Here is a 55,771-nt window from a genome sequence, read left to right as displayed (position 1 = left end):
CCTCATCATCCCGGCGTTCGCGCTCGAGCGGACGCAGGAGCTGCTTCTCGACCTCGCCCGCCTCGCCGAGGCGAACCGCATCCCGAACATTCCCATCTTCGTCGACTCGCCCCTTGCGAGCCAAGCAACGACAGTCTTCGCGGCGCACGCGGCCGAGCTCGAGGATGTCGCGGGCAGTGACGTCTTCCGTCATCCCTCGATCCGCTATGTCGAGGACGTCGCCGAATCGATCCGTCTCAACAGCGTGTCGGGCGCCATCATCCTCGCTGCCTCGGGCATGTGCGAGGGCGGGCGCGTCCGCCACCATCTCGAGCATAATCTGCACCGGCGCCAGTCGACGATCTTGTTCGTCGGATTCCAGGCGCGCGGATCGCTCGGGCGGGTCATCCTCGATGGGGCCGAGCGCGTGCGGCTTTCGGGCAAGGACATCAACGTTCGTGCCGCCATCCGGCGCATCGAAAGCTATTCGGCGCATGCCGATCGGGACGAGCTTGCGGCCTGGATTCGCGAACGTCGTCCAATCCGCGGCGGACTTTTTCTGGACCATGGCGAGAGCGAAGCGATCGAAGCGCTTCGCTCGCTCGTCCAATCCGAAACGCCGGGCCTTGCCGTCGTCGCTCCTGCGATCGGCGAGAGCTTCGCGCTCGCCCCCGGCGTGCCGCCCAAGCGAATCCAGACCGGACGCATCGATCTTGCCCAGCTCGCGGGCGAAGACTGGCAGAATGACTATGCCGATTTCGCCGCCAATCTGAAGCACAACCTCGAGCATATCCGCAGCGAGAGAGGTCGGCGCAACGCGCTCGACGAGATGCGGCGGGTTCTCGCCAGCTATGAGGCGGCGCGCACCGAACAGAAACGGCGCCGCCGTGCGGCAAATGCAGAAACCTCGCATCCCGCGGTGCCGACACGATCGAGCCGCCAAGGCAACGGTCCAGACGCCCCTCCCCTCATGAAAGGAGGTTTCGCATGAAAGCCCTAGTCTATAACGGCCCTGGCCTGAAGGCTGTAGAGGAGCGGCCGGTCCCCCAGGTGCGGGATGCGGGCGACGCGATCGTCCGCATCACCAAGACGACCATTTGCGGCACCGACCTCCACATATTGAAAGGCGATGTCCCCAGCTGCGCGCCGGGCCGCATCCTCGGGCATGAGGGGGTCGGCATCGTCGATAGCATCGGGACGGGCGTAACGGCTTTCGCGCCCGGCGATCATGTTCTGATCAGCTGTATCACCGCGTGCGGGCGCTGCGAATATTGCCGCCGGGGCATGCAGTCGCATTGCGCGACGGGGGGCTGGATCCTCGGCAATATGATCGACGGCACCCAGGCCGAATATGTTCGCATCCCGCATGCCGACACGAGCCTCTACGCCATCCCCGAGCAGGCGGACGAGGATGCGCTGGTCCTGCTCAGCGACATCCTCCCGACCGGTTTCGAATGCGGCGTGCTCAATGGCAAGGTCGCCCCGGGATCGACCCTCGCAATCGTCGGCGCGGGACCGATCGGTCTCGCCGCGCTGCTCACCGCGCAGCTCTTCTCGCCCGCGCGGATCATCATGATCGATCTGGACAACAGCCGTCTCGCTGTTGCGCGCCGGTTCGGCGCCAGCGACACGATCAACAGCGGCACGCGCGACGCCGCAGCGGCGCTGATGGAGATGACGCGTGGGCGCGGTGCCGATACGGTGATCGAGGCGGTTGGCGTCGCCGCGACCTTCGAACTCTGCCAGCTGCTCGTCGCAGCCGGAGGAACGATTGCGAACGTCGGGGTGCATGGCGCCAAGGCCGACCTGCATCTCGAGCGTCTGTGGTCCCACAATATCACAATCACGACGCGATTGGTTGACACCGTCTCGACGCCGCAGCTGCTGCGGATGGTAGAGGCGAAACAATTGGATCCCGAACAGCTTGTCACCCACCATTTTGCAATGGCCGACATGATGGACGCTTATGACGTCTTCTCCAGGGCAGCCGAGACGCAGGCGCTTAAGGTCATCATCGAAGCGGCCGATCCCGCTGCGGCGAGGTCCGTCTCGTAGCCCAGCGCATGCAAGGGATCGCGCGGACCATCGTCGTCGGCAGGCCGAACTCAATCGCGAGATCGAACCTCGGCGCAGCGCGCTGGGGGTGCGCGTTCATGACCAGCTTGTCGAATTTGAGCGCGGCATCCTGAGCGAACAACGGAAGCTCAAGACGAGCGTTCGCGCATTTCTGGCCCGCCTCGTCGCGGCACGCGGACGCGCAGCAACGAAGGTCCGTAGAATCCCGCAATGCGGCGCTTCCAGCATCGCGTTATGCCTGCCCCCACCGCCATTTTCCGCAAGGGAGACGATTGATGATTGTGACCGATGCGCCCGGCCGCCCGGTGCAGAGCAGCCTCTGGAAAGAAATCTCGGTCCTCGAAATTGGCGTGGCGGTATGCCTCCTCATCCTGTTCATTTTATCGCGCACCTTCCTGGAGACCATCGCGGCGCTTTACATGCTGGTGGCCGCGTTGCTGTTCGCCGCGCTCGTCCAGGCCCGCATGGCGGCGACCTGCGCCGATCGGCTGGATCGTCGGCTTTGGCTCGCCAGCGCGCTCGTCTGCCTGATTCAGGCGATCATCCTGTTCGTCGATCCGCTGCTTGGCGGTTATCACGGTGCAATGGCGATGGCGGGGGTTCTCGCGGTGGGAGCAGCGGCGCGGCTGACGCTCGCGCTCGCACGTAACCATGCGGGCCGCGGCTGGCTCTATCTCTCGGGCACGGTCAGCCTGATGGTGTCGCTCGCGATCGGGTTCGCGTGGCCATTCGCCTCGATCCTCCCCGCGGCGCAGAGCCTCACGCTCGACCTGCTCGCCGTTGCTGCGATGCTGGCGAGCGTCACCGGAAAGGCCCCGTCATGTTCGAAATGATCGACACGAAGGACGATGTGCTCGCCGTCCGTATCGACGGCAAAATCACGGGAGAGGATCTGGCCTCGATCATGGACCGGCTCGACACCGCGATGGCGGCGAACGAGACTGTGGATGTTTATGCCGAAACGCGGTCGATCGACGGTATCGAGATCAGCGGGCTGGCCGCGCATATCGCCCGGGCCGCACCGCTTTTCGCCAAGCTCGGCCGGTTCGGACGCGTCGCGGTCGTCGCCGATCAAGTCTGGATCCGGGCGCTCACACGGATCGAAAGCGCACTTCTGCCGCATATCAGCTATCGGGTGTTCAAGCCGGAGGATCGCGGCGCGGCCCTGATGTGGGTCGAAGGGCGCAACTGATTACGATCACCGTCCTGCCCGGTCCTTGGCCGTCCCCGCGCGACAATGATCGCGAAGCCCGTCTCGTATCGCGGACGGGCTGACAGCAGGCATCGATGCTCGGGACGAACGACGGGATCGTGTCGACGGCCACGCGGCGTCCCAGTCGATGCCTTATCGGCCATGATCGGTATCGAAACTGCGTTCGAGGAGTTTCATACGATCGACGATCGAGAAGAAGAAGGCCGTTGACCAGCCGATCAGGATGATCCCGCTCGCGCCCTCGATCGCGCCAAGGATCCGCAGCCCCGGGGGCAGGACGATGTCGCCATAGCCTATGGTGACGTAGGTCGATGTCGAGAAATACAAGGCATGTTCGAAGTCGATGAAAGCGCCGAGAAGCTGGTAGATCCCTGCCCAGATCCAGATTTCGGCCGAGTGCAGCGCGAACAGCCCGAATGCGGCGACAAGAATCGCCCCCCCGTTGAGAAGAATGACAAGATAGCGTCGCGATGCACGCCGGTAGCGGCGAAGGATCGCAAGCAGCAGCGCAAGTCCCGCGAGGTGCACGACGACCGTGAGCCCGACGACGAGAGTGGCGAGACCGAGCTGGTGGGCGAGCGTCACGATCCGCTCCCGGCGGCCGCCTGTATGATGGCGGGCCTATGCCCCTGGCCGGCCTCGCGGCGCGGCCGCGCCATCAGGCCGCAATTTCCGCGTCGGTGCGGGCCGACCACCCCGAGCGCTCACCGTCATAGACGAACTCCGCTCCGCGCAGGTCGATCTTCGGGAAGGCGTCCTTCTCCGCCCAATAGTCCTGATTGTGGCGCCATTCGGGTTTGTCGCCGCGCCGCGGCATCGCGTCGAGGCCGCGCATAAGATAGCCCGGATTAAAGTTGTCTTCCTCGATCCACGGCAGGATCTGCATGCCCTCATCCTCGGGCCTGAGCGCGACCTCGACCCTTCTCGCGCCGATGTCGTCCATATGGTTGAGGAGGTTGCAGACGAAGTCGCCCATCATGTCGACCCTGAGCGTCCAGCTGGCCCGAAAATAGCCCATAACCCAGGCGAGGTTGGGGACGCCGGTCATCATCATCCCGCGATAGGTGATCGTCTTCGACCAATCGACCGGTGCGCCGTCGATATCGAACGGGATCCCACCCATGACCGATAAATTGAACCCGGTCGCGGCGACGATGATGTCGGCCTCGATCTCCTCGCCACTCGCGGTGCGGACACCTGTCGCAGTGAAGCAGTCGATCGTGTCGGTCACGACGGTCAATTTGCCCTGCACCGCCGCCCTGAAAATGTCGCCTTCGGGGCAGAACGCGAGCCGTTGCTGCCACGGCCGGTATTTCGGCGTGAAATGCGGCTCGAACGCGAAGTCGGGATCGCCCGAATAAGCCCGGATCAGCGCTTTCAGATCCTCGAACACCGCATCGGGCTCCGAATGGCACCGCCGCGTCATCAGATCCTGGTCGTGCATGATCTGAGCCCGCACGACGCGGTGGACTGTCGGCTCGTCGATCCCGACCTCTCGCAGCCGGTCGGCAAGTTCGTTCCTGTTCTCGCTGCAATAGAAATAGGTCGGCGAACGCTGAAGCATCGTCACATGCGCTGCTTTCTCGGCAAAGGCCGGGACGATGGTCGCAGCGGTAGCGCCCGAGCCGATGACGAGTACGCGCTTGCCTCCATAATCGATCGTCGGACCCCAGAGCTGGGCGTGAATGAACTGCCCTCTAAAATCCTCAAGACCCGGCCAATCGGGAATGTAGGGCTTGTCATGATCATAATAGCCCTGGCACATCCACAGGAAGCTGGCCGTGAAGGTGACCGCCGCGCCATCCGACGCGCGCACTGCCTCGATCGTCCAGCGATTGGCGGCGCTCGACCAGTGGCAGGCGGTGATGCGATGGCCATAGTGAATATGGACGCCGATCTCGTTCTCCTCGATTACCTCGCCCATATATTTGAGGATTTCGGCGCCACTGGCGATTGGCGCGCCGACCCAGGGCTTGAAGCGATAGCCGAAGGTGTAGAGGTCCGAGTCCGACCGTACGCCGGGATATTTGTGAGTCTCCCACGTCCCGCCGAAGGTCGGTTTCGCCTCGAGTATCGCGTAACTCTTGCCCGGGCACTGCTGCTGAAGATGATAGGCCGAGCCGATGCCCGAGATACCGGCGCCAACGATCAGCACATCGACATGAAGGGGCCGGACCCGACCTCCCGCCCCTTGAGCTTCGGCTCGTGACATCTTCCTCTTCCTCCTCTTTGGTACGGTTCGAATATCGCCGGCGGGCGCGCTGCAGACATTGATCCTGGTCAACCAGAGATCGGACAGGAAACCGGCGTAGGGGGGCCCGCAAGTTAGCGGCGCTTCGGCTGCCGGACCGCGAAGCGACGTCCGCCAGGATTGATAAAGGTTCGACGTGTCAGAGACGGAAGAGCATGAACCAGATGCTTCCCAATATCGCAAAGGCGATAAACGCGATCCAAAATCGGATGGCCGCCGATCGCTCGCGATCACGTTCGAACGGGTCGTCGATCTCCGACGGACTCATCGTCATGATCCGCGCCGCGCGACCGTCCGCGCAGCGAGAAATCCTGCGGCGAGAAGCGGAATAAGCGCCGCCGCAGCCCGCATTTTGGGGGAGCGCGATATGCGACCGATTCTCTTGCGCGTACGGCGGGGCACGCCGAGCTTGGCGAGCGATGTGTCGACGTTGGGGATATCCATCTCAGCCTCCATAGCCAGGGTATGGAGCGAGAGTGAGCGACGCGCGCCATACAGGAAATACGCAAATTCCCGCATGTCACGCAAAGCTTGGAGCTGCATTATGCGCTTTAGTCTGGCCTTGAAGGTAGCAAGCCGCGCCCTGTGCGCCAGCGCAGCCAGTCGATGGATTTGAGGAGAGGCGGCCAATGGAAACCGATCGTCGCCGTCATCGCACGTTGTGACCGGCGAGAGCGCCGGAATCTTGTTGTATCGCCGGTCAGCCGGAGCGCTACAGGTCTTGCTTGTCCATCCCGGCGGTCCCTTGTGGCGCCGGCGCGACCGCGGCGCCTGGCAGATTCCCAAGGGGCTGATCGCGCCCGGAGAAAGCGCGGAAGACGCCGCACGCCGCGAAGCCCGAGAGGAACTTGGCGTCGCGCTTGAGGGCCCGCTTGCTGCTCTGGGGCAGCTTCGGCAGGCAGGCGGAAAGATGGTTCATGCCTTTGCGCTGGGACAGGATATCGAGGCGGCCGCGATTGTAAGCAATTGCTTCGAACTGGAGTGGCCGCCCAAAAGTGGCCGGCGCCAGTCGTTTCCCGAGGTCGATGCCGCACGGTGGTTCACGATGGCCGAGGCCGACACGATGATGCTGCCCAGTCAGCGGCCATTTCTAGATCGGCTGAGCGAATTTTTGGCGAAAGGGGGCTGACGCGCAGGGGCGCAGCGGCCGCCCCGGTTCCGGGACGGCCACCAACGCGATCTCGCCAGTCGCGCCGGTCAAAGCGCGATGATGATATTATCCTCGACCCGGGTGACCCCCGGCGCGGACCATGCGGCCCTCTCGGCGACTCCGCGCTCGGCCCACGCCTTGACCTTGCCGCCGAGCTTCACGGTGCCGCCCTCGGTCGACACGGTCACCCCGGCGGCGTCGAGATCGGCCTGACGTTTGAAGGCCGAGACGATCCGTTCCTTCACGTCGGCGGGCGCCGGGTGCTGCTTGACCTCGATCAGGTTGCTCACACCCGCGACGCCCGTGACCCGGCTCGCAGCGCGGAAGGCTTCCTTGCGTTGATAATCCCAGTCGACCGTGCCGCTCAGCGTCACCCAGCCATGCTCGACCTTGACCTTCACCTTCTCGGTCGGAATCGACACGGTCCAGGCCATCATGTCGAGCAGGCGCTTGGCGATCTCATGATCGGCCATCTTGGGCTCGGACGCGAAATGAACCTTGATCTCTTCGGCGATCGCGCGGACGCCGGCGACGCGCCGCGTCGCCTTCTCGGCGGCGATCTTCTCGGGATAGGTTTTCACATAACCCGACAGGGTGACGACGCCATCGGTCACGGCAACGCCGATATCGGCGTGATCGACGCTCGGCTCCCATTCGAGCTCGTCCATCACGTCGCGCTGCAACTGCCCGTCTGTTTTCTTCAACATTATCTGTCTCCTCTTCGTCTGAAGGGTTGCCGCCCGGCAGCAGGCCGGCAGAACCCGATGGTTTCGGTTCGGAGATTTTCACCTGGCCCGCGCTTCAGCCCTATTCGCAAACATCCGTAAGTGTAGCGCCTGCAGCCAATGGCGTCGCAGGTCAGCGAAGTGTCGGTCGGCCTAGAGGCGCCGGTGGCGAGAAGCGGATTTCGCCGCTGCTTTACATCCGTAGCCCTTGCTGATCGAAAGCATGGTACCCGCGCACGCCCGACCCCAATGATGCCCGCCGGCAAAGTCAGACGTTAGACCTCAAATTGGGCCGGGGAAGTGCGCGCTTTTCAAGGAGCGCTCCTCCGATCGTTCACAATTTCGGATTGAGATGTTCGCCGCACGCCCTTCGTACCAACTATCTCGACGACCTCCGGTCGCTGGTCGATAACTTGACCGCTTCCGATCACGATATGATCGCGCACCTGCCGACTCGTAAATACGTCCCCGTGCCGGGCTGAGCGCATTGGCTACCGCCTGCCAAAGCCTATCAAGGCTGGAGAGGCGAACACTCGCACCACCAACGTTTCAATTTGGCGCTACGCTGCCTTCCGCCGGCCAGCCGCTATCTCCGACGCGCCGCAATTCCATGCGAAAGAAGGGCACGGGCGGCTTCGTATCGACCAGCCTCTCGCCGATCTCGGTCCACACGCCATCGTGCAGCGTGGCCGTATAACGGATCGTCATCGGACCTGCCGGGATCTGCCAGACATATCCCGTCGCATTCGGAGCGATTGCGAAACTTCCGTATCGACCGTCAGCATGGCTGGTCATCCGATAAGTCTTGGCTATCGGGTCGAAGCTGAGCATCGCCAAGGCGTTGAATCCGGTCGAGCCATCGGCGCGATAGCTACGCCCCTCAACCAATCTGATTGACCCGCCAAGCAACGGTCCTATCCGTTCGGTGTGCGTCACGCGGTGTTCGCCGCCGGGAATCTGAGTGACCGCAATGCCACGCCACTCGCCATCCATCCAGGCAAAGGCCTGCATCGCCTCGCGCTCGGCGGCGAGCAAAGCCCCGGGGTCCTGCTGGACCGGCTGCGCCGAAGACGGCACGGTCACGGCCAGAAGTATCGCACCTGACAAACCGGTCGCTATTCTCATCTTGTTCCTCCTGATGCGCAGTGCCATCAGTTCGCCATGGACAATCGCGCTTCGGCTTCGGAAGGACAGGCGAGCCCGGATCGCAAAGCTTTTTTCGCGAACCGCGTCCTTGCCTTCGCCAACCGCGTCCGGAACCTGCCCGGGCTTGCCATCTATTTCGTTGGCGGAGGAGCGGCGATCCTCCTGATGACGACGGCGGGCGCGTTCGGCACGCTGGCTATTCCGCTCGCAACCCGGCTTGCTTTCTGGTCGCTTCTCATCGGCTCCAACGTGCTGCTGTGGGTTTTGTGGTTCGCGTGGCGCGTGCGCGGGCCCACCGACTGGTGGCGCGCGGCGCTGCTCGGGATGGTCGTCATCAACTTGCCGCTGCCTGCCGAGATCGGTCTGTACGGCCAGCTTCTCGGACTCCCGATGCCGGTCGACTGGACGAGAAGCTGGGCGAGCGCCGCTGCCATCAGCCTCGCGCTTCTGCTTGTGCTCGTCGTTGCGATACGCCCGGCGCCCGCGACCACACGCCCCGACTTCTCGAAAGGGCTGCTCTGGCGCGGGGGGTTCCGGGATGCGGACGCGATCGCCGCAATTGCGGCAGAGGATCATTATTGCCGTATCTGGCGAAGCGACGGTTCGAGCAGCTTGCTTCATGCGCGGTTCGGGGATCTGGTCTCCGAACTTGAGACGAACGACGGAGCCGTCATCCGGCGCGGCCATTGGGTCGCGGCATCGTCGGTGGAGACGATCGAGCGGCGCGGTCGCCAATGGCATGTTTCGCTGAAGGATGGCCGATCGATCGGGGTCAGTCCTTCAGCGGCCGCCGACCTTCGAGCCCGCGGATGGTTGTAGCGAATGTCGCTTGCCTCCAGCTGGAACGACTAGCTGATTTTGCAACCTTTTAGTCTGATGACGCGGCCACAACATGACTGCGGCCACCGGACGGCGCGTCCGAATAACCGATCCAGCCCCAGCCACTCCGGCCCCCCCCCCATCAAATATAGGTAGAGACAATCAGCCCGACGGCGAGAAGTGCCGCCGACTGCGTTCCCGTCATTCCAACGATCCGGCCGACATCGTCGCTCGCGCTGAGCGACACACCGATGCCGTGGGCAAGACGGCCAAGCAGCAGCAGGACACAGGCAGCATGGACGCCAAGCACCGAGGCTCCGCGGCTTTCGGCGATCAGCAGGAGAAGCAGGATGAGCGGAACATATTCGGCAAAATTTCCATGGACGCGGATCCGGCGTTCGAGTTCAAGATCGCCAGCGCTTCCAAAGGCGATCCGTTCGCGGCGCCGGTAGGCGATCACGCGCACCGAGAGGCCGAGGAAGAGGACGGCGAGCGCGGCTGCGTATAGCGGAACGATCGGTATGGTATGCGAAAGCATCATGGTCCTCCAGGGTCGGGCAAAGTCGATCGAGGATGCTCGATCATGATGATATCAGCGCCGCGACCACGGCGGCTGGCGCCAGAAATGCGGCAGTGAGCGAAATCGGTAGATTCCGGTCGCGGACAATATTCTGCACAACGATGCCGGCCAGCGCCCAAGCGATCGCGCCGGCGTAAACGGGCGATCCCGACAACCAGGCGACCATCGATCCCAGCGCGCCGGCGCCGAGCAGCAGCACGATCTGCCACGCGGTGCGAACCGGGACGCCGCTCCATTTGAGGGTCGAGCCCAAATTCACCCAGACAGCGGCCGATATCCATCCGGAGAGGAGCTGGATCGGCGCGATGCCGAGCCAGAAGGACAGCCCGCGTTCCGAAGGCGCGCGGCCGATCGTCGCCATCGCGGCGAGCAGGACCGCGAGCGCCGCCGCAATCAGGACGAGGCTTGTCCAGTCGATGTCGCGGCGCGGGACATGCCATTCCCAAGCGGCATTGAGCGTCCAGGCGGCAACCGCGAGCCAGCCGAGCATACGCAACAAGGGATCGTCGAGATTGGCGGGCAGAGCGTGCCAGATCGCAAAGCCGAAGCTTGCGAGGAAGATGACGCCCCAGATTGCGAAAAAGGGCGGCCAAGGGACGATCGGGAGATGCAGGCGCGCCGAGCGTTCGGGAACGCTATGCTCCCATCGGCGCCATTGCGGCCAGCTTCCCACGACCGCTTGGGCAATAGCGGCGACAATGACCAGCGCCGCCCGCAAGATGTCGATCGCGGTCACAGCCAGATCCGTATCAGGATGAGCGGCCAGAGAAGGATGATCGGAATGAAAACGAGGGCCGGACCCCACGGAACAGGCTCCGACGCGCGGATCGTGGGCAGGACAAAAGTCAGCAGCCAGCCGGTCTTGTAGAGAATCTGGAGCAGCAATATGCCCATCATCGGCCGCGGCCACGCAAGCCCGATGACCGAGCAAAGCAGGATCGCGCCCCAGAGCGCGGCGACGAGCAGCCGCAGTCCCGCCGATTCCGGCACGCCGGGGCCGAACACCGCCGCCGTGCCCGACCATAGGAGCGCGGTGACGACCGGCAGGAGGATCAGGATGTTGGCGCCGTACGCGAGGCGGAGAAGCATATCGTCGGTCATGGGAAGCGCCGCATTTCGATAGTCCCGTTTTCCGTAGAGCCCCACGCGGCCCGGTGTTAGGATGGATCGAATGATACAATGCACGAAATTATAGATTGGTTCAAGTGATACATGGCACGCCATTCGGGAACCCCTAACCGCTCGACTGCCGAGCGGCGCGCCGAACTGCTGGCGAAGATGCGCGCGCGCCTGCGCAGCCGCAGCGAAGGGCCACCGTCCTGGCGCGACCTCGCGGCGGCCGCAGGCGTAAGCCTGTCGTCGCTGACGCATCATTTCGGACGGCGTGAGGATATCATTCGCGCGGTCATGGAAGACGAACGCGCGCATGGGGCGACGCCGATGGCGATTATGGCCGAGCCGAGCGGCGCGTTCGATACTTCGGTTCGCGACGCGGTGGAGCATCTCGCGGCCGGGCTCGTGAACGCCGACCTCGACCGGATGATCGCCGCGGGGCTTGCCGAAGGCCTTGGCCATCCGGTCCTTGGCCCGGCTTTCATCGGCAATTTGCTCGAACCGATGTTGCAGGCAGTCGAAGCCCGGCTCGAGCATCATGTGCGCGCTGGCGAGATGCGGGCGGGAGAAACACGCCTCGCTGCCGTCCAGCTGGCCGCGCCGATCATCGTCGCGGTGCTGCACCAGCGCCCGCTCGGCGGCGCCGCGGTGCGCCCGCTCGACCTCGATACGCTGCTGGTCGCGCACGCCGAGGCGTTTATCCGCGCCTGGCGCGCCTGAGCGCCCGGCGCCTGCCATCAGCCGCGGATCGTTGTTCCCGGTTGCAGCCTCTCCGTCGCGGCCCGGTCCGGTACTGCGGTTTTGTCGACAAAAAAACCGATGAGCGACCATCTGTTTCTGGCCGAAACGGGATATTCAACAGGGGCGGACTCTGGGCAAAATTGGCCATGGGCGGCCAGTCAGATCTTGGCGCCGAAGCGACAGGAGCTGCCATTGTCTTTGCACATTTGGTGCGTGGACCCAGCCACCCAGGGCAGGGCAATCCGCGCGATCACCAAAAGCGTTTGGTGTCGAACAGCTCGCCATACGCACGTTCCGCGCGCTCGAGCATTTCCTTCTTGTCCATTTCACTGGAAAGAAGCGCAGTTGCTCCATCTTGATCGGAGATTCCAAGTTTATTCAGCAGGACCGGGGCAGCAGCGAGGTCGTTAAGCTTGCCAAGACAATCCTGCAGCCCTTCTAGCGCCGCGACAAAACGCCCGTGCCTCCGCTGCTCGCGCTTTCGATCGAACAGGGAAGCGAAAAACTCACTCGCGTAGCGTAGCTTCTTCGCATCCTTGCGGAGCTCGTGACGTGTCTCGTCGGTGGCGGATGCAAGCCCCCTACCCCGGTGTTTGACTTTGCGCCGGAGGCGCGCGAGCGCGTTTTCAGCAAGGGCGCGAGCCGGATCGTTTCCATCGACCTCTCCGCCCTTGCCGTCAGCCCAGCGGCCCTCTTCCAGCCAGTGCGCGACGTTCAACATCACGATGCGGGCCCGGCGATCCGCCAGCGTCTCGATCAAATGGTCATAGGATTTCTCGCGAGCGATGGCGATGCAATCGCGCAAGGCTTCCGACGACGCCCGTTGGAGAAGCACGTCGAGGTCGCGGGCCTCCCCAAAGCTGGCGGCGAGCCATTTAAGCTCCCCGCGCAGGCCCGCGCCATCGCCCCCGGTCATCGGTTTGAAAACCGAAAAGGCCGAGCGCATCCGGCGGATTGCTACACGCGCCTGGTGCAGCGCGTCGGCGCTGCGGCTTGAAAGGAGCAGGTCTTCATTGAGCCGGAAGTGGCGAATGCCTGATCGAACGATCCGCTTGAACGCCTCTGTGGTGCTTATATCGGCTCCCAGTAAAATAGGCTCGGCCTTGACGCTCGCCCGATCGGGCTCTGCCAGCCGGTAACCGCGTTCCGATTTGGTCAGCACGCCGAGGCGTATCGGAACGATAGCGTCGATCGTGCGCGCAAGACCGAAAAGCGCCGCCGAGTCACCCAACTTCAGCTCGAGCTCGATCTCGCAGACGGGGTCCGACCGGTCGCCTGCCTTGACATCGCCGCGGTCGAGAACGACCTCGATTGTCGTCCCGTCCTCTTCGACAAGCCATTTGCACCGCTCGACCTTCACGATGAAACGAGGCATAACCTTGTCGGCGTTGTCGCCGATGACGGCCGGCAGCGGGGTCGCATAGTCGAGCACGGGGGCGTCATCGTCCACCGCACGCTCCCATTCGGTGCGGGCAAAGAGTCCGGCCGAAGTTCCTCCACTGGCTTTGATCGTCTGAACGCGCGTATTGCCGGTGCGCCGAATGCGAAGTGAAAAGCCGGCCTTGGCCAGCGCATTTTCATCGGTATCGAAATAGGTCGAAACCTGTTCTACGACCTTGACCTTGTCACCGAACAGCTTTGACGCAACGATTCGATCCGCGTCGGCAGGGGACAAGTCAAGTTTCAGTTCGATTTCGTCGCCCATGGAACTTCGGTCCCGTTGCGTAAAGCGGTTCTCGGCAAGATATCCGTCAATAGGATGAACCTTCCTACCGTCGATCTAGCACGAACCGTCGCCGAAAAGAAAACGGCGGCTCCGACGAGCCCAAAGGTTTGGAGCAACTCTTTGCAAGTGGGTCGCAACTGCCCCGCCGCTCCAAGCCCGCAACCGAACTATGACGTCTGCTTCTGGCCGGTTGCTGTCGGTCGGCTTTTGACGACCAAACAAAGAGAGGTCGACGGCGTGGGTTGCGGCCTTCCCTTCTGCCCGACGGGCGGCGACTACCGGCTCGACGCGAGCCAGCATACGCAGGGCACGCTCGTGCTGGATCTGATCGACGCCGACACGGGTCGGCTGGCGTGGCGCGCCACGTCGAAAAAGCGCGTCACCGGTAAGGACGTGACCGAGGCAAAGCTCACCCGGCTGCTCCGCGACATGACCAAGGCACTGCCTGCCCAATAGGCCGGTGCCGGCGAGCGAGGTGTGGCGCCGCCCCTCTGCCCCCTCGCTCGCCTTCCCCTCTTCTGCCATCGTTCCCGGTGTTCGGACGCACAGCAGGCAAATCGACTGCGACAGGGCGACCAATGAACGCAAAGAGCGACGACAAGCGCCATCAGATTGCCACTGCCGCGGCCGAGCTATTCGCCGAGCGCGGCTTCGACGCAACGTCGATCGACGACGTCGCCGCGCCTTATGTCACTGCCTGGAGGCCCGCCTGCTCTCCGTAACAACGCATCCGAAGCTGCGGTTCGCCAGATAGTCTCGATTTTAAATTGATGGCAAAGACTGACTTACGAATCCCCACCCCTTGAGGTCGGGAGCAGCGGCGCGCTGAAGCAATTCTTCTGCATCCCTGATCGTCCACGCGCTTGCTTTCCCGACTTCGGGAAGAGAAGCCCAGCTGACCGGTACGGCCACCGGCGCCTGCTCCCGAGCGCGGACGGACCAAGGCACGATCGCGGTGCTGCCGCGCTGGTTGCGCAGCCAGTCGATGAAGATCTTGCCCTTGCGCTTCGCCTTGCTCATCGTCGCGACATAAAGGTCGGGCTCGGCGAGGCTCAACGCCTCTGCGAAGCGTTTGGCAAAATCCTTGTGCGTTTCCCAACTATGGCCGGGATCGACCGGCACGACGACGTGCACGCCCTTGCCGCCCGACAGCATCGCAAAGCTGACGAGGCCGATGTCGGCGAGCTGGCGGCGGATGTCGAGCGCTGCTTTTTTGACCTCGGCGAAACCCAGCCCTTCGTCGGGGTCGAGGTCGAAAATCAGGCGGTCGGGCCGTTCGATGGCGTCGACATGGCTCGCCCAGCCGTGAAATTCGATCGTTCCCATCTGGACGCAGGCGAGGATGCCGTCGGCGTCATCGACATAGAGATAATCTTCGTACCCGCCGTCCTTCTCGCGGATCGGGACATGGTGGACATGCGCGCCGAAGCTGCCCGAATCATGTTTCTGGAAAAAGCATTTCTTGGCGCGCCCTTGCGGACAGCGGACGAGGCTGAGCGGGCGGCGCGCCATGTGCGGGAGCATCAGCGGGGCGATGGCGGCGTAATAGTCGGCGAGGTCGCCCTTGGTGGCTTTGGCTTCGGGAAAGATCACGCGGTCGCGGTTGCTGATCGTGACGTCGCTGGCGGGGGGCGGCGCGGGTTGTTGGTTTTCGGGGGTCACATCCATTGCCTCCTTGTCGCTGCGCAGGCCGAGAAAACTTGCGTGGCGGACCGATCCGCTAGCGGTGAATTCGGCGAAGGCGATTTCGGCGACGAGATCGGGGCGGAGCCAGTGCGCCTTGCGCGCCGTGGCGGCGTCGACCTCGAGCGGGGCGGTCTTGCGTTCGAGCCGCGCGAATTTCTTCGCAAGGTCGGCCATCGACGCGGCGTCGAAACCGGTGCCGACATTGCCCTTGTAGACGAGTTCGCCCTTCTCGCGCTGCGCGAGGAGGAGCGAGGCGAAGGGGCGGCCCCTTGCCGCGGAGGGGTTCCAGCCGACGATGATAAATTCTTGGCGACGGGTGCATTTGACCTTGACCCAATTGCGGCTGCGGCGGCCGGTGTAGGCGGCGTCGGCGCGTTTCGAGATGATGCCTTCCTGCCCCGCGCCGCACATCGCGGCGTAAAGCTGCTCGCCCGCGCCGATGACATGGTCGGCGACCGCGATCGGCGGTGCGGCATCGCGCAGAAGCGCTTCGAGCCGCTCCTTGCGTTCGAGATTGCCGAGCTTCGTCAGCGATTTGCCGCCGAGCTCGATGAGGTCGAAGGCGAAGAAATGGAGGTCGGTGTCGTCGTCCTGCGCGCCATGGCCGCGCTTCATCACCGCCTGGAGCGCAGAAAAGTCGGGATTACCGTCCTTGCCATAGGCGACGATCTCGCCGTCGATCAGGCAGGGCGGCAGATCGAGCGCGGCGATGTGGCGGGCGAGCGGGGCGAATTTGTCGGTCCAGTCGAGGCCGCTGCGCGTATAGACGCGGACATCGTCGCCCGCGGCGGCGACCTCGGCGCGGTAGCCGTCATATTTGATCTCGTGGAACCAGCCATTGCCGGCGGGCACCGCATCGACAAGCGTCGCGAGCTGGAGCGGGCGAAATTCGGGCGGCTTGCCTTTGGCTTTGGGCTTCGCGGCCTGCCGGTTGTGCGCGGCGGCGGCGGCCATCTTTTTCGTGAAGGCGGCGCCCTTTGCGCCCGTCAGCGATTGTTCGCCGCCTTCGTCGCCCGCAATCTCGGCCATCGTCCGATCGGTCAGGATGCTGGTCAAATGCCGGCCGACCAGATCGTCGGAACCCCCGGCATAAGCGTCGTCGACCTTGCGGAGCAGCCAGTTTTCGCGCTTTTCGCCCGCGCGGGGTTTCATGCGGACGAGCAGCCATTCACCCTTCATCCTTGACCCTTCGAGGATGAAGTGGAGATGGCCCTTGTCGAGGTCCTTCGCGCTCTTGCCCGCAACGGGCTTCCACGTCCCGCGATCCCACAGCATCACGCTGCCGCCGCCATATTCGCCCTTGGGGATCACGCCTTCGAAATCGGCGTAGCTCATCGGATGGTCCTCGGTGCGCACCGCGAGCCGCTTGTCGGCGGGGTCGGCGCTCGGTCCTTTGGTCACCGCCCAGCTTTTGAGCACGCCGTCGACCTCGAGCCGGAAGTCGTAGTGAAGCCGCGTCGCGTCGTGCTTCTGGACGATGAAGCGTCCGCCGCCGGTCGTCGCGCCCTTTTCGACCTTGCCCGCGGGTTCGGGGGTCAGCTTGAAGTCGCGCTTGGCGTTATATTGGGCGAGCGGGTCAGCGCGGCCGGGCATCGCTGTCCTCCGGCGCGGGCAGGCGGCGCTCGACGAACCGGAGCAGAACGAGCAGAACCAGCGCCAGCCCCGCCGCGATAATCACCAGCGCGAAATAGCCCGCGCCGCTGGCAATGCCGATCGCTGCGGTCAGCCAGATGTGCGCCGCGGTGGTGAGATTGCGGACCTCGCCCCCTTTGACGATGATCAGCCCCGCGGCGATGATGCCGATCGCCGCTGCCATGCCTTCGATCACGCGCAGCGGGTCGATCGACGATTCGGCACCGCCCAGCTGGTGATAAAGCGCGACCGCGACGACGGTCATCAAGGATGCGCTGAGCGCGACGAGTCCGTGCGTGCGCAGCCCGGCGTCATAGCCCTTTAGCTCGCGGTCGAGTCCCAGCAGCAGGCCGGCGAGCGTCGCAACCCCGAGGCGCAGCAGCACTTCGCCGCTGAGCGCGTCCCACCAGAGCGCGTCGTTGAGCAGCATCAGGCGCGCTTCCGTGCGGCTGTCTTTTTCGCGGGCGCCTTTTTGGCGGCGGGCTTTTTCGCCGCGGCGGCGGGCGGCTTTTTCTTCCCGTCGACCGAGGCTTTCAGCGCCGCCATCAGATCGATGACGTTCGACCCGCGGCCGGTATCGGCAGGCTCCTCGACATCCTCGAGCACACGCTTGCCTTTTGCTTTCGCCTTTTTGGCGACGAGCCGCTCGATCGCATCGACATAATGGTTGCGAAAATCGCCGGCGTCGAACGCGCCGCTTTTCTTTTCGATCAGCGTTTCGGCGAGGTCGAGCAGGTCGGCGTCGGGTTTGGCGTTGCCGACGTCGCGGAAATAATTGGCCGCCTTGTTGACTTCGTCGGCATAGCGCAGCGCCTCGAGCACGAGGCCCTTGCCGCAGGGACGCAGCGCGACCAGCTGTTCCTGCCCGCGCAGTGAAAGCTGGCCGAGCCCGACCTTTTTCGTGCGGCGGAGCGCTTCGCGGAGCACGATATAGGCTTCTTCGGCCAGTTCGTCGGCGGGGACGACATAATAAGGCTTGGCGTAATAGAGGACGTCGATGTCGCCGGCGTCGACGAACTGGACCAGCTCGAGCGTGCGCTTGCTCTCCAGCTTGACCGCCTCGATCTCCTCATCGTCGAGCAGGACATAATTGCCCTTCGACAGTTCGAAGCCCTTGACGATGTCGTCATGATCGACCGCGCCAATGCCGGGCACGGTCTTTTCATATTTGACCGGCTTGCCGCTCGGTTCGTGAATCTGGCGGAAACTGACCGCGGCGCCCGATTTGGTCGCGGAATAGATTTCGACGGGGATCGACACGAGAGCGAGGCGGATCTGTCCCTTCCAATAGGCGCGTGCAGGCATGACCTTTTCTCACTTTCCTCCAAGAAAATGCTCAAGACCAATTGGCGTTCCACTTGCCGACGGCGCGATGATCCTTGGCGAAAATATGGGTGGCGTCGGGGCCGGGCGTCCCATTCCGGCTTCCGTCCAATGCTGCCCGCCCCCAATCTCTTCCAGAACGAGAATGCCGGGCCGACGTTTCCGCCGTGCCGCACGCTTCACACTCACACCGGCTCGGCGCGATCCTGTTGCGGCGTCGGCCCGTCGTCCATGGCGATGAAGCTGATCTTGCCCTGTGGCTCTAGGATTGCCCATGCCACCTCCGACAGGCGACCGATGCCGGCGAGCCGCATCTCGGAGAGGACTTCGTCGCGCGTGAGCCGGTCGCGGCGCATATTTTCCTCGATCAACTCGCCATCGCGAACGATCACCCGCGGCGTGCCGTCGAGCAGATCCTTGGCCTTCGGAAAAAGATAAGTCGTCCAGCTGAGCACGAGCGCCCAGAAAGCAAAGGTAGAAATGGCAAGCAGGCCGCCGGTAAGGCTGAAATCATTGTGGGTCACGCCCTGCTGAATGAGGTCGCCCATCACGATGAGGAGAACCAGTTCGAACGGCGTCATCTGGCCGAGTTCCCGTTTCCCGAGCAACCGGATGAGGATGTACAGGAAGGCGAACATCGCCGTCGCGCGCAGGACGATGTCCATCAGGGCAAAACCTTGATGCGGAGCGGCTGGCGTCCGATGAGCCGTTTGCCGTCGTAGATGGCGATGCCGCCGCGCGTCCCGGCGAACAAGGGCGGATTGATCTGGCCGTCGATCTTGACGCGGAGCGCCTCGCCCGCCTTGAGAGGACCGTAGGAGAACCGGAATGAGTGATCCCTGAATTCTTCGTCGGCGGGCGCTGGAATCATGGTGTTGATCGTCATGTCGCGCCATAGCCCTGCGTCGACTGCGAGCACCGCTTCGTCGATCGGCGCGGCGGCACGAACAATGATATCGGTCTCGAAGAATTCGCCATTGCGGATGATCGTCGGCGTCTTGATGCTGAGCGCAGCGCCGCCGAAGTCGCTCTCGTTGCGCGGGCTTGGCTGACCGCCGGCGAAACCTGCGAAGGCCAGCGCGAGGACCGTCCCGAGCATCAGCAAGGCAATCGGGCTCGCGTGGCGCTGCCAAAGCCCGCGATGGACAATCGGCTCGCCCACTCCGTCGGGCCGCTCGGTCGGTTCGTCGGCATCGCATTCCATCGCCAGATAACGTCGCACGCGAAGTCTGGTTGCCTTGCCCGTCCGCCCGTCGCCTTCGCCCCGCCGCACGCACGGCCCGGGCAAATCGGCCTCCTATCCATTCGGAACATCGGTCGCCAGCCAGGGAAAACATAAGCGAAGGGCGATGGTCATGGTAGCGCGCGCGTTGGCGTACCAACAATCGAGCATTGGATACCCACAACCTGACAACAATCGGTCTGGGCTGCAAGAGGAGCCAAGTGGGACGTCATGGGACGACCCGCTCACTGCAACCACTGTCATTATTGAATTTTCCGGGACACGTTGGTCCCTGCTGGGTCCCCCTGGGACCCCGGCCTGGCAGGGGCAGCAGGATTCGAACCCGCGACCCTCGGTTTTGGAGACCGATGCTCTACCAGCTGAGCTATACCCCTAGGCCGGAGTGCGCCCCTAGCCCGATTGCAGGATGGTAGCAAGGGGTATGACGGGTTGCGCATCCAGGCTTGGCTGATATGCGCAATGTCGCATGACCGCTGCTTCCTCTTCCGGCCCGCCGCAGCATTATCTGGGCGGCATAGCCTTGCGCCTGCTCGCGATGGCAAGCCTGTCGTTCATGTTCGTACTCGTCAAATATATCGATCAGGCGGGCATTCACCTTGCCGAGAGTCTGTTCTGGCGGCAGGCGCTGGTCCTGCCCGTCCTGCTCGTCTGGATTCGCGCAACGACCGGCGGCTTCGCCTCGCTGAAGACGGAGCGCATCGGCGCGCACGCGCGGCGCGCGATGATGGGGCTCACCGGCATGGCGTGCAACTTCGGCGGCATGATCTTCCTGCCGATGGCCGAGGCGACGACGATCAACCTGTCGGTGCCGATCTTCGCGGTGATCTTTGCCGCCATCCTGCTCGGCGAGCAAACCGGCTGGCAGCGCTGGAGCGCGGTGATCGTCGGCTTCGTCGGCGTCCTTGTCGTGCTCAACCCCGGCGCGAGCTTCGCGGGCGGCTTCGGCGGCGCGCATGGCATGGGAACCTTGATCGCGCTCGCGGGCGCGGTGATGACTGCGCTGATCACCATTGCCGTGCGCGACCTCGGCCGCACCGAGCCCGCGGCGACGATCGTCTTCTGGTTCAGTCTGCTCTCGATGATCCCGCTCGGGATCGCCCTGCCCTTTGTCTATACGCCGCACAGCGCGCACGAATGGCTGCTGCTTGTCGGGCTCGGCTTTTCGGGCGCGGTGGTGCAGCTGTCGCTGACCGGCGCCCTGCGACTTGCGCCAGTCGCGGTCGTCATCCCGATGGATTATTCGGCGCTGCTCTGGTCGATCGCGTGCGGCTGGTGGTTCTTCGGCACCTTGCCCGCCGACACGACCTGGGTCGGTGCGCCGCTGATCGTCGCGAGCGGGCTGTTCATCGCCTGGCGCGAGCATCGCCGCCACATCGACCGCCCGAAGGAAGTCGCTGCATGACGCTACCCATTCTCTATCACTGCGCCGATGCGCGTTCGCTGCGCTGCCTGTGGGCGGTCGAGGAGACCGGCATCGAGGTCGACCTCCGCCTCCTCAAATTCCCCCCGCGCGCGTTCGAGCCCGACTACCGCGCGGTCAACCCGCTGATGACGATCCCCGGCTGGGTCGAGGACGGGCGGCTGATGACCGAATCGGCGGCGATCTGCGAACGCATCGCGGAGGGCACACCGCTGGAGGTGCGCCGCGACGAGCCGGACTATTGGGATGCGCGCAACTGGCTCCATCGCAGCGACGCGACGCTGACCTTCCCGCTCGCGATCATGATCCGCTACACGCGCGTCGAGCCCGAGGAACGCCGGCTCGCACAGGCTGTCGAAGACTACAAGGCCTTTTTCGGCGGCCGCGCAAAGAGCATCGAGGCGGCGCTGGCCGACGGGCGAGAATGGCTGGTAGCGGGACGCTTCACCATCGCCGACATTGTGATCGGCTATGCGGCGTTTCTGGCGACGACGCTCGGCGCGGACGATGTGCTGGGCGATGCGACGAAGGCGTGGCTGGAGCGATGCATGGCGCGCGACGGATTCAAGCGGGCACGCGAGCGACAGAAGGCTTAGATCTCTGGGCTGTTTTGAGGGTGGGAGCGGTCAGTCTTGAGCGGAAATTATCTGTACCAGCCGATTTTGAAGTTCACTTCGGGAAGTGTTCGCCAGCATCGATGAAATAAAGAGCGGCGAAGAGGGCCGACTTTTTCGAGGAATAAAGAGCCCCCGTCGACCCATGCTCATTTTTTCGATCTGAAGATCTTCCAATGGGATAACGCGTCGACGATGGACCACAAGGTTTTCATCCAGAATGCCGAGGTAGCATGGCAACCCTAAGATGCAGTCCGCCGTCCAATACAGCAGAGCAATGAGGCTCGCTACGATGATGGGAATTCCCGTGATCGGATTGTAGCGAATACCGTGACCATCGAGCCAATAGTCCAAAGTGAAGACTGCCGGGCCATTCACAATGTATCCGCCGATTGCGAGTGCAAGAACAAGCAACCATAGCGGCAAGATAGCTGCAATCCGTGTTTCGACTACACAGGCATTTGGCGAGGGTCGCCGGAAAAATGGGTAGTTTCTGCTCATTAAGGGGATATCACCTATCCCCGCTAAGCAGGCAACTCATTATCCCGCATTTAACGATGACGGTTATCGGTCGCTAACCGCCACTCAATTCACCATCCGCTCATAGCCCTCCCAATAGGGCGCGCGCAGGTCTTTCCGCAAAATCTTCCCCGAGGCGTTACGCGGCAGCGCCTTGATCACGTCGACGCTGCGCGGGGCCTTGAACGCCGCGATGCGTTCGCGGGCCCAGGCGATGATGTCGGCTTCCTCGACGCTCATGCCCGGTTTGGGCACGACGACCGCCTTCACCGTCTCGCCCCATTTCTGGTCGGGAATGCCGATCACCGCGACCTCCTGCACCGCGGGATGGCCGAAGATCGCGCTCTCGACCTCGGCTGGATAGACATTCTCGCCGCCCGAGATGATCATGTCCTTCATCCGGTCGTGGATGAAGAGATAGCCGTCTTCGTCGAGATAGCCGGCGTCGCCGGTGTGGATCCAGCCGTCGGCGGTCATCGTCTTCGCGGTCGCCTCGGGCAGGTTCCAGTAACCGATCATATTGTTCGACGAGCGGGTGACGACCTCGCCCACCTCGCCGGTCGGGACGCTCTGGCCGTCGGGACCGAGGATGCGGATCTCGACGCCGGGCAGCGCCTTGCCCGCCGAGCGCATCCGCGCGTTGCCCTCCGGATCATGATCCTCGGGCGGCAACATGCAGATCGTGCCAGTGGTTTCGGTCATGCCATAGGCCTGGATGAAGTCGGCGCCGAACATCTTGATGCACTGGCGCAGCAGCTCGAGCGGGATCGGCGCCGCGCCGTAGAGGATATATTTGAGGCGGCTGTAGTCGACGCTGGCGCAGCGCGGATGCATCAGCAGCATCTGCAGCGCCGCGGGGACGATGAAGAAGCGCGTGACGCCATGATGCTCGACCGCGTCGAACACCCCGTCGGGGTTGAATTCGGCGAGGATGATGCCTGGAAGCCCCGCAGCGAGCGCCATGATGCCGAGCCCGGTGCCGCCGATGTGCGCGCAGGGCATCGCGACGAGCACGGCCTCGTCATCCTCCCACTTGGTGTAGGGCATGTCGGCTTCGTTCGAATGTTTGCGCAGCGCGAAGAGGTTGCGGTTCGACAGCACCGCACCCTTGGGATTGCCGGTGGTGCCCGAGGTATAGAGCTGAAGCACCGCATCGTCCTGCCGCGAGGGGGTGAACGGCGCGCGGGCGGTGTTCGCGATCAACGCGCGCGCCTCGGCGGCGCCGATGATCCGCGGGGCGTGCTCGAGTTTGCCGGCAAGCTGGTCGGGCACCGCCTCGAACCCCGGCCCCGTAAAGACGATCTTCGCCTTGGTGTCGTTGACGACATAAGCCCATTCGGTGGGCGACAGGCGCCAGCCGATCGGGGCCATCACGATCCCCGCGCGCGCCGCGCCGTAAAAGAGGGTGAAATAGAGGTCGCTGTTCTTGCCGATCCACGCGACGCGGTCGCCCTTTTGCAGGCCGGCGGCGAGCAGGGCGGTGGCGACCCGCGCGGTCCGCTCCTCGACCTCGGCATAGGTGAAAAGCCGGTCCTCCTCGCGCATCGCCAGCCGGTCGGGCCGGTCCTCGGCCCAATGGGTCAGGAATTCGTCGAAGGTAAAAAGCTCCGAAACATCGCGGGCCATCCATCTCTCTCCATCGAATCGCGTCGTTTTGCGCGGTTTCGAAGAGGCTAACGGCTCGGGCGGCGACGTAAAGCCGCGATTGACCGACCCGCCACGGCGGCCAGTCAGCCGTAGCGGAACAGCAGCATCAGATTGTTGGCAGGCATCGCGCGGCGTTCGGTGAGCGCAAAGCCGGCTGCGGTGGCCGCTGCCTTGACATCGGCGGTGTCGCGCAGGCCCCATTCGGGATTACGGGCGCGGAGGCTGGCGTCGAACGCAAGGTTGCTCTCGGCCGTAGGGACATCGGCCTCGACATAGGGACCATAGAGGATCAACGACGCCCCGGCAGGAAGCAGCCGCGCAGCGCCCGCGAACAGGCCGGGCGTTGCGGCCCAGGGGCTGATGTGGACCATGTTGATGCACAGCAGCGCATCGGCGCTCGCCGGCGGCCAATCGGGCGAAGCCGCGTCGAGCATCAGCGGCGGGGCGAGGTTGGCCAGCCCGGCCTCGGCGCTCCAGGCCGCTATCGACGTCAGGGCGTCGGGATCGGGATCGCTCGGCTGCCAGTCCAGATGCGGAAAGGCGGCGGCGAAATGGACGATATGCTCGCCCGACCCGCTCGCGACCTCCAGCACGGTGCCAGCGGGCGGCAGCCAATCGGCCAGCACCGCCACGATGGCGTCCCGGTTGCGCAGCGTCGCGGGCGCGTGGCGCTTGGCTTCGTTCCCGCCGTCGCCCAGTGTCCAGGGCGCCGATGTCACGCCTTCGCCTGCGCCCGCGCGCGGCGCTCGCGCACGATCAGCCACAGGAACAGGCCTACCGGCCCGACCATCAGGGTCAGGAACAGGAACGGAAATTGCGCGATGCGGCCGAAGCCCTTGGCATCGGCATCGCGCGCGATCCACATGCCGGTGAAGAGGTCGAAGGCGAGATAATGCACCCACCCCATCGTCGTGCCGCCGGGCGTGTCGAACAATTTCATCACCCCCGCGAGCGACGAGAAATCGCCGCCGCTTCCCTGCCCGCCCGGATCGATCCCGCCCGACAGGAAGCCGGCGATCAGGACGATATAGAGAAGGCAGAGCAGGAACACCCCGGCATACATGACGAACGACAGGATACGCGGACTGCGCGGCGCGAAGGCGAGCAACGCCCACCCCGCGAACGCCCAGTAGTTTGCCAGCAGATAGATGGTGTTCCAGCTCATCACGTCCCCCTTTTTTCTAGAACAAGCCGCCAAGACCGAAGAGCAGGATGCCCACGAACAGCGCAACCAGACCGACGGTCACAATCAGCAGAGTCAGGCGCGCCGCGGGCAGACGCCGCGTCGCGACGAACGCCGCGGCGGTGCCGAGGCCGAACGCGATCAGCGGGGCATAGAGGAATGCCCAGTCATAGCCGAACTCGCGGCGGACCTTCACCATCTCCCATTGTTCGACGACGAGGCCGTACACCGTGATCGCGGCAAGCCACACCGCGACGAAAACGACCGCGAACAGCGCGCCGGCGGCAAGGCAGCCTCCGACGCTGCGGCGGGTCTCGCTGTCGATCGGATCGGACCCCGCCATAGATGCTCCCTATTCGGCGATAAAACGCCACGGACTGGCCGGCGTATCACGATGCCAGATCGTAAAAAAGGGCGATGCCGGGATCGGCGCGTCGGCCGCAAGGCCGGGCGGGCGCTGCTTCGGGACGATCCGGCCGAAGCTGACGCCAAGGTCGCCTGACGCCGATACAATGCCGAAGTCGGGCCCCCAGTCGATCGACTGTCCCGGCACCGGCTCGGGATCGGAACCTGCGGCGATCGCCGCGGCGCTTTCGGTATAGCCCGCGCCCGCGCCCATGTTGATCGCGTCGGCGCGGCCATATTCGGCGAAGGCCGGGCCGACGCCGATCACCTGCGCTTTGGCCGCGAAGGCGCGCTCGGCGGCGAGCAGCGTATCCAGCGCGTCGTGCTGCGTGGTGCTGCGCCAAGCCGCAGCGTCGGGCAAGCCGAGGGCGCGGAAAACGTTGTCCACTTCGCCCTCGGGCCGCGGCGCGCGTTTGTAGGCTAGCGCTCGCCAACCGTCGGCGGTGCGGCCCCAATAGGTCATATATTTGCCCGGCTGCTTGGTACCGTCGGGCTGGGTGATCGTCAGATAGCCGGCGGTGAAGCCCTGCTTCCCGTCGGCCGAAACCCCGCCGCGTGCCGGCACCCATTCGGCGCGGGCCGACGCTGCCGCGGGATTGGCCTTGAGATAGGCGACGATCTCCTCGCGCGAGCGCAGGAACGGCTTTGCACCGCGCGCCGGCATGACGGCATCGGGCGCGAGCATTGCGCCGATTGCGTCAGGAAACGGCAGCTCGCGCGCCCTTTCGGCGAAGGCCTTGTCGGCTGCGACCAGCTCGGCGAGCTGCACTGCCGGGGTTGGTGCGACGGCAGCAGCGGGCTCCGCGGCCTGCACGACGCCCGGAACCGCCGCGACAAGGATCGACCAGAACAGAACAGGCGACATGGACATTCCTTCCTTTGGCGGAGCGCCGATGGAGGAAAGCCCCGGTCAGCCCCCCCCGACTTCGCTTGCGACCGGCACGCCCGGCGCAGCCGCCGGTTCGCTCCACGCCAGCACCGGGTTACGCGCGGCCTTCGTCTCGTCGAGCCGCGCGCGCGGGGCGAAATGCGGGGCGGTCTTCAGCGCCGGGTCGCCGTTCTTCGCGCGCAGCGCGATGCTGCGCAGCGCTCCGATAAACTGGTCTAGCACCGCCTTCGACTCGGTCTCGGTCGGTTCGACCAACATCGCGCCGTGGACGACGAGCGGGAAATAGACTGTCATCGGGTGATAACCCTCGTCGATCAACCCCTTGGCGACATCGAGCGTCGAGAAGCCCTCGGCGAGGCCTTTGTCGCTGAACAGCGCCTCGTGCATGCACGGCCCCGAGAAGCCGAACGGCGCATCCAGCACGTCTTCGAGATTGCGCAGGATATAGTTGGCGTTGAGCACCGCATCCTCGGCGACCTGCTTGAGGCCGTCGGCACCGTGGCTGAGGATATAGGTCAGCGCGCGGGTGAACATGCCCATCTGGCCGTGGAAGGCGGTCATGCGGCCGAAGGTCTCGGGATGATCCTCGCCCGCGTTTTCCTCCTCGATCAGGCGGAAGCCGCCATCGGCCTGCTTCGCGACGAAGGGCAGCGGCGCGAAGGGCGCGAGCGCTTCGGACAGCACGACCGGGCCCGAACCGGGGCCGCCGCCGCCGTGCGGGGTCGAGAAGGTCTTGTGCAGGTTGATGTGCATCGCATCGACGCCGAGGTCGCCGGGGCGCACGCGGCCGACGATCGCGTTGAAATTCGCGCCGTCGCAATAGACATAGCCGCCCGCCGCATGCACCGCGTCCGAGATCGCCTTCATGTCGCGCTCGAACAGGCCGCAAGTGTTGGGGTTGGTGACCATCACCCCCGCGACATCGGGGCCGAGGCGCGCTTTCAGCGCCGCGAGATCGACGCGGCCTTCGGCGGTCGCCGGAATATCCTCGACGGAAAAGCCCGCGAAGGCCGCGGTCGCGGGATTGGTGCCGTGTGCGCTTTCGGGGACGAGCAGCACGCGGCGGTCCTCGCCGCGCGCCTCGAGCGCGGCCTTGATGCAGAGGATGCCGCAAAGCTCGCCATGCGCGCCCGCCTTGGGCGACATCGCGACGCTGTGCATCCCGGTGAGCGTCACCAGCCATTCGGCGAGCTCGTGGATCACCGCATAGGCGCCCTGCACCGTCTCTTGCGGCTGCAGCGGATGCGCGTCGGCGAAGCCCGGCATCCGCGCGACCTTTTCGTTGAGGCGCGGGTTGTGCTTCATCGTGCAGCTGCCGAGCGGGAACAGGCCAAGGTCGATGGCATAATTCTGGCGCGACAGCCGGGTGTAGTGCCGCACGGTTTCGGACTCGCTGAGCCCCGGCAGGCCGATCGGCGTCGAGCGCGCGAGATTGCCGAGATCGGCGACAGGGGTTTCCTCGTCGAAATCGACGCCCGTGGTTTCGCTCGAGCCGATCTCGAAGATCAGCGGCTCTTCGAGCATCAGCGCGCGGTTGCCGGTGAAGGTGACAGTGTCGTCGGCACCGCCGGCGGTCATTTCGGGGCGCCAGCCGGCGCGGTTGAGCGCGGTCATGCCAGCACCTCCTTCAGCGCCGCGGCAAAGGCGGCGATATCATCCTCGGTCACGGTTTCGGTCACCGCGACGACGAGCCCGTTAGCCAGTCCATCATTGTCGGGGTAAAGGCGGCCGAGCGACACGCCGCCGAGCACGCCCTTCTCCGCCAGCTTGTGAACGACCGGCCGCGCCGCCGTCGGCAGCAGCAGCGTAAACTCGTTGAAGAAGCTGCGGTTCATGACCGATACGCCGGGCACCTTGGCCAATTCGGCGGCAGCCAGCTTCGCGCGGCCATGGTTGATCGCGGCGAGCTGACGCAGGCCCGCTTCGCCGAGCAGCGTCATGTGAATGCTGAAAGCCAGCGCGCAAAGCCCCGAGTTCGTGCAGATATTGCTCGTCGCCTTCTCGCGGCGGATATGCTGCTCGCGCGTCGAGAGCGTCAGCACGAAGCCGCGCTTGCCATTGGCATCGACCGTCTCGCCGCACAGGCGCCCCGGCATCTGGCGGACATATTTCGCCTTGCACGCGAAGAGGCCGACATACGGCCCGCCGAACTGGAGGCCGACGCCGAGCGATTGGCCCTCGCCGACGACGATGTCCGCGCCCATCTCGCCGGGCGCCTTGATCGCGCCGAGCGCTACGGGCTCGGTCACGACCGCGATCAGCAACGCGCCGGCCGACTGGCACGCGCTCGCGAGTGCCGTCATGTCGTCGATACGGCCGAGGATGTCGGGATATTGAACGACGACGCAGCTCGTTTCCTTGTCGATCGCTTGCGCCAGCGCCGCCCAGTCGGTGCCAGCTTCGAGGCGGGGGTCGCCATCAACGAGCACGTCGCCGGTATATTTCGCCATCGTCCGCGCGACGCTGCGATAATGAGGATGGAGGCCGGTCGAGAGCAAAGCCTTGCCGCGCTTGGTGATGCGCCGCGCCATCACGATCGCTTCCCAACACGCCGTCGAGCCGTCGTACATCGACGCATTGGCGACGTCGGTGCCCAGCAGCCGCGCGACCTGGCTCTGGAATTCGAACAGCATCTGCAGCGTGCCCTGCGCGATCTCGGGCTGGTAGGGCGTGTAGGCGGTCAGGAACTCGCCGCGCTGGATCAGATGGTCGACGCTCGACGGCACATGGTGGCGGTAGGCGCCGGCGCCGAGGAAGAAGGGCCCGTCGCCCGCCGCGCGATTCTGCCGCGCCAGCGCTGCCATATGGCGTTCGACCGCGAGCTCGCTCGCCTGATTCGGCAGGCCGGGGATCGGGCCGTCGAGCCGCGCTTCGGCGGGAACGTCGACGAACAGATCGTCGATCGACGAGGCGCCGACGGCGGCGAGCATCGCCGACCGGTCGCCGCTGGTGAGAGGCAGATAGCGCATGAACTACTCCGGAGAAGAAGCGGGTTTTGTTGAAAAAAGGCGGGCGGTATCGGCAAGCGTCCCCGAAAAGACGGCGGGGCCGGTGTGGGTCGTGCGAATCCAGGGGGCGAGCCAGATCCGGAAGCCCGCGTCGCGAACGCGGCGGCAAAAGGCATAATCGTCCGACAGCAGCGCCCGGGTCTCGGGATCGATGAGCGGGGAGAAGAAGGACGGTTCGGTTTCGCCGATCCCATGCGCCTGGCGCTCGCCGGGGTCGGGACGAAACACGAGGTCGGGCAGCGCGCCGCGCATTGCTTCGAGCACCGCGCGGCGGATCAGCATCATCGCGGTGCCGAGCCGCGACAGCTCGACAAGCTCGTTGAGCTTGAAGCTCTCCCCTTCATTCAGGAAGTGCAGCGCGAAATCGCCCGCATAGCGCGCAAGATCGGCGGGGTCGTCCTTCGCCAGCCCCGCCTCGACCGCGCGCGCGACATTCTGCCAGTTGATCATCCGGCGCGGACAGGCGCCGCCGATCACGCCCACGTCGGGGTTCGCCCCCATCGCGCGGATCAGCGAAAAGACATCGTCCGGCGAGAAATCAAGGTCCGCGTCGACGAACAGCAGGTGCGTGCAATCGCTGGCCAGAAACATGGCGGTGAGCAAGTCGCGCGCGCGGCCGATCGCCGGCTGGTAGAGGATGAATTCGAAGCGCACCGCGATGCCCGCCGCCTGCGCACGCAGCGCAAGATCGAGCGCCGCGCGGACATAGCTGCCCTGCGCGCCGTCATAGATCGGCGTCGCCACCATCAGGCGGCAGTCGGCAAGCGCGGCGTCACTACTCACACATCCTCCACCCTCCTCCGCGGGAGGGGTCATGGCGTCACAGATCGGCGATGAAGGCCTTGTACGCCTCGGCGTTCATCAATCCGTCGAGCTGGCTCTTGTCGCTCAGTGTCATGCGGAAGAACCAGCCCTCGCCTTCAGGGTCACTGTTCACCAGCGCGGGGTCTTCCTCAAGCTGGCCATTGCCCTCGGTCACGGTGCCGTCGACCGGCGCATAGACGTCGCTCGCCGCCTTCACCGATTCGACGACCGCGGCGTCGCCGCCTGCGCTCAACTCCGCGCCGGTATCGGGAACCTCGACGAAGACGATGTCGCCGAGTTGGCCCTGCGCGAAGTCGGTGATTCCGACCGTCGCCACGTCGCCGTCGACGTCGATCCATTCATGCTCTTCGGTATAGTAACGCGGCATCGGTCAGCCTCCCTGTTTGCGGACATAGCGGTGTGGAATGAAGGGCATTGCGGCGACGGTGCAATGCACGCGCTTGCCGCGAACCTCGGCGGCGATCGCGGTCCCCGGCACGGCGTGGTCGCGCGGCACATAGCCCATCGCGATGGGCGCGCCGACGCTGGGGGCGAAGCCGCCCGACGTCACGACGCCGATTTCGGTGTTGCCGTCGAACAGCTTCGCGCCCTCGCGGACGGGCAGCTTGCCATCGACGAGCAGGCCGACGCGCTTGCGCGGCGCGCCGCCCTCCAGATGGCCGAGTATGCGCGCCGCGCCGGGGAAGCCGCCTTCCTCGCGGCGGCGCTTGCTGATCGCGAAGGCGAGGTCGCCTTCGACCGGATCGATCTCTTCATCGAGGTCGTGGCCGTAGAGCGGAAGCCCGGCTTCGAGGCGCAGCGAGTCGCGCGCGCCGAGGCCGATCGGCTTTACTTCGTCCATCGCGCACAGCGCGTTGGCAAAGGCGGCCAGCGCTTCGTTCGGGAGCGAGATTTCGAAGCCGTCCTCGCCGGTGTAGCCCGACCGGCTGATGCCGATCGCATGGCCGTTCCATGCTGCACGCATGTACTGCATGAACAAAAGCCCCGCCGCCTCGGGCACCAGCCGCGCGAGCGCATCGACCGCCTTTGGCCCCTGCAAGGCGAGCAGGCCGTGATCGTCCTTGTGGTTGAGCGTGATATCGTCGGGAAGATATTCGCGCAGATGCCCGATATCCTCCCACTTCACCGCGCCGTTGACGACGATGCCGAGCTGGTCGCCCTCGTTGGTGACCATCAGGTCGTCGAGGATACCGCCCTCTTCGTTCAGCAGCAGCGAATAGCGCATCCGGCCGGGCTTCAGGGCCGAGATATCGCCGGGCACCAGCGCTTCGAGCGCTTCGGCGGCTCCGTCACCGCTCACCGCGAGCTGACCCATGTGGCTGACGTCGAACAGACCCGCATTCTCGCGCGTCCACAGATGCTCGGCCATGATGCCTTCATACTGGATCGGCATCCAATAGCCGGCGAATTCGACCATGCGGCCACCCTTCGCGCGGTGCCAGCTGTCGAGCGGCAGGGTTTCGGTCCCGACCGCTTCCTCGCCCGCCTGTTCGGTTTCGCTCATAACAGTCTCCCGCGGTTGACATGGCGAGGCGCGGCCCGGTGCCGTCCTGTCGCCATGCCCCCTCTGTCACGGGAACCTGAGAGTTTTCCTCCATCGGACGATGGAGTTACCCCTTCGGTGGTTCCGATCGTCACCCGATTGGGCGGCCGGAACGCTTTCCAGAGTGTCCGTTCCAGCCTGCGCGGTCCGTTTGACCTGAGAGTTTCCGGGGCGGTTGCTCCTTCGGTGGCGGATCAGGTTGCCCTGCCCCGCGCTCTCCCGCGCGGCCGGTCGAATCCCTTTGCGGGCTTCGACAGACAGGTCAGCCTTGGCGCTGGCCTTTTAAGGAGTCAATCGGCGAGCACACGGATTACATCGTTTTCGTGGATATGCACGCCGGAATCGCTCCGCCCGGCGAGCGCGACGATCGCGCGCGCGACCGTTTCGCCCGGAATCGAGCGGTAGCGGCGCAAGGATCCATGCAGCAGCGCGTTGGTCAGCGGTGCCGCGAGCATCGCGATCCCCTCACCGACCCGCGCCGGTCCCTGCCGCTCGCCCGTGAGCAGCCCGGGGCGCAGAATATCGAGCCTTTCGAAGCCGAGCGCACGCAGGCCATCCTCGGTCTCGCCCTTCGTGCGCAGATAGAAATTGCCCGCCTTCGCCGATGCGCCGACCGAACTGACGACGATCGCCTGCTGCGCGCCGCCCTCTTTCGCGCCGCGCGCCGCCGCTAGGACGAGGTCGTGGTCGACGGCGCGGAACGCCGCCTGCGAGCCGGCCTGCCGAATCGTCGTGCCAAGGCAGGAGATGAAGATCGCCGGTCGTTCGGCAGCGATAATCTCGCCCCACTGTTCGGGCGGCGCCACCAGCAGCTTGTGCTGCGGCAGGAGTCCGGCCGTTTCGCGCCGCGCGAGAATCGTCAACCGAAGCGCGTCGGCGTTGGCGATCACCGCACCGCCGACCATCCCGGTGGCGCCGACGAGCAGCGCGTCAGACATGCGCCAGCGCGTCGGGCACTGCGTCGCGCCCGAAAATCGCGGCGTAACGGTCGATAGCGAAGCGGTCGGTCATGCCCGCAATATAGTCGCCGATATGGCGGATTGTCGCGCATTCTTCGCGGGGCAGGCGCGACGACCAATCATCACCCATCAGCGAAGGGTCATTCGCATAGGCCTCGAACAGCCGCGCGATCACCTGTTTCGCGCCCGCCGCCGCCGCGAGTTGCGATGGATGGTGATAAAGGTTGGCGTACATGAAACGCTTGAGGTCGCGCTCCTGCCGCGCCAGATCGGGCGAGAAACCGCCCAGCATACGGCCCGCCGCGCGCACCTCGTCGACATTCTCCACCCCTGCCGCTGCGACATTGGCTGCGGTCGCGGCGATCACGTCGTTGACCATGACGCCGATCTGGTCGCGCACCAGTTCGCGGAGCAGCCGGTCGCGCGGCGCACCGGGAAAACGCCCCTCGACCGCCCGGAAATTGGCGGCGACGAACGGCTGCTCCATGAGCTGGTCGAGGTCGAGAAGCCCGGCGCGCAGCCCGTCGTCGATATCGTGATTGTCATAGGCAATATCGTCGGCGACCGCCGCGATCTGTGCCTCGAGGCTTGCGTGGCTGGCAAGGTCGAGCGGAAACGCGCCGTCGATGTCGGCGAGCGCCCAGCCCGGATGGCGGACCGGGCCGTTGTGCTTCGCAAGCCCCTCCAGCGTTTCCCACGTCAGGTTGATCCCGTCGAACAGCGGATAGGGGGATTCGAGCCGCGCCAGCGTCCGCAGCGTGTGGCCGTTGTGGTCGAAGCCGCCATAATCGAGCATCGCCGCCTTCAGCGCATCCTCTCCGGCGTGGCCGAAGGGCGGATGCCCGATGTCATGCGCGAGGCACAGCGCCTCGGTCAGATCTTCGTTGAGGCCGAGCGCGCGGGCGATACCGCGGCCGATCTGCGCGACCTCGATACTGTGCGTCAGGCGCACGCGATAATGATCGCCGTCGGGCGCGATAAAGACCTGCGTCTTGTGTCGCAAACGGCGAAAGGCGATCGAATGGATGATGCGGTCGCGGTCGCGCTGGAACATATCGCGCGGCCCGCGCACGACGCGGCCCGGTTCGTCATGCCATCGCCCGCGACTTCGCGCCGGGTCGCTGGCGCAGGCGGCAACGCTCATTTGATCGGATCGACGTCTTGGCCGGCTTCGCTGTTGAAGAGGAAGCCGTCGCCGCCCGCCTTCTTGTAGCTCGCCAGCCAGTCCTGCGCGGCCTTCTTGTCCTTGAACGGGCCGACGAGCAGGCGGCGCGTCTTGCCCCATTCGGTCGTCGCGCCCGCCTTGCCCTTGAACAGATCGGGGCTCTTCTTCGCGAATTTGCCGAAGTCGGTCGCCAGCGCCTTCGGATTGGCACCGGTCGCGATCTGGACCCAGAGGCGTGCGGGATTGGCTTTCTTTTCCGCCGCTTCGGCCTTGGCCTTCGCATCGGCTTCCGCCTTTGCCTTCGCCGCGGCCTCGTCCTTCTCGCGCTTCGCCGCCTCGGCGGCATCGGCGCGCCTTTTCTCTTCGCGCAACTTCGCGAGCGTGTCGGCGCCGATCGCATTGTCGGCCTGCGCAAGCTCCTCGGTCGGAATCTCGATCGAACTGGCGATCGCCGCCAGCGAAGCCAGCGGCGCGGGATCGACGCTTGCCTCGGGGGATGGAGGCGGCGCGGGCGGCGGCATGGCGGCCGCCGTCTCGGGCGCGGACGACGCGCCTACAGCGGCAACGGGTGCCGCGTCTGCCGGCCTGCCGAGATCGTTGATCGAGAATCCCGGGCCGACCGGAGGCTTGGCCGGCGCGGCGTCGACGGACGTTGGCGTCGTCGCACTCGCGGACGCCGGCAGTGAATTCGCAGGCGGCGACGCAGGGGCCGTAGCCGGACCGGCCGGCGGCACGGACGTCGCCGGCCGGATCGTCGGCCGGAATGACGACTGCAGTTCGGGCGGACCCGAGGCGGCGGCACCAGATGTCGGCGTTGGCGTGATCGCCGCAGCAGCCGGGCGCGTACCGGTAAGCGCAGGGGCGGGAGCCGGTTTCGGCGTCGGCGAAAAGCCCGGCGGTAATTGTTCAGTACCGGCGGGAGCCGGCGCGCGAGCGGCCGCCGGTTTCGGCGTCGGCGAAAAACCAGGCGGGTACTGCTCGGCGCTCGCAAGAGCTGGCTGACGAGCGGTTGCCGGCGCCGGCGTCGGTTTCACGGCAGCTTTGGGCGTCGCCGCGGGCGGCTTGCTGCGCTTGCCGGTCGCCACCGGCGCGGGAGCGGGCGGCGGGGTTGCGGCCGCAATCTGGACCGGCTTGCGCGGCGGACCGAGCTGGCCGCTCGGGAAGCGCCCGAAATGCGCCGCCGCCGCCTGCTGCGCGGGGTTGAGGCGGTCGAGCTTGACGAGGTAGGGAATGATATTCTGCGCAAGGGCGGCGGGCATCGTCGCATTGACGATCTCGGTCGCTTCGTCGTTGCGACCGTTGATCGCGAGGATCATCGCGCGCAGGCGCCACGCGGCGCGATCCTGCGCCTTGAGCTGCGGCGTCAAGAACTGGACCGCGCGGTCGGGCTCACCGCTGATTGCCAGCGACAGCGCATAACGGCGGACGGTTTCTTCGTTCGGGGTGATCGACAGGGCGAGCTGGTAATCGCGCTGCGCCGCGTCCTGTTGCCCCAGCAAGTCGCGCGCGAGCCCGCGGTCGGCGAGGAATAGCCGCTCGGGTGCGCCTAGAAGCTGGGCTTCACCGAAATAGTCGAGCGCGCGCGTCGGCGTTTCCATATGGACCATCGCCGAACCGAGCGCTGCCTTGATCGCGCCGTCGCGCGGGCTGGCCTGTTCGGCGCGGGTCAGAAAGGTGATCGCGGCGCGATAATCCTCGAGCTCGATCGAGGCGCGCCCGGCGTCGAGGAGCGCCGATGTGTCGTTGGCGTTGGTAGCCAGACGACTGACCGCCGAGGACAACATCGTCCGCGCCGCGGTACGCTTTTCAAGCGCGGCGCGCGTCGCCGCGTCGGGCGCCGCCGCCTGCATCGCCGCGACCGGGGCCGCGATACAGGTGCCAAGCAAAAGGGCCCCGACCATGGCGGCGAAACGCCGCGTCCGCCGGGGCCCGATCGTCAGTGTCTTGTGCCGCAGGGGCAAATCAGATCATCCCGATTGTCGGCCTGCCTTGCCCTGAGGGGCGGCCGATCATTGCCCTGTTACTGGTTGTTTTGACGGCCGAGGAAACGCGGGAGATCGACCCCGTCGTCCTTGTCCTCGTCCCGTTCGGCCGCGCCGCCGCCACGCGACAGGCGCGACATGCGTTCGAACAGGGTACCGCCGCCAAGCGAGCGCGCCGGCGCCTCTTCGGCAGCAACCGTCGATTCCGGGCCGGCATCGCCAGCCGGCGCCTCGGGTTCGCTGAGCACCAGCTCGTCGGTGGTGTCGTCATAGGTCGCCGCGACCTGCGACAATTCCATCGGCTCCTCCTCTGCCACCTCGGCAGCGCGAGCCTCGGGCGCTTCGCCGAGCGAGAAGCCGGGCGCAGGATCGCTGGCGAATTCCCCGGCGGCCGCCTCGACCGGCGTTTCTTCGGCCTCGGGTTCGACGAGCATTTCCTCGGCGACCGGCGCGGGCGCCGCGGCGCGCGCGGGCTGGAACGAGAAACCACGCGTCATCGCCGCCGCGGGGGCTGCGACCTCGCCGGTGCCGTCGATGCCGGTCGCAACGACCGACACGCGAATCTTGCCCTCAAGCCCCTCGTTAAAGGCGCTGCCCCAGATGATGTTGGCATCGGGGTCGACCAGCTCGCGGATGTGGTTCGCCGCCTCGTCGACCTCCATCAGGCGCATGTCCTCGCCGCCGGTGATCGAGATGATGACGCCCTTCGCGCCCGCCATCGACACGCCGTCGAGCAGCGGGTTGGCAATCGCCTTTTGCGCCGCCTCGAGCGCGCGGCCGTCGCCTTCGGCCTCGCCGGTGCCCATCATCGCCTTGCCCATTTCGCGCATCACGCTGCGCACGTCGGCGAAGTCGAGGTTGATGAGGCCGGGCATGACCATCAGGTCGGTGATGCCGCGAACGCCTTGCTGGAGCACTTCGTCGGCCATCGTGAACGCTTCCTTGAAGGTCGTGTTCGGGTTGGCGACGAGGAAGAGGTTCTGGTTCGGAATGACGATCAGCGTGTCGACATGATCCTGCAACTCGGCGATGCCGGCCTCGGCCGAGCGCATCCGGCGATTACCCTCGAAGGTGAAGGGCTTGGTCACGACGCCGACAGTCAGGATGCCGCGGTCGCGCGCCGCCTTGGCGATCACCGGTGCCGCGCCGGTGCCGGTGCCGCCGCCCATGCCCGCGGCGATGAAGCACATATGCGCGCCGTTCAGCGCCTCTTCGACCTGCGCGATGCTTTCCTCGGCGGCCGCGCGGCCGACCTCGGGCCGCGAACCCGCGCCCAGACCCTGGGTGATCTGCGTCCCCAGCTGGATACGGCGTTCGGCCGGCGATGCGTTCAGCGCCTGCGCGTCGGTGTTGGCGACGACGAAATCGACGCCCTCGACGCGCGAGGCGATCATGTTGGCGATGGCATTGCCCCCGGCGCCGCCAACCCCGATAACCGCGATGCGCGGTTTCAGTTCATCGACCTGCGGCGGGCCAATATTGATGCTCATCCACTAATCTCCCTGCAGCGGCGGACCTGCGCCGCTTCCCTCACCTTGCGACCCATCCGGACGTCAGTCCCACCGTCCGGCATTCTGGTATTGCATTGCACTATTGTGACCTCGGAATCACCCAAAAAATTAACCTTTTCGCCCCCTGGACATCAAAAACTGCTCTTGAGAGCGGCCATCAAACGGTTGATGATCCCGGTGCTCTTCGGCCGGTACACATCCTGCGCCATCATCGGCAGGTCGCGAAGGTCCACCGGGTCCGACGCGGCGTAGAGAACCAGTCCCGCGAGCGTCGCGAAAGCGGGGCCCGAATGCGCGTCGGGCAGGCCGTGCAGACCGCGCGGTCGGCCGATGCGCGCGGCGCGGCCGAGCGCGCTCTGGGTATAATCGGCGATCCCTTTCAGGTCGGCGCCGCCACCGACGAGCACGACCTGGCGGCCGACCGGGCCGACAAAATGCAGGTCTTTCAGCGTCCTCCCGACGTCTCCCATCATCGCGTCGAGGCGCTGGCGGATGACTGCAACGAGCTGCGCACGCGTGATGCGCGGCGAATCCGACCCGGCGGGCGCGGAAGGGTCAAGCTCGATGATCTCGTTATTGTCGCGCGGACTGGCCGAGGCCGAGCCATAGAAGCTCTGCAGCCGCTGCGCCTGGCTGCGGCGGATACCGAAGGCCGAAGCGATATCGTCCGTGATGTCGCTGGCGCCGAAGGGCAGCGACGCCATTTCGACCAGCATCCCCCCCGCGTAGAGCGAGACGGTGGTGACCGCCGCGCCAAGCTCGACGAGCGCGACGCCGAGGTCGCGCTCCTCGTCCGACAGGCAGGCGAGCCCTGCAGCGATCGGCGACGCCACGACCGCGTTGACGTCGAGATGCGCCTGCCGCACCGCAGCCTCAAGGTTCCGCACCGGCGCGCCATCGGCCATGATGATATGGATGTCGACGCCGAGCCGGTCGGCGTGAAGGCCGATCGGGTTCTTGACCCCGGTGAGGCCGTCGAGCGTATAGAGCGCGGGCTGCGCGTGCAGAATCATCCGTCCCTCGGGGTCGATGCCGGCGCGTCCCGCGGCGAGCAGGTCGTCGATATCCTCCTGCTCGATGCGGTGGCCGCCAAGCTCGCTCTCGATCGGCGCGACATCGCTGAGCAGGCTGCCCGCCGAGAAGCTGACCCAGACATCGTCGATGTTCAGCCCTGCAATGCGTTCGGCCTGCTCGATCGCCTCACGCACGATATGCTCGGTCTGTTCCATGTCGGCGACATAGCCGCGCTGGACGCCCCGGCTCTCGCGCTGGCCGGTGCCGAGGACATGGAGCGCACCGTCCGCCGTCTGCCCCGCGATCAGCGCGCAGACCTTCCACGACCCGACATCGAGCGCGGTGATGATCTTTTCGATGCGCGGCGGCGCCATGGCTTATCCTTTCTCCGCCGAACTGGCCGCGGCAACGGCGTCGACCGCATCGCGCGCGTCTTCGAGCTTCGTCGGCGCCACCTGCCCTTCGTGCGGCAAGCGTAGCACGAAACGCGACGGGTCGCGCATGTCGAAACGCAATATTCCGCGCCCGAGCAACCGGTTGGCGCCGTCCATATGGGCGAACCTGGCAAGCGCAGCCTTCGCCTCGCCCTCACCCTCGGGGAGCGACAGCGTCTCACCGCTGCGGAAACGCAGATCCCAGCGGCGGTTGCCGACCCAGGTCGCTCCCGCGAGCAGCTCCTTGAGGCTGCTCGCCTCGGCGAGCAGGCGTTCGAGATCCTGCGCGCGCTGGTTCGCGCGCGGCCCGATGACGAGCGGCAGGTCGGGCATCGTCGCGACGCTGACGGGTTCGAGCACGACGCCCTTTTCGTCGATCAGCGAGAGGCGATTGTTGTGCTGCCAGATCGCGGCGGGCGAGCGTTCGACGATGTCGACGACGAGCGTGTCGGGCAGACGGCGCGAAACGCGCGCGTCCTTGATCCAGCCATATTGCATCAGATCGTGGCGCACATCCTCCAGGTCGACCGCCGCCATCGAGCGGTCCTTCTGCGCGAGCGCGATGTCATAGACCTTGAGCCGGTCGATGCGGTCGGCGCCGACAACCTCGACCTTCTTGACCATGAAGCCCGCCCGGCCGACCGCCTGGGCATATTCCTCGTGAATTTTCGCGGTGACGCCGGTCGCATGGGCAACGAGCACGACCAGCGCGGCGAGGCCGAGGCCGATCGTCCAGTTGGCGACGCGCTGAAGCTGCTGCGGCGACACGGGCAGCGCATTGATCACCGCGTTGAGGCGGGACTTCTGGACCGAGCGCCGCTTCTTCGTCGTGCGCGCGGGGCGCCGCGGCGCGGCCTTGCCGCGCTTGATCTTCGTACTGCTCATGACTTCATTCTCATGACAGGGCTTCCCCCACGATACGTTCGACGAGTTCGGCATAATCCATGCCGATGGCGCGCGCTTGCTCGGGCACGAGGCTGAGTGGCGTCATGCCGGGTTGGGTGTTGACCTCGAGCAGAAAGATGCCCGCGAGGCCATGTTCGTCGTCCCAGCGGAAATCGGAGCGCGACGCGCCCTTGCAACCGAGCAGGCGGTGCGCCTGCACCGCGAGATCCTTCATCCGCTGCGCGATGTCGTCCGGGACTTCGGCGGGGCAGACATGCTCGGTCAGTCCCTCGGTATATTTGGCGTCATAGTCGTAGAAGCCCGACTTGACGCGCAGTTCGGTAACGCCGAGCGCCCGGTCGCCGAGCACCGCGACGGTCAGCTCGCGCCCCTTGATGAAGGGCTCGGCGAGCAGCCGGTCGAACTCCTGCCAGGGACCGACCGCATCGCGCGCGATCGGGTTGCCGTAATTGCTGTCGTCCTTGACGATCGCGACGCCGACCGACGAGCCTTCGTTGACGGGTTTCAGCACGTAAGGACGCGGCAAAGGGTCGATGGAAAAGAGGCTTTCGCTGTCGACCATCACCCCCGTCGGCATGGGCACACCATGCGGCACCAGCGCCTGCTTCGTCAATTCCTTGTCGATGGCGATCACCGAGGTGACGAGCCCGCTGTGGGTATATTTGAGGCCCATCAGGTCGAGCATCCCCTGCACGGTACCGTCCTCGCCGGGGACGCCGTGGAGCGCGTTGAAGACGACGTCGGGTTTTGCCTCGGCAAGCCGCTGTGCAACGTCGCGGCCCATGTCGATGCGCGTAACCTTGTGCCCGCGCGATTCCAGCGCGTCGGCGACCCCATTGCCGCTCATCAGCGACACTTCGCGTTCGGCCGACCAGCCCCCCATCAGGACGGCGACATGCCACGGCCCTCGGCTCATTCGGGCTTACCCACGCGCTGTATCTCCCATTGCAAATCGATGCCGCTCTTGTCCTTCACCCGGCGGCGGACTTCCTCGCCGAGCGCCTCGATATCGGCGCTTGTCGCGTCGCCGGTGTTGATCAGGAAGTTGGTGTGCTTCTCGCTAACCTGCGCGCCGCCGACCGCGAAGCCGCGGCAGCCGGCTTCATCGACAAGCTGCCACGCCTTGTACCCGTCGGGGTTCTTGAAGGTCGAGCCGCCGGTCTTCGAACGCAGCGGCTGCGAGGCTTCGCGGCTCGCCGAGATGCGGTCCATTTCGGCCTGAATGGCTGTGGGTTCATCCCGATAGCCACGGAAGGTTGCGCCGACGACGACCGCGCCCTCGGGCAATTCGCTGTGGCGATAAGTGTAGCCGAGGTCTTCCAAAGCAAGGAATTTGCGCTGACCTGACCGAAGCACGACCTCGCAACTGATCAGAATGTCTTTCACCTCGCGACCATAAGCACCGCCGTTCATGCGGACGAAGCCACCAACGGTGCCCGGAATGGAGCGAAGAAATTCGAGGCCGCCTACACCGGCATCCCGTGCCGTCGAAGAGACCAGAATGCCAGAAGCGCCGCCGCCGCAGCTTAGCGTCTGCCCATCCTCAACAACCACCTTCGCGAACGCCTTGCCGAGCCGGACGACGACGCCGGGAAAGCCGCCGTCGCGGACGATCAGGTTCGAGCCGAGGCCGAGCGCCATCACCGGGATCGCGGGATCGAGATCGCGGAGGAAGGCGGCGAGATCGTCGGCGTCCTTCGGCTCGAACAGCCAGTCGGCGGGGCCGCCCGACTTGAACCAGACGAGCGGGGCCAGCGGGGCCTTTGCCGTCAGCTTGCCGCGAACGGCCGGGAGGGTGGCGGTCGCATTCATATTGCGCGACCTTTCTTTTCTTCGTCACCCTGAACTTGTTTCAGGGTCCATGGCCGGACCTCGAAACATGCGCCGCGTTGATCGAGAAGACCGGCCATGGATGCTGAAACAAGTTCAGCATGACGAGTGAAGGAAAGGGTCATTTCTGCCCCTCCACCGCGCTCGCCAGCCCCGCCGCCATCTTCGTAATATCACCCGCGCCAAGGCAGATGATCATATCGCCCGCACCGAGATCGCCCGCCTTGATGCTATCCGCGATGCTCCCAGCCAGCGTCCCGGCATCCGCCACGACATTCGCCTGGCGATGACCGCGGTCGCGCAGGCCCGCGACCAGCGCATCCGACGACACGCCGTCGATCGGCGCTTCCCCGGCCGCATAGACGGGCAGCGCGAACACGATATCGGCGTCGTTAAACGCCTGCTGGAAATCATCCATATGATCGCGCAGCCGCGTGAAGCGGTGCGGCTGGACGACCGCGACGACGCGCCCGGCCCCCGCCCCTTCGCGCGCGGCCGAGAGCACGGCGCGGATCTCGACCGGGTGGTGGGCGTAATCGTCGATCACCGTTACGACTCCACCTTCGGCCGCAATCTCGCCGACCTTGGTGAAGCGGCGCTTGACCCCGGCGAAGCCTTTGAAGCCCGAGGCGATCTTGTCGTCGCTGACGCCCATGTGCAGCGCGACCGCAATCGCCGCGAGCGCATTCTGGACATTGTGGCGACCCGACATCGGCAGGTGGATGCCCTCGATCGTCCGGCTGTTCCCGTCGCGGTCGCGCACGACGACGTCGAAGCGGTTGCCGTCGGGGCCGGGCGTCACATTGGTGCCGCGCACATCGGCTTGCGCCGAGAAGCCATAGGTCACGATGCGGCGGTCGCGGATGCGCGGGATGATCGCCTGCACCTCGGGATGGTCGAGACAGAGCATCGCCGCGCCATAGAAGGGCACATTCTCGATAAACTCGACGAAGGCGTCCTTGATCGCGTCGAAACTGCCATAATGGTCGAGATGCTCGGGATCGATGTTGGTGACGACCGCGATCGTCCCGTCGAGGCGGAGGAAGCTGCCGTCGCTCTCGTCGGCCTCGACCACCATCCAGTCGCTCGCCCCGAGGCGCGCGTTCGAACCATAATTGTTGATGATGCCGCCGTTGATCACCGTCGGGTCGATCCCGCCGGCGTCGAGCAGCGCCGCAACGAGACTGGTCGTCGTCGTCTTGCCGTGCGTGCCGGCGATCGCGACGGTCGACTTGAGGCGCATCAACTCGGCGAGCATTTCGGCGCGGCGGACGATCGGGATACGGTGCGCGAGCGCCGCCTCGACCTCGGGATTGCCGCGCTTGACCGCGGTCGAGGTGACGACGACCGCGACGCCGTCGACGTTCGACGCGTCGTGGCCGATCGCGACCTTGATCCCGCGCCCCCGAAGTCCCTCGACCACATAGGAGTCGGCGATGTCGCTGCCCTGCACCTGATAGCCAAGATTGTGCATCACCTCGGCGATCCCCGACATGCCGATGCCGCCGATGCCGATGAAGTGGATGATGCCGATATCGGTCGCAACGCCGCGCATCAGCGTTCTCCCGCGCGCGTCGCGGCGACGCCGGACGCAACGGCAGCGCCGCGCGAAGGCGATCCGACGCGGATCACGTCCATCATCGGCGGTGCGGCGAGCGACTCGACAAGATCGGCAAGGTCGCGCGTCGCGTTCGGAAGACCGCAGCTCGCGGCGCGTTCGGCCGCCTCTTCGAGCGCGCCGGGTTCGAGCGCCATGCGCTGGATATGCTTCGCAACCTCTGCCGCGGTAAAATCGGGCTGCTGGAACGAAATCGCTCCCCCTGCCTCGACCAGATCGACGACATTGTAGGTCTGGTGATTGTCCATCGCGTGCGGATAGGGGACAAAGATCGCGGGACGCCCGGCGCAGGCGAGCTCGGCAACGGTCGATGCGCCCGCGCGCGCGATCACCAGATGCGCCCAGCGCAGCCGCTCGGGAAAATCCTCGATATAGGGCGCGCATTCGGCAGCGACGCCGAGGTCGGCATATTTGGCGCGCACCGCCTCGATATCGTCCTCGCGGCACTGCTGCACGACCTGCAGCCGGTCGAGCAGCGCGCGCGGCAGCATCGCGATTGCGGCGGGGACAACATCGCTCAGCACCGTGGCGCCCAAGCTGCCGCCGACGACGAGCAAGCGGACGATGCCGTCCTCGGGAAGCGGCGGGAAGCCATCGTCGCGGATTTGGGCGATCTCGTCGCGCACCGGGTTGCCGGTGATATGCTTCTTGAGCTCATGCCCCGCCGGAAAGCGCTGGATATTGCGATAGGCAACCGCGACTGCGTCGACGCGCGGCGCCATCAACCGGTTGACGCGGCCGAGCACGGCATTCTGTTCGTGGATCACCCGCGGGCGCCTGGTCGCGCCCGCCGCGAGCAGGCTGGGGAGCGAGGGATAGCCGCCGAAGCCGACGACGACGGCGGGATCGAATTCCTCGATCAGGTCGATGGCCATGCGGCGCCCCTTGCGGATCGCGAGCGCCGCCCTGACCCAGCCGACGGGGCCGCCCGACACGCGGCCGGCGGGAAGGACATGCGTTTCGAGATCGGCAGGGGCGCCCGGAATCTTGAGGCCGCGATCGTCGCTCACCAGCGCCACGCGGTGCCCGCGCGCGATCAGCTCGCCCGCGAGGGCATAGGCGGGCAGCATATGCCCCCCGGTTCCCCCGGCGGCGAGGAGGAAGTGGCGGGTCGCTGTCATCTATTGTTCCAGTTGCGGGTGAGGGACACCCGCGCCGCATAGGGGTTCCGGCGGGTCAGCGACAAGAGCAAACCCATACCGATCGACAAAGCGATGAATGACGAGCCCCCATAGCTGATGAAGGGGAGGGTCATGCCCTTCGACGGGAAGAGCTGGGTGTTCACTGCCATATTGATCGTCGCCTGTCCGCCGAACTGCGCGATCAGCCCCGCGACCGCGAGGATCAGGAAGCTGTCCTCCTCGTCGAGCAGGCGGACCAGCACGCGGACGATGATCGCGAGAAACAGCACCGCGATCGCGATGCACGCGATGATCCCGAACTCCTCGCCGATCACCGAGAAGATATAGTCGGTATGCGCTTCGGGCAGCTTGAACTTGGCGAGCCCCGCGCCGGGGCCCGAGCCGATGAGCCCGCCGGCGGTGATCGTCGCGTGCGCCTTGTCCTCCTGAAAGCTGTCGCCCTCGCCGAACAGCCAGCTGTTGATGCGCTGATGCGCGACCGAATAGGTGAAGTATGCGACGACGATCCCGGCAAGGCCGCTTGCGGCGAGGACGCCGATGATCCGCATCGAAAGCCCGGCGACCATAACGAGCACCAGCCAGGTTCCGATGAAGATGATCGTCTGCCCGAGGTCGGGCTGGCCCATCAGCAGCACCCCGATGACGCCGGTGAGCAGGAAGGACAAGGGGACAACGGGCAGGCTCTGGTCGTGGAGGCGCAGCGACAGGATCCACGCGAGCGTGACCGCGAAGAACGGCTTCAGAAACTCCGACGGCTGGAGGCGGAAGATGCCGCTGCCGATCCAGCGCTGCGCGCCGTTCACCGTTGTGCCGATCAATGGCACGAGGAAGAGCAGGGCCATGAAGGCGATGGTGCCATAGATGGCAAAACGCCGCGCCTGCGCCTTGGGCAGCATCGACACTGCGAGCATTACCGGGACGCCGACGACGACCCACATTAGCTGGCGATAGAAATAATAGAGCGGGTCGAGGCTGGCGGTCGTGGTCGACAGTTTCTGCGCCGCCACGGGCGAGGCAGCCGCGACGGCGACGAGCCCGGTCGCAATCAGCATCGAAACGAGCAGCAGCAGCACGCGGTCGATTTCCCAGAACCACAGGCCGAGCGGGGTGCGGTCGGCGCGGCTGAGGCGCGGTCCGCGCCGCTTCGCCGTCCGCGTCGTCGCGGCGATCACCGGTCGTTCGGCTGCATCCATCGGTTCGCTCCCCCCGCGCATCTCGTCACTCACGCCCCAGCGCCCGTACAAGGTCGCGGAACATGTCCCCGCGCTGCTCATAATCCTTGAACTGGTCGAACGAGGCGCAGGCGGGCGAGAGCAGCACCACGTCGCCCGGCGCGACCAGCGCCGCCGCCTGCCCCACCGCGGCCGCAAGGTCGCCCGAGCGCTCGACCGGGATCGCGTCGCCGATCTCGGCCGCGAAGGCGTCCATCGCTTCGCCGATCAGATAGGCGCGCTTGACGTGTCCGAACCAGGGACGGCAGGCCGAAAGCCCGTCGCCCTTGGCCTGCCCCCCGGCAATCCAGTGCAAACGCTGGTCCGGCGCCGGCGGGAAAGCCGCCAGCGCCGGTGCAGCGGAAGCCGCGTTGGTCGCCTTGCTGTCGTTGAACCAGCGGGCACCATGGGCTTCGCCGACCAATTCCATCCGGTGCGGGAGCGATTTATAGGTCGCGAGCCCCCGCTCGATCTGTTCGTCGTTCAATCCGAGCACGCGGCAGACCGCGATCGCGCAGACGGCGTTCTGCGCATTGTGCGGCCCCTGCAGCGCGGGCCAGCGAGCCTGATCGACGGGATCGATATCCTTTGCCGAGACGCGGTGGAGACGATGATTGATGCGCCCCGCAATCATCCGCGACGGATCGTCGTCGGTCGCGACGATTGCGACCTGATCGCGGTGCTGGAGACTGAAGAGCCGCGCCTTCGACGCAGCATAGCCCGCAAAGCCGTCGTAGCGGTCGAGATGGTCGGGGCTGAGGTTCGTCAGCACCGCGACGTCGCAGGCGAGGCTGTGCGACAGGTCGATCTGGTAGCTCGACAGTTCGAGGACGTACACGCCGCCTTCGGGCAGCGGATCGCGGCTGAGGATCGGCAGGCCGATGTTGCCGCCCATCAGGGTCGGCACGCCCGCGCTTTCGAGCATGTGGGTGACCAGCGCCGTGACGGTCGACTTGCCGTTGGTGCCGGTGATGCCGACGACCTTGTGCGGCGGCAGGGCGCCCTCCGCCTCTGCGAAGAGTTCGATGTCGCCGATCACGGGCACGTGCGTCGCGCGCGCGTGCGCGGCGATCGGGTGACGGTTGAGCGGCACGCCGGGCGAGACGACGACGCCGGCAAAGCCGATCAGGTCGATATCGAGCGGATTGCCGATGTCGGCGCCCAGCGCCATTGCATCGTCGCGCGCCTCCTCGCGTTCGTCCCATGCGGTGACCCCCGCGCCGCTGGCGACGAGCGCCTCGACGGTCGCCAGCCCCGAGCGCGCCAGTCCCAGAACCGCGTAACGGCGGCCGGCAAAGACGCGCGAGGTGATCACCGGAGCTTCAAGGTCGCGAGCCCCGCGAGCGCGAGGACGATCGAGACGATCCAGAAGCGGATGACCACTGTGGATTCGGGCCAGCCGAGTTGTTCGAAATGATGGTGGATCGGCGCCATGCGGAAGACGCGCTTGCCCGTCCGCTTGTACCAGAACACCTGGATGATCACCGACAGCGCCTCGACCACGAACAGCCCGCCGACGAGGACCAGGACGAGCTCGTGCTGCGCGGTCACCGCGATCGTCGCGAGCGCGCCGCCAAGCGCGAGGCTGCCGGTGTCGCCCATGAACACCGCCGCGGGCGGCGCGTTGAACCACAGGAAGGCGAGGCACGCGCCGATGATCGCGGCGGCGAACACCGCAAGCTCTCCCGCGCCGGGGACGTGCGGGATGCCGAGGTAGCCAGCGAACTTCACGTTGCCCGACAGGTAGACGATGACGAGGAAAGTCAGGCTGGCGATGATCACCGGGAACGTCGCGAGCCCGTCGAGCCCGTCGGTGAGGTTCACCGCGTTGCCGAAACCGACGATCAGTACCATCGCGAAGAGATAATAGAAGGGCCCGAGTTCGAGCACCACGCCGCTGAAGAAAGGCAGATACAGGTCGGTACCGGTGCGCGACACGATCAGCACCACCGCGACCCCGGCGATCAGGAACTCGACCAGCAGGCGCACGCGCCCCGGAATCCCCCGGTGGCTGGCCTTCGTGACCTTGTCGAGATCGTCGAGAAAGCCGACGAGCGCAAAGCCGCCGGTCACGAAGATACATGCCCAGACGAAACGGTTCGACAGGTCCATCCACAGCAGCGCCGAAATCATCAGCGATATCAGGATCATCAGGCCGCCCATCGTCGGCGTGCCCTTTTTCGCAAGATGGCTCTGCGGGCCGTCGTCGCGGATCGGCTGCCCCTTCCCCTGCCGCATCCGCAGCATGAGGATGAAGCGCGGCCCGATCCAGAGGCCGATGATCAGCGCCGTGGCGACCGCCGCGCCCGAGCGGAAGCTCAGATAGCGGATGAGATTTAGAACCCCCGGAAAGCCAAGCCATTCCGCCAGCCAGTACAGCATCAATAATCCCCGTTGGTCAGCGCCGTCACGACATGCGACAGGCCGACGCTGTTCGACCCCTTGACCAGCACCGTGTCGCCGGGGCGGATCAAGTCCTTCAGCCGCCCATTCGCGGCCGAGTGCGCGGCCACATGCTCGAAATCGATACGCCCCTCAAGCGCTTTGGCGAGCGGCGCCATCTCTTCGCCGACAAGCAGGGCGAACTGCACCCCGGCCGCGACGAGCGGAGCCGCGAGCCCCTGATGATAGGCCTCGCTGCCCGGCCCAAGCTCGCGCATCGCACCGAGAATCGCGATCCGCCGGTCACCGGATTCGGTCGCCAACTGGCCGATCGTCGCAGCCATCGAAGCGGGATTGGCGTTGTAGCTCTCGTCGATGACGAGGATATGGCCGCCGGGAACCGGGACCCGATGACGCGCCCCGCGCCCCGCGAGCCCGCCCATCTCGGCAAAGGCGAGCCCCGCCGCGGGCAGATCGCCGCCGACCGCCTTCACCGCCGCAAGCACCGCCATCGCGTTCGACACCCAATGCGCCCCCGCCTGTGAAATGGTGAAGCAGAGGAGCGCATCCTGCACCTGCGCGGTGACGAGCGATCCGCCCTGCCCGTCGGACAGCCAGTCGACCGCGCGGACGTCGGCGCCCTCGCCCAGCCCGAAGCTGACGATATGCGCGGCGTGCTGTTCGGCCTTGGCGCGGAGGCGGGCGTAATGCGGGCTGTCGAACGGCACGATCGCGGTGCCGCCGGGTTCGAGCCCCTCGAAAATCTCGCCCTTCGCGTCGGCGATCGCCTCTTCGCCGCTGAAGAATTCCATGTGCGCGGGGGCGATGGTGGTGACGATCGCGACGTGCGGGCGCACCATGCGCGTCAGCGCCGCGAGCTCGCCGGCATGGTTCATCCCCATTTCGAACACGCCGAAATCGGCGGTCGAAGGCATCCGCGACAGGCTGAGGGGCACGCCGACATGATTGTTGTAGCTCTTGACCGAACGATGCGCCTTGCCGGGCCGGAAACGATCGAGCGCGGCGAACAGCGCCTCTTTCGTACCCGTCTTCCCCGCCGATCCGGTGACCCCGATGATGCGGCCATGGCTGCGCGCACGCGACGCGATGCCGAGCGCGTTGAGTGCGGCGACGCTGTCGGCGATACGGACGTGCGGAAAGTCGATCTCGGTTTCGCAGACGATCCCGGCGGCGCCCGCCGCGATCGCCTTGTCGATGAATTTATGACCGTCGGTCGCCTCGCCCTTCATCGCGATGAAGAGGTCGCCCTTCGTCACCTCGCGCGAGTCGAAGGCGACGCCGTTTACGGTGAAGTCGGCGGTCGCGGTTCCACCGGTCGCCGCAGCGATGGCGCGTGCGGTCCAGAGCGCAGTCATGCCGCTTCCTCGCGCGCGACCGCGACATCGTCGAACGGAATGACGCGCATTTCCTCACCGCACCCGACGATCTGGCCCTGTTCGTGCCCCTTGCCCGCGATGCAGACGATGTCGTCGGCGCGAGCCTCGGCAATCGCGGCGGCGATCGCCGCGCGGCGGTCGCCGATGATCCGGGCGCCCGGAGCGCCTTCGGCAATCGCGGCGCGGATGACAGCGGGGTCTTCGCCGCGCGGATTATCGTCCGTGATGATCGCCAGATCGGCCTTGGCCGCCGCGATTTTGCCCATTTCGGGCCGCTTCGCCTGGTCGCGGTCGCCGCCGGCGCCGAAGACCAGGATCAGCCGCCCGCCCGCGTGCGGACGCAGCGCATCGAGCGCCGCTTCGATCGCATCGGGCGTGTGCGCATAGTCGATATAGACCGGCGCCCCCGCCCTGGTGATCGCCGCGCGCTCGAGGCGACCGCGCACCGGCTGAAGCCGCGCAAGGTTCGAAAGCGTCTGGCCGACATCGCCGCCGGTCGCGATGACGAGTCCCGCCGACACGAGCGCATTGGCGACCTGATAGGCGCCGATCAGCGGCAGATTGACCTTCTGCGTGAGGTCGCCTGCCGCGATGACGAGCGACTGGCCGAGCTGGGTCGGTTCGCGCGAGACGAGGCGAAGCGCATCGCCATGCACGCCGACGGTCAACAGGCGTACGCCGCGTGCCTTCACCGCTTCGATCACCGGCGCCGAATATTCGTCGTCCGCCCAGACGACGGCCGCGCCATCCTGCTCGACCACTTCGGTAAAAAGGCGGAGCTTGGCGGCCAGATAGGCCTCCATCGTCCCATGATAGTCGAGATGGTCGTGGCTGAGGTTGGTAAAGGCGGCCGCCTTCACCGTCAGTCCCTCGGTCCGATACTGGTCGAGCCCGTGGCTCGACGCCTCGAACGCCGCGTGCGTCACGCCCTCGGCCGCCAGCCCCGACATGTTCGACAGGAAGGTGACGATGTCGGGGGTCGTGAGACCGGTCGAGGCGCTGTCCTGCGACGTCGTGATGCCGAGCGTCCCGATCGACGCGGCGTTGAAGCCCGCCATGCGCCAGAGCTGGCGCGTCATCTCGACCGTCGAGGTCTTGCCGTTGGTCCCCGTCACCGCCACACAGGTCGCCGGGAAGCGGTGGAAGAAGCGCGCGGCGATATGCGCGAAGGCGCGGCGCGGATTGGCGTCGGCGATATGAACCGCGCCCTCGACCTTCGCTTCCGGCCGCGCGACGATCGCAATGGCGCCGGCAGCGATCGCGGCGGGAATAAAGTCCTCGCCATTGAATTTCTCGCCGACGAAGGCGCCGAAGATCGTGCCCGGCGCGACCTTGCGATGGTCGATTGCGAGCCCGGTTACCACCGGACCCTCGCCTGCCGCGCCATGATCGCCGAGCAGCGCGGAGAGACGCATTATTCGTTTTCCCCGTCTCTCCGAACGAGCGGAATGAGTTCGGATACGTCGACGTCGCGGCTTTCGTCGGGATAGACGCCCAACATCGGCCCCGCGCGCATCACCACCTTCTTGACCACCGGCGCCGCAGTCCAGCCGGCGGTGCGCTGGCCCGAGCTATAGGCATTGCCCTTCGGCTCGTCGACCATCGCAACGACGACATAGCGCGGATTGTCCATGGGGAAGGCGGCGGCGAACGTCGCGACGACCGAGCTACGACGATAGCCGCCGACCCCCGGCTTTTCAGCCGATCCGGTTTTGCCCCCCACCCGGAAACCCGGCGCGTCGGCCTGTTTGCCGGTGCCGTCGGTGACGATGAGGCGAAGAAGCTGGCGCATCCGCGCGCTGGTGGACGCCTTGAACACGCGGCGACCCCGCGGCGGCGCCTTGTCGCCCAGCTTCTCGAGCGTCGCGGGGCGCCAGAGGCCGCCATTGACGAGCGCGGCATAGGCACTCGCGAGATGCAGCGGGGTGACGGCGATGCCATGGCCATAAGCGGTGGTCATCGTCGTCAGCCGCCCCCAGTCGCGCGGCCACAACGGAAAGGCGCGTTCCTTGAGTTCGATCTCCGGCCGCTTGTTGAATTCGAGGCTGCGGAACAGCTTTTCCATCTTTTCGCGCCCGAGTTCGTCGGCGATGCGCGCGGTCGCGATGTTCGAGCTCTGGATCAGCGTTTCGGGGACGTTGTACCAGCGGCCGGGATGGCTGTCGCGGATACGGAAGCCCGCGATCGCGAGTGGCTGGCTGGCGTCATAGCGCCGCGCCATGCTGGTGACGACGCCGTCGTCGATCGCCGCGCCGATCGACAGCGGCTTGAACGTCGACCCGAGTTCGTAAAGATTATAGGTCACGGCGTTGCGGCGCGCGGGCGCGTCGGCGGCGACCAGCTTGTTCGGATTATAGGTGGGCAGCGAGGTCATCGCCAGCACCTCGCCGGTGTGGACATCCAGAATGACGCCCGCCCCGCCGATCGCTTCGAGGTTCGTTACCGCGTTGTAAAGCTCGCTTTCGAGCACACCCTGGACGCGCGCGTCGATCGACAGCGTCAGCGGCTCGCCGCGCGTCGCCTTGTCGATCAGCCGCTTGTCGAACGCGCCCTCAATGCCGGTAACGCCGTGACCTTCGGCATCGGTGAAGCCGAGGACGTGCGCCGCGAGCGTGAGCTGCGGATAGAGCCGTTCCTTCTCGCGCGGGAAGTCGAAGCCGACGTCGCCGATCGCGTTCACCGCCGCGACCTGGTCGGGCAGCGCGCGGCGGCGGATATAGGTGGGCTTCGAACCCGACAGCTTTGCGACAAATTCCTCGCGCGGGGTGTCGGGGAAGATCTTGACCAGCTCGTCGGCCAGATATTGGCGGTTGTTGAGCAGCTTCGAAGGCACGACGCGGATCGAATAGCCGTCGATCGTCCGCGCCAGCGGCACGCCGTTGCGGTCGACGATATCGGCGCGCGCGGGAATGAACGCCGCCGAGCCATTGCCGTGCCCCGACGAGGTATCGAACAGCGCGAAATAGAGCAGGCGCACCGAAATCAGGAAAAACGCCGCCATGAACAGCAGCATCAGCATCATCAGACGCTGCTGCGCGGTCAGCAGGATCTGCTGCCGCACCCCTGCGGTTCGGACCCGGGTCGGACGGACGACCAGCGTGTTCATTGGGCGGCCTTGCCCTCCCTTGCTTCGCGCGCCGCCGCCTTCTTAAGGTCGGCGAGCGTCGATTCGGCGAGGAGCTGGTCCTCGATCATCTTGAGCTGCTCGCGCCGGCGGGTCGGCGCCATGCGCGGCGCGACGTCGCTGCGGACGCTGGTTTCGGCCTGCGCGAGGATCACGGGCTTGACCGTCGCGGGCTTGATGGCGGCGGGCTTCACGGTCTCGTCCTTGGTTGTCGCCGGCGTTGCTGCGGTCGCACCGACCGGGCTGACCATCGCCATCAGCACCGGCGCGACCTCGTTGGCGCCGCGGGCGCGCGGCAGGCCTTCGAGCGAAGCGAGCTGGCGTTCGTTGGCGAGATATTGCGACGCCGACGGCGCCGAATAGCCGAAGCTCTCGGCGTTCCATTGTTCGAGCTGGCGCATCGAAGCGCGCACCGCGAGTTCGGATTCGAGATAGCGGATGTTCGCCCGCGTCCGGTCGATCTGCCGCTCGACGCGCGTCAGCTCGCTGCGCGTCGCCGCCACCTTCAGCGAGACGGGGTAGAGCATCATCGCGAAGATGAGCACGAGCAGGACCAGGCCGATCCCCTGTAGCTTGCGCGCCGCCATCAGCATGACATGGACTCCTTCGTCGAGTTTTCGGGCCAGGCGGGGGCCGAGGTGCGCACCGCGCTGCGCAGCGTCGCCGAACGCGCGCGCGGGTTGCGAGCTTCCTCCGCCTTGCCGGGGCGCACCTTGCGCGCCGGGGTATCGAAAGTTGCGGCCCGCGCGGGGGTTGAACGCGCGGGCCGGTGCCGCGAACCACCGGCGTCGCCGCCGCTGCGTTCGCGCAGGAAATTCTTCACGATCCGGTCTTCGGTGCTGTGGAAGCTGACCACCGCGAGGCGGCCGCCGGGACGCAAGATGCGCTCGGCGGCACTCAGCCCCGCGACCAACTCGTCGAGTTCGCCATTGATGTGGATACGAATGGCCTGAAAGCTTTTCGTCGCCGGATCCTTCGGCGCGCCGGGCGGATGACGCAGCGCCTTGCGGATCACAGTGGCGAGCTCGGCCGTCCGGCTGAGCGGGCGCGCGGCGACGATCGCGCGCGCGACGCGGCGCGACTGGCGCTCGTCGCCATAATGATAGAGGACGTCGGCGATTTCTCCCTCGTCGGCGCGATTGAGCCAGTCGGCGGCGCTTTCGCCCTCCTGCGCCATGCGCATGTCGAGAGGGCCGTCCTTCTGGAACGAGAAGCCGCGCTCGCCCTGGTCTAGCTGCATCGACGAAACGCCGATGTCGAAGGTTATGCCGTCGACCGCGTCGATCCCGCGCTCGGCGAGCAGGCGGTCGATCTCGCCGAAGCGGCCGTGGATCAGCGTCAGGCGGCCGTCGGCTTCGGCGACGAGCGCCTGCCCTGCGGCAATCGCATCGGGGTCGCGGTCGCAGGCAATGACGGCCGCGCCCGCCGCGAGCATCGCGCGGGTGTAGCCGCCGGCACCGAAAGTCGCATCGACATGACGCTCCCCGGGCAGGATGGCGAGGGCGGCGATGACTTCTTCACGGAGGACCGGGTCGTGGCGGGGATCCCGAGGAAGGTCGGGGGCAAGCTCGGTCACTTTCGCGCCTTCCCCTTCGTTTCTTCCCATGCCGTCGCGAGCCGCTTGAGGACCGGGTCGGCCTCGACACATTCGGCTAGGCTCGGCAACCACCAGATTTCGAAACGGCGGCCCGAGCCGACGAAGGCGGTCGCCCCCGCCTCACCCACCCGGTCGCGCGCGGTGAAGTTGGGCAGGAAGCGTCCGCTGTCGTCGAGCGTATAGGCCTCGGTATAGCTGAAGCGCTTCTTGAACGCCTCGTCCTCGTCGAAATCGAGGTTACGTGTCAGCGCGGTGTCGCGGTCGCGCTCGATCTCGTCGGACAGGCGATCATACTGATCCTGGCCATAGGCGACGAGGCACGGCAGTTTTTCGTGGAAACCGACCCAAAGCACGCGCTGGCCGTCCGCATTGAGGGGCACATTGTTGCGGAACTGCGAGGGGACGGCGATGCGTCCCTTGCCATCGATCGCGGCGAAGTTGGTGCCCGAATACCGGCCGGGCGTAACAACCGCCATCGCTGTAGCCCCCCGTCTCGCGCCTCCGGGCAATAATTTCCTGCCCGCGGAATCACCGATTCCGCGCCGAAAGACTCAGGTGGAGATTGCCCCTCTCCGACTCCTGCCTATCAAGACTCTATCGGGGTGAAAAGGGGAAATTTAGGGTAGTATGGGGAATCTATGCCCCAGAAGGGTAATTTTGGGGTGAATCGAGCAACCCGACGGGTCGGGGCGCGCGAAAACAAACCGCGCGCCGGGGCAACCACGGGCATGCGGCGGTGAATTGGCGTCCGGAGCTTGGGAAGTCTCTGCTTTGAGGCGCTTATTCGGCGGGCAATCGCGCCCATAGCGGACGGAGTAGGGCGCGCGGCGCGTCGGGCCACAAGCGGGCGGCGAGCCATTCCATCGTGTCGGCCCGGCGCAGATGGTTTGCCCAGACGGGATCGCTTTGCCACAGCGGCGCGAAGAGCAGGTCGGCATCGCCGACGAGCCAGACCTCGCCGCGGCCGATCGGGCATCGCGCAATGCGGCTGGCAGCGAACGCCTGACACGCGGGCGGCAGGCGTTCGAAGCGGCCGGCGCTGAACAGCCGCAGCCTTGCGCGCTCGACGTCCACCGACCGCCCTTTCTCGCCAGCCGGCGCGGCAGCGAGCGTGACGCCCCAATGGTCGAGCAACGGGGTCAGCAGGCTCGTCACCGGCGGATTGCGCGGATCGCCGATCGGATGGCGCACCGGCCAGCCCGTCAACGCATCGGCGAGGATGACGGCGCGTCCGCCGCCGCGCACGAAGGCGTCGATCGCAACCAGCTCCTGCGGCGCCAGCGCGCGCGGATGCGCGAGGAGCAGCGCGCCACCGGACGCCGGCGGATGATCGACGAGGCTGTCGACAATCTCGACCGGCCCGCTCGCGCGCAGACGGGCCAGCACCGGATCCTCGTTCGTGCCCGCCGCTATCATCGCCGCCATATCCTCGCCCGCCGACCAGCGCAGCGGCAGACCCGTGAGCAGGGTGACGGGCGGCCCAGACGCAATGGCGGGCCGGTAAAGCGCGGCGAGCAGCACATGCCCGGCGGCAAACCAGCCGGCGACGAACAGCGCCGCCATGAAGAAGGTCAGCGCCGCGCCCCTCCGCCGCTGGACGAGTGTGTCGGCGACCGTTGCGGCGAGCATCCATCCCACGGCAACCAGCGCGAGCTGGAGCCACGGCGATCCATCCGACATGGCGAGGGCCACAATCGTTTGTGCCGCGAGGAGAATGAGCAGGGAGAGCGCGATCGCCCGCCACCGTTCGCCGCGCGTAGCGGAGCGCCGGCTCCATACGAGTATCAGCGTCGGCAGGGCCACCAGCGGAAGCGACAGCGCCGGATCGACCCGTCCAAGCGCGCATTGCCCGCCGACGATCCATCCGAGCGACAACGCGACAAGCGCCGCCGCCGCAGCGCGCAGCGCAAGCGATCCGCCGCGCGTCACTGCTTCGATTGGCGAGCCCGTGCGAGCGCCGGATCGGGTTCAAGGTCGGGCACCGTCGATGTGGGCGGGACCGGCGCCGCCTGCGGCGCCTTGGCGTCGCTCGGCACATTCTGG

At 66.0% G+C, this 55,771-nt stretch carries 57 protein-coding genes, 1 tRNA gene and 2 riboswitches (2 of these 60 running past the window's edge); of the genes, 12 read left to right on the top strand and 46 right to left on the bottom strand.

The window, feature by feature from the left end; genetic code table 11:
• The 4 genes from ATE64_RS01970 to ATE64_RS01955 all read left to right on the top strand — a co-directional run.
• Positions 1 to 970: the 3' portion of an MBL fold metallo-hydrolase gene (locus tag ATE64_RS01970; protein WP_082657537.1), read on the top strand. It extends 740 nt beyond the left edge of the window; the window shows 970 of its 1,710 coding nt (coding positions 741-1,710); its start codon lies off the left edge, out of view; it ends in the stop codon at positions 968 to 970.
• The gene (locus ATE64_RS01965) at positions 967 to 2,034 is read left to right on the top strand and encodes a zinc-dependent alcohol dehydrogenase family protein (protein ID WP_058454586.1); all 1,068 of its coding nucleotides are present in this window, start codon (positions 967 to 969) and stop codon (positions 2,032 to 2,034) included. The genes ATE64_RS01970 and ATE64_RS01965 overlap by 4 nt, the downstream gene beginning before the upstream one ends.
• A gap of 296 nt (positions 2,035 to 2,330) precedes the next feature.
• On the top strand, positions 2,331 to 2,888 hold the full coding sequence (locus tag ATE64_RS01960; RefSeq protein ID WP_058454587.1) for a hypothetical protein: 558 nt from the start codon (positions 2,331 to 2,333) through the stop codon (positions 2,886 to 2,888).
• Positions 2,876 to 3,247 (top strand): STAS/SEC14 domain-containing protein, encoded by a 372-nt coding sequence (locus ATE64_RS01955; protein WP_058454588.1) that lies wholly within the window; start codon positions 2,876 to 2,878, stop codon positions 3,245 to 3,247. Before ATE64_RS01960 ends, ATE64_RS01955 begins: the two co-directional genes overlap by 13 nt.
• 153 nt (positions 3,248 to 3,400) lie before the next feature.
• On the opposite strand, the gene ATE64_RS01950 is transcribed toward ATE64_RS01955, so the two are convergent.
• Together ATE64_RS01950 and ATE64_RS01945 are read right to left on the bottom strand one after the other, a co-directional pair.
• A complete protein-coding gene (locus ATE64_RS01950; RefSeq protein WP_058454589.1) occupies positions 3,401 to 3,853 on the bottom strand; it encodes a potassium channel family protein in 453 nt (150 codons plus the stop codon).
• Positions 3,854 to 3,926: 73 nt separating this feature from the next.
• Positions 3,927 to 5,480, bottom strand: coding sequence for an NAD(P)/FAD-dependent oxidoreductase (locus ATE64_RS01945; RefSeq protein WP_058454590.1), 1,554 nt, complete (start codon positions 5,478 to 5,480; stop codon positions 3,927 to 3,929).
• A 194-nt stretch (positions 5,481 to 5,674) separates the two neighbouring features.
• Here ATE64_RS01945 and ATE64_RS21450 point away from each other — a divergent pair, with 194 nt between their 5' ends.
• A complete protein-coding gene (locus tag ATE64_RS21450) occupies positions 5,675 to 5,851 on the top strand; it encodes a hypothetical protein (RefSeq protein WP_156416431.1) in 177 nt (58 codons plus the stop codon).
• 329 nt (positions 5,852 to 6,180) lie between these two features.
• Positions 6,181 to 6,648, top strand: coding sequence for an NUDIX domain-containing protein (locus ATE64_RS01935; RefSeq protein ID WP_058454592.1), 468 nt, complete (start codon positions 6,181 to 6,183; stop codon positions 6,646 to 6,648).
• 68 nt (positions 6,649 to 6,716) lie between these two features.
• On the opposite strand, the gene ATE64_RS01930 is transcribed toward ATE64_RS01935, so the two are convergent.
• Positions 6,717 to 7,376 (bottom strand): BON domain-containing protein, encoded by a 660-nt coding sequence (locus ATE64_RS01930; RefSeq protein ID WP_058454593.1) that lies wholly within the window; start codon positions 7,374 to 7,376, stop codon positions 6,717 to 6,719.
• 567 nt (positions 7,377 to 7,943) lie between these two features.
• Complete coding sequence (locus ATE64_RS01925) at positions 7,944 to 8,546, bottom strand: DUF1579 domain-containing protein (protein ID WP_156416432.1); 603 nt, start codon at positions 8,544 to 8,546, stop codon at positions 7,944 to 7,946.
• 9 nt (positions 8,547 to 8,555) lie between these two features.
• On the opposite strand from ATE64_RS01925, the gene ATE64_RS01920 reads away from it, so the two are divergent.
• Positions 8,556 to 9,359 (top strand): LytTR family transcriptional regulator DNA-binding domain-containing protein, encoded by an 804-nt coding sequence (locus tag ATE64_RS01920; RefSeq protein ID WP_058454595.1) that lies wholly within the window; start codon positions 8,556 to 8,558, stop codon positions 9,357 to 9,359.
• Positions 9,360 to 9,501: 142 nt separating this feature from the next.
• Here ATE64_RS01920 and ATE64_RS01915 read toward each other — a convergent pair whose 3' ends face one another.
• The 3 genes from ATE64_RS01915 to ATE64_RS01905 are packed head-to-tail and all read right to left on the bottom strand — an operon-like array spanning position 9,502 to position 11,040.
• Entirely contained in the window at positions 9,502 to 9,900 is a 399-nt protein-coding gene (locus ATE64_RS01915; RefSeq protein WP_197410095.1) for an MAPEG family protein, read from the bottom strand.
• Between the two features lie 40 nt (positions 9,901 to 9,940).
• Entirely contained in the window at positions 9,941 to 10,675 is a 735-nt protein-coding gene (locus ATE64_RS01910) for a hypothetical protein (protein ID WP_058454596.1), read from the bottom strand.
• Entirely contained in the window at positions 10,672 to 11,040 is a 369-nt protein-coding gene (locus ATE64_RS01905) for a hypothetical protein (RefSeq protein ID WP_058454597.1), read from the bottom strand. Before ATE64_RS01905 ends, ATE64_RS01910 begins: the two co-directional genes overlap by 4 nt.
• A 111-nt stretch (positions 11,041 to 11,151) precedes the next feature.
• Between ATE64_RS01905 and ATE64_RS01900 the strand changes: the two genes are divergently transcribed.
• Complete coding sequence (locus tag ATE64_RS01900) at positions 11,152 to 11,772, top strand: TetR/AcrR family transcriptional regulator (protein ID WP_058454598.1); 621 nt, start codon at positions 11,152 to 11,154, stop codon at positions 11,770 to 11,772.
• Between the two features lie 271 nt (positions 11,773 to 12,043).
• Here the strand turns inward: ATE64_RS01900 and ATE64_RS01895 are convergent, their stop codons facing one another.
• Positions 12,044 to 13,498, bottom strand: a complete 1,455-nt coding sequence (locus tag ATE64_RS01895; protein WP_058454599.1) for a CHAD domain-containing protein — start codon at positions 13,496 to 13,498, stop codon at positions 12,044 to 12,046.
• A 258-nt stretch (positions 13,499 to 13,756) separates the two neighbouring features.
• Between ATE64_RS01895 and ATE64_RS21915 the strand changes: the two genes are divergently transcribed.
• Positions 13,757 to 13,975, top strand: coding sequence for a DUF4136 domain-containing protein (locus ATE64_RS21915; RefSeq protein ID WP_058454600.1), 219 nt, complete (start codon positions 13,757 to 13,759; stop codon positions 13,973 to 13,975).
• A gap of 122 nt (positions 13,976 to 14,097) precedes the next feature.
• Positions 14,098 to 14,241 (top strand): TetR family transcriptional regulator, encoded by a 144-nt coding sequence (locus ATE64_RS20970; protein WP_082657536.1) that lies wholly within the window; start codon positions 14,098 to 14,100, stop codon positions 14,239 to 14,241.
• Between the two features lie 40 nt (positions 14,242 to 14,281).
• Here ATE64_RS20970 and ligD read toward each other — a convergent pair whose 3' ends face one another.
• The 6 genes from ligD to ATE64_RS01860 form a co-directional block, all read right to left on the bottom strand.
• Positions 14,282 to 16,798 (bottom strand): DNA ligase D, encoded by a 2,517-nt coding sequence (ligD, locus tag ATE64_RS01885; protein WP_058454601.1) that lies wholly within the window; start codon positions 16,796 to 16,798, stop codon positions 14,282 to 14,284.
• Positions 16,782 to 17,267, bottom strand: a complete 486-nt coding sequence (locus tag ATE64_RS01880) for an MgtC/SapB family protein (protein ID WP_058454602.1) — start codon at positions 17,265 to 17,267, stop codon at positions 16,782 to 16,784. Before ATE64_RS01880 ends, ligD begins: the two co-directional genes overlap by 17 nt.
• Positions 17,267 to 18,142 carry a Ku protein gene (locus ATE64_RS01875; protein WP_058454603.1) on the bottom strand — a complete coding sequence of 292 codons (876 nt, stop codon included), beginning with the start codon at positions 18,140 to 18,142 and terminating at the stop codon, positions 17,267 to 17,269. The genes ATE64_RS01880 and ATE64_RS01875 overlap by 1 nt, the downstream gene beginning before the upstream one ends.
• 203 nt (positions 18,143 to 18,345) lie before the next feature.
• Entirely contained in the window at positions 18,346 to 18,825 is a 480-nt protein-coding gene (locus ATE64_RS01870; RefSeq protein WP_058454604.1) for a YetF domain-containing protein, read from the bottom strand.
• Positions 18,825 to 19,382, bottom strand: coding sequence for a hypothetical protein (locus ATE64_RS01865; RefSeq protein ID WP_156416434.1), 558 nt, complete (start codon positions 19,380 to 19,382; stop codon positions 18,825 to 18,827). The genes ATE64_RS01870 and ATE64_RS01865 overlap by 1 nt, the downstream gene beginning before the upstream one ends.
• Positions 19,383 to 19,701: 319 nt before the next feature.
• Positions 19,702 to 19,777: transfer RNA gene (locus tag ATE64_RS01860), tRNA-Trp, on the bottom strand.
• 92 nt (positions 19,778 to 19,869) lie between these two features.
• Between ATE64_RS01860 and ATE64_RS01855 the strand changes: the two genes are divergently transcribed.
• On the top strand, positions 19,870 to 20,805 hold the full coding sequence (locus ATE64_RS01855) for a DMT family transporter (RefSeq protein WP_058454606.1): 936 nt from the start codon (positions 19,870 to 19,872) through the stop codon (positions 20,803 to 20,805).
• Positions 20,802 to 21,419, top strand: coding sequence for a glutathione S-transferase family protein (locus ATE64_RS01850; RefSeq protein WP_058454607.1), 618 nt, complete (start codon positions 20,802 to 20,804; stop codon positions 21,417 to 21,419). Before ATE64_RS01855 ends, ATE64_RS01850 begins: the two co-directional genes overlap by 4 nt.
• 30 nt (positions 21,420 to 21,449) lie before the next feature.
• Here ATE64_RS01850 and ATE64_RS21440 read toward each other — a convergent pair whose 3' ends face one another.
• The 32 genes from ATE64_RS21440 to ATE64_RS01695 form a co-directional block, all read right to left on the bottom strand.
• A complete protein-coding gene (locus ATE64_RS21440; RefSeq protein ID WP_156416435.1) occupies positions 21,450 to 21,938 on the bottom strand; it encodes a hypothetical protein in 489 nt (162 codons plus the stop codon).
• An 84-nt stretch (positions 21,939 to 22,022) separates the two neighbouring features.
• On the bottom strand, positions 22,023 to 23,582 hold the full coding sequence (locus ATE64_RS01845) for a fatty acid--CoA ligase (protein ID WP_058454608.1): 1,560 nt from the start codon (positions 23,580 to 23,582) through the stop codon (positions 22,023 to 22,025).
• A gap of 104 nt (positions 23,583 to 23,686) precedes the next feature.
• Positions 23,687 to 24,322, bottom strand: coding sequence for a DUF938 domain-containing protein (locus ATE64_RS01840; protein WP_058454609.1), 636 nt, complete (start codon positions 24,320 to 24,322; stop codon positions 23,687 to 23,689).
• Entirely contained in the window at positions 24,319 to 24,768 is a 450-nt protein-coding gene (locus ATE64_RS01835; protein WP_058454610.1) for an ABA4-like family protein, read from the bottom strand. Before ATE64_RS01835 ends, ATE64_RS01840 begins: the two co-directional genes overlap by 4 nt.
• 16 nt (positions 24,769 to 24,784) lie before the next feature.
• On the bottom strand, positions 24,785 to 25,129 hold the full coding sequence (locus ATE64_RS01830; protein ID WP_058454611.1) for a hypothetical protein: 345 nt from the start codon (positions 25,127 to 25,129) through the stop codon (positions 24,785 to 24,787).
• Positions 25,130 to 25,138: 9 nt separating this feature from the next.
• Positions 25,139 to 26,056: a DUF4440 domain-containing protein gene (locus tag ATE64_RS01825; RefSeq protein ID WP_058454612.1), complete on the bottom strand. Its 918-nt coding sequence runs from the start codon at positions 26,054 to 26,056 to the stop codon at positions 25,139 to 25,141.
• 45 nt (positions 26,057 to 26,101) lie between these two features.
• On the bottom strand, positions 26,102 to 27,694 hold the full coding sequence (gene gcvPB, locus ATE64_RS01820; protein WP_058454613.1) for an aminomethyl-transferring glycine dehydrogenase subunit GcvPB: 1,593 nt from the start codon (positions 27,692 to 27,694) through the stop codon (positions 26,102 to 26,104).
• Positions 27,691 to 29,049: an aminomethyl-transferring glycine dehydrogenase subunit GcvPA gene (gene gcvPA / locus ATE64_RS01815; RefSeq protein ID WP_058454614.1), complete on the bottom strand. Its 1,359-nt coding sequence runs from the start codon at positions 29,047 to 29,049 to the stop codon at positions 27,691 to 27,693. Before gcvPA ends, gcvPB begins: the two co-directional genes overlap by 4 nt.
• Positions 29,050 to 29,052: 3 nt before the next feature.
• Positions 29,053 to 29,871, bottom strand: a complete 819-nt coding sequence (locus ATE64_RS01810) for a glycosyltransferase (RefSeq protein WP_231728993.1) — start codon at positions 29,869 to 29,871, stop codon at positions 29,053 to 29,055.
• A gap of 37 nt (positions 29,872 to 29,908) precedes the next feature.
• Entirely contained in the window at positions 29,909 to 30,280 is a 372-nt protein-coding gene (gene gcvH, locus ATE64_RS01805; protein WP_058454616.1) for a glycine cleavage system protein GcvH, read from the bottom strand.
• A 3-nt stretch (positions 30,281 to 30,283) separates the two neighbouring features.
• Positions 30,284 to 31,417 (bottom strand): glycine cleavage system aminomethyltransferase GcvT, encoded by a 1,134-nt coding sequence (gcvT, locus tag ATE64_RS01800; protein WP_082657535.1) that lies wholly within the window; start codon positions 31,415 to 31,417, stop codon positions 30,284 to 30,286.
• Positions 31,418 to 31,470: 53 nt separating this feature from the next.
• A riboswitch (glycine riboswitch) is annotated at positions 31,471 to 31,589 on the bottom strand.
• Positions 31,590 to 31,688: riboswitch (glycine riboswitch) on the bottom strand.
• 58 nt (positions 31,689 to 31,746) lie between these two features.
• Complete coding sequence (locus tag ATE64_RS01795) at positions 31,747 to 32,394, bottom strand: NAD-dependent dehydratase (RefSeq protein ID WP_058454617.1); 648 nt, start codon at positions 32,392 to 32,394, stop codon at positions 31,747 to 31,749.
• Complete coding sequence (locus ATE64_RS01790) at positions 32,387 to 33,559, bottom strand: deoxyguanosinetriphosphate triphosphohydrolase (RefSeq protein WP_058454618.1); 1,173 nt, start codon at positions 33,557 to 33,559, stop codon at positions 32,387 to 32,389. Before ATE64_RS01790 ends, ATE64_RS01795 begins: the two co-directional genes overlap by 8 nt.
• Entirely contained in the window at positions 33,556 to 35,481 is a 1,926-nt protein-coding gene (locus ATE64_RS01785) for an SPOR domain-containing protein (RefSeq protein ID WP_156416437.1), read from the bottom strand. Before ATE64_RS01785 ends, ATE64_RS01790 begins: the two co-directional genes overlap by 4 nt.
• A gap of 119 nt (positions 35,482 to 35,600) precedes the next feature.
• Complete coding sequence (gene ftsZ, locus ATE64_RS01780; protein ID WP_058454619.1) at positions 35,601 to 37,052, bottom strand: cell division protein FtsZ; 1,452 nt, start codon at positions 37,050 to 37,052, stop codon at positions 35,601 to 35,603.
• 152 nt (positions 37,053 to 37,204) lie between these two features.
• Entirely contained in the window at positions 37,205 to 38,461 is a 1,257-nt protein-coding gene (ftsA, locus tag ATE64_RS01775) for a cell division protein FtsA (RefSeq protein ID WP_058454620.1), read from the bottom strand.
• 3 nt (positions 38,462 to 38,464) lie between these two features.
• Positions 38,465 to 39,406: a cell division protein FtsQ/DivIB gene (locus ATE64_RS01770; RefSeq protein ID WP_058454621.1), complete on the bottom strand. Its 942-nt coding sequence runs from the start codon at positions 39,404 to 39,406 to the stop codon at positions 38,465 to 38,467.
• Positions 39,407 to 39,416: 10 nt separating this feature from the next.
• Positions 39,417 to 40,343, bottom strand: coding sequence for a D-alanine--D-alanine ligase (locus ATE64_RS01765; protein WP_058454622.1), 927 nt, complete (start codon positions 40,341 to 40,343; stop codon positions 39,417 to 39,419).
• Positions 40,340 to 41,239, bottom strand: coding sequence for a UDP-N-acetylmuramate dehydrogenase (gene murB, locus ATE64_RS01760; RefSeq protein ID WP_058454623.1), 900 nt, complete (start codon positions 41,237 to 41,239; stop codon positions 40,340 to 40,342). The genes ATE64_RS01765 and murB overlap by 4 nt, the downstream gene beginning before the upstream one ends.
• Before the next feature lie 139 nt (positions 41,240 to 41,378).
• Positions 41,379 to 42,812, bottom strand: a complete 1,434-nt coding sequence (gene murC, locus ATE64_RS01755; RefSeq protein ID WP_058454624.1) for a UDP-N-acetylmuramate--L-alanine ligase — start codon at positions 42,810 to 42,812, stop codon at positions 41,379 to 41,381.
• Positions 42,812 to 43,996 carry an undecaprenyldiphospho-muramoylpentapeptide beta-N-acetylglucosaminyltransferase gene (gene murG / locus ATE64_RS01750; protein ID WP_058454625.1) on the bottom strand — a complete coding sequence of 395 codons (1,185 nt, stop codon included), beginning with the start codon at positions 43,994 to 43,996 and terminating at the stop codon, positions 42,812 to 42,814. The genes murC and murG overlap by 1 nt, the downstream gene beginning before the upstream one ends.
• A complete protein-coding gene (locus ATE64_RS01745) occupies positions 43,993 to 45,210 on the bottom strand; it encodes a putative peptidoglycan glycosyltransferase FtsW (RefSeq protein ID WP_167541728.1) in 1,218 nt (405 codons plus the stop codon). The genes murG and ATE64_RS01745 overlap by 4 nt, the downstream gene beginning before the upstream one ends.
• A gap of 25 nt (positions 45,211 to 45,235) precedes the next feature.
• On the bottom strand, positions 45,236 to 46,543 hold the full coding sequence (gene murD / locus ATE64_RS01740) for a UDP-N-acetylmuramoyl-L-alanine--D-glutamate ligase (protein ID WP_058454626.1): 1,308 nt from the start codon (positions 46,541 to 46,543) through the stop codon (positions 45,236 to 45,238).
• Positions 46,540 to 47,610, bottom strand: a complete 1,071-nt coding sequence (mraY, locus tag ATE64_RS01735) for a phospho-N-acetylmuramoyl-pentapeptide-transferase (protein ID WP_058454627.1) — start codon at positions 47,608 to 47,610, stop codon at positions 46,540 to 46,542. Before mraY ends, murD begins: the two co-directional genes overlap by 4 nt.
• Positions 47,610 to 48,986 (bottom strand): UDP-N-acetylmuramoyl-tripeptide--D-alanyl-D-alanine ligase, encoded by a 1,377-nt coding sequence (gene murF, locus ATE64_RS01730; RefSeq protein ID WP_058454628.1) that lies wholly within the window; start codon positions 48,984 to 48,986, stop codon positions 47,610 to 47,612. The genes mraY and murF overlap by 1 nt, the downstream gene beginning before the upstream one ends.
• Entirely contained in the window at positions 48,983 to 50,422 is a 1,440-nt protein-coding gene (locus ATE64_RS01725; protein ID WP_058454629.1) for a UDP-N-acetylmuramoyl-L-alanyl-D-glutamate--2,6-diaminopimelate ligase, read from the bottom strand. The genes murF and ATE64_RS01725 overlap by 4 nt, the downstream gene beginning before the upstream one ends.
• Positions 50,422 to 52,113, bottom strand: coding sequence for a penicillin-binding protein 2 (locus ATE64_RS01720; protein WP_058454630.1), 1,692 nt, complete (start codon positions 52,111 to 52,113; stop codon positions 50,422 to 50,424). The genes ATE64_RS01725 and ATE64_RS01720 overlap by 1 nt, the downstream gene beginning before the upstream one ends.
• On the bottom strand, positions 52,110 to 52,724 hold the full coding sequence (locus ATE64_RS01715) for a hypothetical protein (RefSeq protein WP_058454631.1): 615 nt from the start codon (positions 52,722 to 52,724) through the stop codon (positions 52,110 to 52,112). The genes ATE64_RS01720 and ATE64_RS01715 overlap by 4 nt, the downstream gene beginning before the upstream one ends.
• Positions 52,718 to 53,707 carry a 16S rRNA (cytosine(1402)-N(4))-methyltransferase RsmH gene (rsmH, locus tag ATE64_RS01710; RefSeq protein ID WP_058454632.1) on the bottom strand — a complete coding sequence of 330 codons (990 nt, stop codon included), beginning with the start codon at positions 53,705 to 53,707 and terminating at the stop codon, positions 52,718 to 52,720. The genes ATE64_RS01715 and rsmH overlap by 7 nt, the downstream gene beginning before the upstream one ends.
• Complete coding sequence (locus tag ATE64_RS01705; RefSeq protein WP_058454633.1) at positions 53,704 to 54,204, bottom strand: division/cell wall cluster transcriptional repressor MraZ; 501 nt, start codon at positions 54,202 to 54,204, stop codon at positions 53,704 to 53,706. The genes rsmH and ATE64_RS01705 overlap by 4 nt, the downstream gene beginning before the upstream one ends.
• A gap of 304 nt (positions 54,205 to 54,508) precedes the next feature.
• A complete protein-coding gene (locus ATE64_RS01700; RefSeq protein WP_058454634.1) occupies positions 54,509 to 55,657 on the bottom strand; it encodes a Gldg family protein in 1,149 nt (382 codons plus the stop codon).
• Positions 55,654 to 55,771, bottom strand: partial view of a hypothetical protein gene (locus ATE64_RS01695; protein WP_058454635.1) — the final stretch only. 266 nt of this gene lie beyond the right edge of the window; only the last 118 of its 384 coding nucleotides appear in the window; its start codon lies beyond the right edge, outside the window — the gene reads right to left on this strand; the stop codon is at positions 55,654 to 55,656. Before ATE64_RS01695 ends, ATE64_RS01700 begins: the two co-directional genes overlap by 4 nt.

The sequence above is a fragment of the Sphingopyxis sp. H073 genome, from assembly GCF_001468395.1.
Classification (GTDB): Bacteria; Pseudomonadota; Alphaproteobacteria; order Sphingomonadales; family Sphingomonadaceae; genus Sphingopyxis.
The sequence above is the reverse complement of the archived record's forward strand: the minus strand, read 5'-3'. Positions and strand labels throughout refer to the sequence as shown.

Bases quoted from the DNA above. Each gene is read 5' to 3' on its own strand.
- ATE64_RS01870 (WP_058454604.1), bottom strand. From the start codon at position 18,825: ATGGACATCGTCCTGCGCGCGACGGCGATGTTCGCCTTCCTGTACATC.
- ATE64_RS01855 (WP_058454606.1), top strand. From the start codon at position 19,870: ATGACCGCTGCTTCCTCTTCCGGCCCGCCGCAGCATTATCTGGGCGGC.
- murF (WP_058454628.1), bottom strand. From the start codon at position 48,986: ATGACTGCGCTCTGGACCGCACGCGCCATCGCTGCGGCGACCGGTGGA.
- ftsZ (WP_058454619.1), bottom strand. From the start codon at position 37,052: ATGAGCATCAATATTGGCCCGCCGCAGGTCGATGAACTGAAACCGCGC.
- ligD (WP_058454601.1), bottom strand. From the start codon at position 16,798: ATGCCCGGCCGCGCTGACCCGCTCGCCCAATATAACGCCAAGCGCGAC.
- mraY (WP_058454627.1), bottom strand. From the start codon at position 47,610: ATGCTGTACTGGCTGGCGGAATGGCTTGGCTTTCCGGGGGTTCTAAAT.
- ATE64_RS01955 (WP_058454588.1), top strand. From the start codon at position 2,876: ATGTTCGAAATGATCGACACGAAGGACGATGTGCTCGCCGTCCGTATC.
- ATE64_RS01830 (WP_058454611.1), bottom strand. From the start codon at position 25,129: ATGGCGGGGTCCGATCCGATCGACAGCGAGACCCGCCGCAGCGTCGGA.
- ATE64_RS21440 (WP_156416435.1), bottom strand. From the start codon at position 21,938: ATGAGCAGAAACTACCCATTTTTCCGGCGACCCTCGCCAAATGCCTGT.
- ATE64_RS01925 (WP_156416432.1), bottom strand. From the start codon at position 8,546: ATGGCACTGCGCATCAGGAGGAACAAGATGAGAATAGCGACCGGTTTG.
- ATE64_RS01945 (WP_058454590.1), bottom strand. From the start codon at position 5,480: ATGTCACGAGCCGAAGCTCAAGGGGCGGGAGGTCGGGTCCGGCCCCTT.
- ATE64_RS01920 (WP_058454595.1), top strand. From the start codon at position 8,556: ATGGACAATCGCGCTTCGGCTTCGGAAGGACAGGCGAGCCCGGATCGC.
- ATE64_RS01905 (WP_058454597.1), bottom strand. From the start codon at position 11,040: ATGACCGACGATATGCTTCTCCGCCTCGCGTACGGCGCCAACATCCTG.
- ATE64_RS01845 (WP_058454608.1), bottom strand. From the start codon at position 23,582: ATGGCCCGCGATGTTTCGGAGCTTTTTACCTTCGACGAATTCCTGACC.
- ATE64_RS01770 (WP_058454621.1), bottom strand. From the start codon at position 39,406: ATGAGCAGTACGAAGATCAAGCGCGGCAAGGCCGCGCCGCGGCGCCCC.
- ATE64_RS01875 (WP_058454603.1), bottom strand. From the start codon at position 18,142: ATGCCTGCACGCGCCTATTGGAAGGGACAGATCCGCCTCGCTCTCGTG.
- ATE64_RS01850 (WP_058454607.1), top strand. From the start codon at position 20,802: ATGACGCTACCCATTCTCTATCACTGCGCCGATGCGCGTTCGCTGCGC.
- ATE64_RS21450 (WP_156416431.1), top strand. From the start codon at position 5,675: ATGAACCAGATGCTTCCCAATATCGCAAAGGCGATAAACGCGATCCAA.
- gcvH (WP_058454616.1), bottom strand. From the start codon at position 30,280: ATGCCGCGTTACTATACCGAAGAGCATGAATGGATCGACGTCGACGGC.
- ATE64_RS01915 (WP_197410095.1), bottom strand. From the start codon at position 9,900: ATGATGCTTTCGCATACCATACCGATCGTTCCGCTATACGCAGCCGCG.
- ATE64_RS01790 (WP_058454618.1), bottom strand. From the start codon at position 33,559: ATGAGCGTTGCCGCCTGCGCCAGCGACCCGGCGCGAAGTCGCGGGCGA.
- ATE64_RS01835 (WP_058454610.1), bottom strand. From the start codon at position 24,768: ATGAGCTGGAACACCATCTATCTGCTGGCAAACTACTGGGCGTTCGCG.
- ATE64_RS01765 (WP_058454622.1), bottom strand. From the start codon at position 40,343: ATGAGCCGAGGGCCGTGGCATGTCGCCGTCCTGATGGGGGGCTGGTCG.
- murB (WP_058454623.1), bottom strand. From the start codon at position 41,239: ATGAATGCGACCGCCACCCTCCCGGCCGTTCGCGGCAAGCTGACGGCA.
- ATE64_RS01900 (WP_058454598.1), top strand. From the start codon at position 11,152: ATGGCACGCCATTCGGGAACCCCTAACCGCTCGACTGCCGAGCGGCGC.
- gcvT (WP_082657535.1), bottom strand. From the start codon at position 31,417: ATGAGCGAAACCGAACAGGCGGGCGAGGAAGCGGTCGGGACCGAAACC.
- murG (WP_058454625.1), bottom strand. From the start codon at position 43,996: ATGACAGCGACCCGCCACTTCCTCCTCGCCGCCGGGGGAACCGGGGGG.
- ATE64_RS01720 (WP_058454630.1), bottom strand. From the start codon at position 52,113: ATGAACACGCTGGTCGTCCGTCCGACCCGGGTCCGAACCGCAGGGGTG.
- ATE64_RS01785 (WP_156416437.1), bottom strand. From the start codon at position 35,481: ATGGTCGGGGCCCTTTTGCTTGGCACCTGTATCGCGGCCCCGGTCGCG.
- ATE64_RS01880 (WP_058454602.1), bottom strand. From the start codon at position 17,267: ATGCTGCTCAACGACGCGCTCTGGTGGGACGCGCTCAGCGGCGAAGTG.
- ATE64_RS01795 (WP_058454617.1), bottom strand. From the start codon at position 32,394: ATGTCTGACGCGCTGCTCGTCGGCGCCACCGGGATGGTCGGCGGTGCG.
- ATE64_RS01745 (WP_167541728.1), bottom strand. From the start codon at position 45,210: ATGGATGCAGCCGAACGACCGGTGATCGCCGCGACGACGCGGACGGCG.
- ATE64_RS01930 (WP_058454593.1), bottom strand. From the start codon at position 7,376: ATGTTGAAGAAAACAGACGGGCAGTTGCAGCGCGACGTGATGGACGAG.
- ATE64_RS01725 (WP_058454629.1), bottom strand. From the start codon at position 50,422: ATGCGTCTCTCCGCGCTGCTCGGCGATCATGGCGCGGCAGGCGAGGGT.
- ftsA (WP_058454620.1), bottom strand. From the start codon at position 38,461: ATGGCGCCGCCGCGCATCGAAAAGATCATCACCGCGCTCGATGTCGGG.
- ATE64_RS01825 (WP_058454612.1), bottom strand. From the start codon at position 26,056: ATGTCGCCTGTTCTGTTCTGGTCGATCCTTGTCGCGGCGGTTCCGGGC.
- ATE64_RS01705 (WP_058454633.1), bottom strand. From the start codon at position 54,204: ATGGCGGTTGTTACGCCCGGCCGGTATTCGGGCACCAACTTCGCCGCG.
- ATE64_RS01715 (WP_058454631.1), bottom strand. From the start codon at position 52,724: ATGCTGATGGCGGCGCGCAAGCTACAGGGGATCGGCCTGGTCCTGCTC.
- murC (WP_058454624.1), bottom strand. From the start codon at position 42,812: ATGCGCGGCGTTGCGACCGATATCGGCATCATCCACTTCATCGGCATC.
- gcvPB (WP_058454613.1), bottom strand. From the start codon at position 27,694: ATGACCGCGCTCAACCGCGCCGGCTGGCGCCCCGAAATGACCGCCGGC.
- ATE64_RS01960 (WP_058454587.1), top strand. From the start codon at position 2,331: ATGATTGTGACCGATGCGCCCGGCCGCCCGGTGCAGAGCAGCCTCTGG.
- ATE64_RS01895 (WP_058454599.1), bottom strand. From the start codon at position 13,498: ATGGGCGACGAAATCGAACTGAAACTTGACTTGTCCCCTGCCGACGCG.
- ATE64_RS01965 (WP_058454586.1), top strand. From the start codon at position 967: ATGAAAGCCCTAGTCTATAACGGCCCTGGCCTGAAGGCTGTAGAGGAG.
- ATE64_RS20970 (WP_082657536.1), top strand. From the start codon at position 14,098: ATGAACGCAAAGAGCGACGACAAGCGCCATCAGATTGCCACTGCCGCG.
- gcvPA (WP_058454614.1), bottom strand. From the start codon at position 29,049: ATGCGCTATCTGCCTCTCACCAGCGGCGACCGGTCGGCGATGCTCGCC.